At 40.5% G+C, this 48,920-nt stretch carries 42 protein-coding genes; 6 read left to right on the forward strand and 36 right to left on the reverse strand.

Going from position 1 to position 48,920, the window contains the following annotated elements:
• Positions 1–1,540: threonine--tRNA ligase (gene thrS / locus PE36_RS16695; protein WP_006033231.1), on the reverse strand; the 1,540-nt coding region annotated here is incomplete at its 3' end.
• A gap of 339 nt (positions 1,541–1,879) precedes the next feature.
• Here thrS and PE36_RS16700 point away from each other — a divergent pair.
• Positions 1,880–2,704 carry a DUF2797 domain-containing protein gene (locus PE36_RS16700; RefSeq protein WP_006033232.1) on the forward strand — a complete coding sequence of 275 codons (825 nt, stop codon included), beginning with the start codon at positions 1,880–1,882 and terminating at the stop codon, positions 2,702–2,704.
• A 305-nt stretch (positions 2,705–3,009) separates the two neighbouring features.
• Positions 3,010–3,465: an L-alanine exporter AlaE gene (locus PE36_RS16705; RefSeq protein ID WP_006033233.1), complete on the forward strand. Its 456-nt coding sequence runs from the start codon at positions 3,010–3,012 to the stop codon at positions 3,463–3,465.
• A 123-nt stretch (positions 3,466–3,588) separates the two neighbouring features.
• Here the strand turns inward: PE36_RS16705 and PE36_RS16710 are convergent, their stop codons facing one another.
• Positions 3,589–4,473, reverse strand: a complete 885-nt coding sequence (locus PE36_RS16710; protein WP_006033234.1) for a hypothetical protein — start codon at positions 4,471–4,473, stop codon at positions 3,589–3,591.
• A gap of 234 nt (positions 4,474–4,707) precedes the next feature.
• On the opposite strand from PE36_RS16710, the gene PE36_RS16715 reads away from it, so the two are divergent.
• Positions 4,708–5,340 carry an OB-fold-containig protein gene (locus PE36_RS16715; protein ID WP_006033235.1) on the forward strand — a complete coding sequence of 211 codons (633 nt, stop codon included), beginning with the start codon at positions 4,708–4,710 and terminating at the stop codon, positions 5,338–5,340.
• A gap of 285 nt (positions 5,341–5,625) precedes the next feature.
• Here PE36_RS16715 and PE36_RS16720 read toward each other — a convergent pair whose 3' ends face one another.
• The 30 genes from PE36_RS16720 to tagH all read right to left on the reverse strand — a co-directional run bounded on the left by PE36_RS16720 (position 5,626) and on the right by tagH (position 40,949).
• Positions 5,626–6,579: a hypothetical protein gene (locus tag PE36_RS16720; RefSeq protein ID WP_006033237.1), complete on the reverse strand. Its 954-nt coding sequence runs from the start codon at positions 6,577–6,579 to the stop codon at positions 5,626–5,628.
• On the reverse strand, positions 6,576–7,694 hold the full coding sequence (locus PE36_RS16725) for a hypothetical protein (RefSeq protein ID WP_157517802.1): 1,119 nt from the start codon (positions 7,692–7,694) through the stop codon (positions 6,576–6,578). Before PE36_RS16725 ends, PE36_RS16720 begins: the two co-directional genes overlap by 4 nt.
• Before the next feature lie 10 nt (positions 7,695–7,704).
• A complete protein-coding gene (locus PE36_RS16730) occupies positions 7,705–7,992 on the reverse strand; it encodes a PAAR domain-containing protein (RefSeq protein WP_006033239.1) in 288 nt (95 codons plus the stop codon).
• A 39-nt stretch (positions 7,993–8,031) separates the two neighbouring features.
• Positions 8,032–9,933 carry a type VI secretion system Vgr family protein gene (locus PE36_RS16735; protein WP_006033240.1) on the reverse strand — a complete coding sequence of 634 codons (1,902 nt, stop codon included), beginning with the start codon at positions 9,931–9,933 and terminating at the stop codon, positions 8,032–8,034.
• A 72-nt stretch (positions 9,934–10,005) separates the two neighbouring features.
• On the reverse strand, positions 10,006–10,485 hold the full coding sequence (locus tag PE36_RS16740) for a type VI secretion system tube protein Hcp (RefSeq protein ID WP_006033241.1): 480 nt from the start codon (positions 10,483–10,485) through the stop codon (positions 10,006–10,008).
• Between the two features lie 234 nt (positions 10,486–10,719).
• A complete protein-coding gene (gene tssH / locus PE36_RS16745; protein ID WP_006033242.1) occupies positions 10,720–13,317 on the reverse strand; it encodes a type VI secretion system ATPase TssH in 2,598 nt (865 codons plus the stop codon).
• A 262-nt stretch (positions 13,318–13,579) separates the two neighbouring features.
• A complete protein-coding gene (locus PE36_RS23805) occupies positions 13,580–14,287 on the reverse strand; it encodes a hypothetical protein (RefSeq protein WP_006033244.1) in 708 nt (235 codons plus the stop codon).
• Between the two features lie 6 nt (positions 14,288–14,293).
• Positions 14,294–14,533 (reverse strand): hypothetical protein, encoded by a 240-nt coding sequence (locus PE36_RS16755; RefSeq protein ID WP_157517803.1) that lies wholly within the window; start codon positions 14,531–14,533, stop codon positions 14,294–14,296.
• A gap of 17 nt (positions 14,534–14,550) precedes the next feature.
• Positions 14,551–14,970, reverse strand: coding sequence for a hypothetical protein (locus PE36_RS16760; protein ID WP_006033246.1), 420 nt, complete (start codon positions 14,968–14,970; stop codon positions 14,551–14,553).
• Positions 14,971–15,184: 214 nt separating this feature from the next.
• The gene (locus tag PE36_RS23810) at positions 15,185–15,421 is read right to left on the reverse strand and encodes a hypothetical protein (protein ID WP_157517804.1); all 237 of its coding nucleotides are present in this window, start codon (positions 15,419–15,421) and stop codon (positions 15,185–15,187) included.
• Between the two features lie 86 nt (positions 15,422–15,507).
• Positions 15,508–15,816, reverse strand: a complete 309-nt coding sequence (locus PE36_RS23815; protein WP_052298103.1) for a hypothetical protein — start codon at positions 15,814–15,816, stop codon at positions 15,508–15,510.
• 129 nt (positions 15,817–15,945) lie between these two features.
• Complete coding sequence (locus PE36_RS16770; protein WP_006033249.1) at positions 15,946–16,605, reverse strand: hypothetical protein; 660 nt, start codon at positions 16,603–16,605, stop codon at positions 15,946–15,948.
• Positions 16,606–16,742: 137 nt separating this feature from the next.
• A complete protein-coding gene (locus PE36_RS16775) occupies positions 16,743–17,699 on the reverse strand; it encodes a hypothetical protein (RefSeq protein ID WP_006033250.1) in 957 nt (318 codons plus the stop codon).
• 14 nt (positions 17,700–17,713) lie between these two features.
• Positions 17,714–20,710, reverse strand: coding sequence for a toxin VasX (locus PE36_RS16780; protein ID WP_006033251.1), 2,997 nt, complete (start codon positions 20,708–20,710; stop codon positions 17,714–17,716).
• 64 nt (positions 20,711–20,774) lie between these two features.
• On the reverse strand, positions 20,775–21,431 hold the full coding sequence (locus PE36_RS16785; RefSeq protein WP_006033252.1) for a peptidoglycan-binding domain-containing protein: 657 nt from the start codon (positions 21,429–21,431) through the stop codon (positions 20,775–20,777).
• Between the two features lie 113 nt (positions 21,432–21,544).
• Complete coding sequence (gene tssG / locus PE36_RS16790; RefSeq protein ID WP_006033253.1) at positions 21,545–22,522, reverse strand: type VI secretion system baseplate subunit TssG; 978 nt, start codon at positions 22,520–22,522, stop codon at positions 21,545–21,547.
• Between the two features lie 49 nt (positions 22,523–22,571).
• Positions 22,572–24,407: a type VI secretion system baseplate subunit TssF gene (tssF, locus tag PE36_RS16795; RefSeq protein ID WP_006033254.1), complete on the reverse strand. Its 1,836-nt coding sequence runs from the start codon at positions 24,405–24,407 to the stop codon at positions 22,572–22,574.
• Between the two features lie 75 nt (positions 24,408–24,482).
• Positions 24,483–24,974 (reverse strand): type VI secretion system baseplate subunit TssE, encoded by a 492-nt coding sequence (tssE, locus tag PE36_RS16800; protein WP_006033255.1) that lies wholly within the window; start codon positions 24,972–24,974, stop codon positions 24,483–24,485.
• Positions 24,974–25,792 (reverse strand): type VI secretion system accessory protein TagJ, encoded by an 819-nt coding sequence (locus PE36_RS16805; protein WP_043994678.1) that lies wholly within the window; start codon positions 25,790–25,792, stop codon positions 24,974–24,976. Before PE36_RS16805 ends, tssE begins: the two co-directional genes overlap by 1 nt.
• A gap of 148 nt (positions 25,793–25,940) precedes the next feature.
• A complete protein-coding gene (gene tssC, locus PE36_RS16810; RefSeq protein WP_006033257.1) occupies positions 25,941–27,647 on the reverse strand; it encodes a type VI secretion system contractile sheath large subunit in 1,707 nt (568 codons plus the stop codon).
• Positions 27,648–27,727: 80 nt separating this feature from the next.
• Positions 27,728–29,215, reverse strand: a complete 1,488-nt coding sequence (gene tssC, locus PE36_RS16815; protein WP_006033258.1) for a type VI secretion system contractile sheath large subunit — start codon at positions 29,213–29,215, stop codon at positions 27,728–27,730.
• Positions 29,215–29,721: a type VI secretion system contractile sheath small subunit gene (gene tssB, locus PE36_RS16820; RefSeq protein WP_006033259.1), complete on the reverse strand. Its 507-nt coding sequence runs from the start codon at positions 29,719–29,721 to the stop codon at positions 29,215–29,217. Before tssB ends, tssC (PE36_RS16815) begins: the two co-directional genes overlap by 1 nt.
• Before the next feature lie 128 nt (positions 29,722–29,849).
• Complete coding sequence (gene tssA / locus PE36_RS16825; protein WP_006033260.1) at positions 29,850–31,052, reverse strand: type VI secretion system protein TssA; 1,203 nt, start codon at positions 31,050–31,052, stop codon at positions 29,850–29,852.
• Between the two features lie 35 nt (positions 31,053–31,087).
• Positions 31,088–31,873: a PP2C family serine/threonine-protein phosphatase gene (locus PE36_RS16830; protein ID WP_006033261.1), complete on the reverse strand. Its 786-nt coding sequence runs from the start codon at positions 31,871–31,873 to the stop codon at positions 31,088–31,090.
• 14 nt (positions 31,874–31,887) lie between these two features.
• Positions 31,888–32,643: a type VI secretion system-associated protein TagF gene (gene tagF, locus PE36_RS16835; RefSeq protein WP_006033262.1), complete on the reverse strand. Its 756-nt coding sequence runs from the start codon at positions 32,641–32,643 to the stop codon at positions 31,888–31,890.
• The gene (gene tssM / locus PE36_RS16840; protein ID WP_006033263.1) at positions 32,625–36,176 is read right to left on the reverse strand and encodes a type VI secretion system membrane subunit TssM; all 3,552 of its coding nucleotides are present in this window, start codon (positions 36,174–36,176) and stop codon (positions 32,625–32,627) included. Before tssM ends, tagF begins: the two co-directional genes overlap by 19 nt.
• Positions 36,177–36,181: 5 nt before the next feature.
• Positions 36,182–37,555 carry a type VI secretion system protein TssL, long form gene (gene tssL, locus PE36_RS16845; RefSeq protein ID WP_006033264.1) on the reverse strand — a complete coding sequence of 458 codons (1,374 nt, stop codon included), beginning with the start codon at positions 37,553–37,555 and terminating at the stop codon, positions 36,182–36,184.
• Between the two features lie 68 nt (positions 37,556–37,623).
• Complete coding sequence (gene tssK / locus PE36_RS16850) at positions 37,624–38,961, reverse strand: type VI secretion system baseplate subunit TssK (protein ID WP_006033265.1); 1,338 nt, start codon at positions 38,959–38,961, stop codon at positions 37,624–37,626.
• A 53-nt stretch (positions 38,962–39,014) separates the two neighbouring features.
• Positions 39,015–39,599, reverse strand: a complete 585-nt coding sequence (gene tssJ / locus PE36_RS16855) for a type VI secretion system lipoprotein TssJ (protein ID WP_006033266.1) — start codon at positions 39,597–39,599, stop codon at positions 39,015–39,017.
• Positions 39,600–39,602: 3 nt separating this feature from the next.
• Positions 39,603–40,949, reverse strand: a complete 1,347-nt coding sequence (gene tagH / locus PE36_RS16860) for a type VI secretion system-associated FHA domain protein TagH (RefSeq protein ID WP_006033267.1) — start codon at positions 40,947–40,949, stop codon at positions 39,603–39,605.
• Between the two features lie 641 nt (positions 40,950–41,590).
• Between tagH and PE36_RS16865 the strand changes: the two genes are divergently transcribed.
• On the forward strand, positions 41,591–43,525 hold the full coding sequence (locus PE36_RS16865; protein ID WP_006033268.1) for a serine/threonine-protein kinase: 1,935 nt from the start codon (positions 41,591–41,593) through the stop codon (positions 43,523–43,525).
• A gap of 78 nt (positions 43,526–43,603) precedes the next feature.
• Here the strand turns inward: PE36_RS16865 and PE36_RS16870 are convergent, their stop codons facing one another.
• The gene (locus PE36_RS16870; RefSeq protein ID WP_006033269.1) at positions 43,604–44,224 is read right to left on the reverse strand and encodes a hypothetical protein; all 621 of its coding nucleotides are present in this window, start codon (positions 44,222–44,224) and stop codon (positions 43,604–43,606) included.
• Between the two features lie 132 nt (positions 44,225–44,356).
• A complete protein-coding gene (locus PE36_RS16875) occupies positions 44,357–45,238 on the reverse strand; it encodes a bifunctional allantoicase/(S)-ureidoglycine aminohydrolase (protein ID WP_083798020.1) in 882 nt (293 codons plus the stop codon).
• 131 nt (positions 45,239–45,369) lie between these two features.
• On the opposite strand from PE36_RS16875, the gene PE36_RS16880 reads away from it, so the two are divergent.
• Entirely contained in the window at positions 45,370–46,236 is an 867-nt protein-coding gene (locus tag PE36_RS16880; protein WP_006033271.1) for a LysR substrate-binding domain-containing protein, read from the forward strand.
• Here the strand turns inward: PE36_RS16880 and tehB are convergent, their stop codons facing one another.
• Entirely contained in the window at positions 46,237–46,821 is a 585-nt protein-coding gene (gene tehB / locus PE36_RS16885) for a tellurite resistance methyltransferase TehB (RefSeq protein ID WP_006033272.1), read from the reverse strand. It lies immediately after the preceding gene.
• An 839-nt stretch (positions 46,822–47,660) separates the two neighbouring features.
• Between tehB and PE36_RS16890 the strand changes: the two genes are divergently transcribed.
• A complete protein-coding gene (locus PE36_RS16890) occupies positions 47,661–47,846 on the forward strand; it encodes a hypothetical protein (RefSeq protein WP_006033274.1) in 186 nt (61 codons plus the stop codon).
• A 199-nt stretch (positions 47,847–48,045) separates the two neighbouring features.
• Here PE36_RS16890 and PE36_RS16895 read toward each other — a convergent pair whose 3' ends face one another.
• On the reverse strand, positions 48,046–48,438 hold the full coding sequence (locus PE36_RS16895; RefSeq protein WP_006033275.1) for a 3TM-type holin: 393 nt from the start codon (positions 48,436–48,438) through the stop codon (positions 48,046–48,048).
• Between the last annotated feature and the right edge of the window lie 482 nt (positions 48,439–48,920).

The following is a 48,920-nucleotide window of genomic DNA, read 5'->3' on the forward strand; positions in this document are numbered from 1 at the left end:
TGGCTCTGTGGATCATAACTGGCGTTTCACGACCGTTACTTTCACACACATATTCCGCACCTAATTTCTCAGGCATTGAGAAGTCTAGCTGAATTGTACCACATTGCCATGCACGATCTAAACAGTCATGTAGTGTAAATTCAATTTTAGGTCCGTAAAACGCACCCTCGCCTTCTTGTACATCATAACTTAAGCCACTAGCAGTTAATGCATCAGCAAGTGCCTGCTCAGATTTATCCCAAGTCTCATCACTACCTACACGTTTTTCAGGACGTGTTGATAATTTAATCTCAATATTCTCGAAACCAAATGTAGCGTAAGTTTCAAAAACCATCTTGATACAATCAGATACTTCTTTCTGAATTTGGCTTTCAGTACAGAAGATGTGTGCATCGTCTTGTGTGAAGCCACGTACACGCATTAAACCATGTAACGAACCTGACGGCTCATTACGGTGACATGAACCAAACTCAGCCATACGTAATGGTAAATCACGGTAAGATTTTAAACCTTGGTTATAAATCTGAACGTGACCCGGACAGTTCATTGGTTTAATCGCATATTCACGGTTTTCTGAGTGAGTACAGAACATACCTTCTGAATATTTATCCCAATGACCTGATTTTTCCCATAAGCTACGATCCATGATTTGTGGACCTTTCACTTCTTGGTAATCAAATTCACGTAATTTTTCACGAATTAAATTTTCTAACTCACGGAAAATAATCCAACCATCGTTATGCCAGAACACCATACCTGGTGCATCTTCTTGCATATGGTAAAGATCAAGTTGCTTACCAATTTTACGGTGATCACGCTTCTCAGCTTCAGCAAGACGTTCAATATGTGCTTTTAGCTCTTTCTTATCAGTCCAAGCTGTACCATATATACGTTGTAACATCTTATTGTCTGAGTTACCGCGCCAGTATGCGCCTGCAATAGACATTAATTTAAAATGCTGGCAATGCTTCATGACTGGTACGTGTGGGCCACGACACATATCTACGTATTCTTCATGGTAATATAAAGCAGGCGTTTCATCTTTACCGATGTTCTCGTCTAAGATCGCTACTTTATATGTTTCACCACGTGCTTCAAACGTATCACGCGCTTCTTGCCAAGATACAACTTTCTTAACAACTTGATAGTTGGTCTTAACCAGTTTGTTCATGTGCTTTTCTAGCTTAGCTAAATCAGCTTCACTAATTGGTTCTTCCATTTCGACGTCATAGTAGAAGCCTTTATCAATGGTAGGACCGATAGCCATCTTGGTGTTTGGCCATAATTGCTTAATAGCATGACCAAGTAAATGCGCACAAGAGTGGCGAAGGATCTCTAAACCATCAGCATCTTTAGAAGTAATGATTTCAATTGCAGCGTCTTCAGTGATCAGGTCACATGCGTCAACACGTTCACCATTAATGCGGCCAGCGATACACGCTTTAGCAAGACCAGAACTGATATCCGCAGCAACTTCCATAATCGTTACAGGGTTGTCAAATTGACGCTGAGCGCCATCTGGAAGAGTAATTACAGGCATTTTATATCCTTTTGCAGTGATGCTGCCTACGATGCAGCGTTTGCATAAATTAAGATGTGATTAAACATCGTGTGATAAATCTTTCTTTATATACACAAAGTAATGTTACTCATGTAAATAAAGATCTAAAATTTCCATCAGAACCTTTTGCCCTCTAAATACGAAAAGTGAAAACAATAAGTAGAAAGAAATTTCAGACCCGGTATTATATAGAATTACATTATAATTACACGGCTTTTGTTGATCTTGCATGAATTTATCCGTCTCAAATAAGAATAAACACGTAAATCAATAATCCCAACTAAGTCAAATAATTTCACGAGCAATGGAATATTAAAAATGTCAACCACCGGCCATATCAGTAAAATGGTTTCAACTCTTAATGCAGATAGCAGTGTGAGTTACCAGTTACCACTCGACGATACTCTTATACCGTTAAACGAGCTTATCGGTAAATCAATTACAATGACGCACACAGGCAACATACATTGCTTAAACTGTGGTAAGAAAACCAAGAAAAGCTACTCACAAGGCCACTGCTTTGTTTGTACGCGCAAGCTAGCAAGTTGTGACATGTGTATTATGAAACCTGAAACATGCCATTACGAACACGGTACTTGCCGTCAACCAGAGTGGGCTGATGATTTTTGTATGACTGATCATTATGTGTACCTTTCCAATACATCTTCATTAAAAGTGGGTATCACCCGCCACACTCAATTGCCAACGCGTTGGATTGATCAAGGTGCGACACAGGGTCTGCCTATTTTCAAAGTAAAAACCAGACAGATATCAGGATTAGTTGAAACGGCACTGGCTGAATTCATTGGTGATAAAACTAATTGGCGCACAATGCTGAAAGGCGAGAATGCAGATCTTGATTTAAAAGCTGAAGCAGCACGTTTAATGCCTTTAATTGAAGAGCAGTTAGGTAATATCGAAATGATGTTTGGTTTAGATGCAATCGAAGAGCTTGAAAAGGATATTGTGACAATTAACTATCCTGTTACTCAGCATCCAACAAAAATTGTCTCACACAACTTTGATAAAGAGCCTGTTGTATCAGGCGTATTGCAAGGTATTAAAGGTCAATACTTGTTTTTTGACACCGGTGTGATCAACATGCGTAAGTTTACCAGCTATGAAATAACCTTTACAGCTTGAAAAACTGACCTAGCTGTCAACATATAATTCAAACAATGAGATACCGGCCGAAACATTAGGTCGGTAATTTGAACTCTGTCACACTAATTAGCGTCATTTTCATACTCCCCAGCATTTACTTTCTATTTTCAATCCTTTTTCACTATTTAATACATAAAAAACTTAAAAACCAACTTATCTTTAGTGATTAAAACTGCTTAATACGTGATTTAATAGTCATATATTCCACTTATATTTAAACATCTAGTTTATAAGTGATGATAAATACAATTTACACGCGACATTAACCTAGTAGAGATAAGTAAATGCAAGTTAAAGCCCCTTTCTGCGTTCGAAATGCCGCAGCTGACACATTCGCAATGGTAGTTTTTAGTTTTGTTGTGGGCATGTTGATTGAGATCTTTGTCTCAGGGATGTCGTTTGAACAATCTTTAGCTTCCCGTATGGTTTCAATCCCAGTAAATATTGCAATTGCTTACCCATATGGTTTATATCGTGACTTTATTATTAAGACCGGAGCTAAATTAGTTAAGAATAAACTCACAAAGCAATTTGGTGATACGTTTGCATATGTATCTTTCCAATCACCTGTTTATGCATTAATTTTATTATCTGTAGGTGCTGATTTTGAGCAAATCGTAACAGCGGTATCAAGCAATGCAGTGGTATCTTGTTTTGTTGGAGTGTTTTACGGTCAATTCCTTGATTTATGCCGCAAACTATTTCGTGTACCAGGTTATAACGCCAGAATTAGTGCGTAACAAATGCCAGCGAAGACTTAAGTCACTCATAATAAGTCCAGCTCAGAGAAGGCGCATTATGATGCGCCTTCTCTGTTTATTCTTCTATTTTTGCTTTTATACAGTCGATTCATAACAACAGAACTAACTTGCCGTTGTGATCATTTCTAAGTCTTGCTCTGACTTTAATGTCAATGCAATCTGAATCCCTTTGTATTCAGCTAAACTTCGTACGTGTGAACCACCACAAGGCATGGTAATGCTTTCACCAAATCCTAAATCGCAACACCAATAGCGAGAGTCTGTAAGCGCATCACCTTCGCATTTCATCACCACAGGTGCTTTAGTCTCAAGCCAGATTGCCAGCACGTCATTAACCTTCGTTTCGATTAACGCGAGATCAGCAAGCATCTCAGCCACATTAAGGCCACGTTTTTTCAACGTTTTACCTAAGCGGTAACTGTCCGTTGATTTGTTTTCAGAAACCAGACTTAATACTTGGGCATATGAATGAAAATCACGGTTGTTTAACACATCTTTACGCGATGCGTCTTTGCGCCAATAAGTTTGCTCAAGTACTTTATTTAACGCATAAGAAGCCAAATGCCCGGCACTGTGACCGCGACTTAGCGCTGCTTGATAGCCTTCATCAACATTCAATTCAACAGTGTCGCTCACGTTTAATACCAAGTCTGATGCTAATTCATGCACAACAACAAAATGCCAACCTTCCTCACCACGCTTAACAGGAATATCTCTGCCTTTATACAGCTTGTTATTTTTAACATCAAACGCACCTGTCACGCAGTCTGTCACTGTGTATTGCTTGCCTTCAAATACTAAGAAACCTTTATCTGCTGGATGATCAGGCCAGATATGACTGACTGGGTGGAATGGTGTTTGGTCAACGATAACATACGTACTGGTATCTGTTTTTTCTACCCATTGAATACAACTTGTTGAACTCGTAATACCCTTACTAAAAAGTACTTTAGACATGAGTACCTGATTCGAGATAACTTCAGACATTTAAACTCCTTGGGGTAACAAAATAATGACTTAATAATACCATTTCGTGCGTTCATTTCCTCATCACATCAGCGTTAATACTAAATTCATACCTTTACATGATTGTTTTCTGAAGCGTTAGGTCGCTAAAATAATCATAACGTTCAAACACCTGACTCAATTTTAAAGCATTTTGCTAACAGACTTTTAATCTCCCTTTAAATACGATGTTAGTGAATATAAGTAAGGACAAACATGTTTACATTTCTGCTCGCGGACATGAATCTGCTTTACACATTAGCAATTATCATTGTTTTACTATTTTTATTCCTCGAGTTACTCGGATTAATCGTTGGTATTAGTTTACTCGACCTCCTCGATAACATATCGCCAATTGATGCAAATAGTAGTTTACCGATTACAGATGGGGGCGTGAGCAATCTACTTGACTGGTTATGCCTCAAAAAATTGCCAATGCTGGTTTGGTTAATAATTGCATTGACTCATTTTGCAATTATTGGTTACAGCATTAACTATGCTGTATTAACATCTCTCGAATGGCAGCTACAATTAATATTCATATTACCGACAACTGTATTTTTTACATTAATAATGACCTATTTTGTTGGTTCTGCATTAGCCAAAATAATACCCAACAATGAAACGACAGCAGTATCTACCTCTACCTTCATCGGCAAAGCGGCAAAAATAACAATTGGAACCGCAAGTTCGGGGAACCCTGCAGAAGCATTACTCATCGACGACTTTAACCAAAAACATTACATCATGGTCGAGCCTGAGTTTGAAAAAGAATATTTACCACAAGGAACAGAAGTCGTCATCGTGGATAAACTTAACGGTACATGGCTAGCAATCCCCTTCAAATAATAATCAAGGATTAATAAAAATTTGAAATGGTTGGCAGCATGCTAAAAGAAATTGGCCTCGTCGATAAAGGTCTGAAAGACACACCTGAAGTATCAGAAACGAGTGTGTTGCAGATATTGATCTGCATTTAATTTGTGCTACTCAGCATGTTTTTCTGGGTAGCTATCCCTATCACGTATCCTTAAATTGAGTGAATTATTATGATTGAAGCGATCTATTATCAATTAAACATGATGCATGATGGTCTAATAAATGGCACGTAAATGTAACCCGCTATTCAAACACTCAATCAAACCAGCGATACGTCGCGGTACCTACATACGGCAATGACGATGTATCAATCTGCAGGCTAGAACCCTGCCAGATATGCTGTTTATAATGATGATAACTCACTAAAAAATGTAACAGGCTATAACAAGCACCTATATCACCTTGGATTATTTGTGGCGTGAAAAACTGGGTATTAGCATCGAAAAGTCCTGAGATCGCAGATAGGGTATTGTGGCCAACTTGGTCTAGAGATTCATCGCCGCTATGACACAGAGACAAATACTGCATCGGTGCAGTTTGCTTGGCAACACTATCGGCAATCAGTGCAATTAAACCACTCGGTGTATGTCTGTCTATCACTACATCCATACCACAAGACAACACCTCAAGACCTTGTGCTTGTCGTGATAGCACCACAAAAACAGCGCCTTCCGAAGCGGGTAATACAACTGAGGAATAATCACTGAACTGGCTGACAAACTTCAACAAGCCCTGCTCCGTAGCCCAGCTGTCTACGGCTCCAATGACCACCAGTTCCATGCCATCACTGAGTAACACATCAGCCTGGCGCAGCGCTTGATAAAAACCAGCACTTCCCAGCAAGTAATATTGGCTATTGGGATTTGTTGTCCACGCGGGCAAAATATCGGCTACAGATTCAATGAGGTGCGCCTGCATCTCGCTAAATTTAGCGTCAACAAATGGCAGTACCATTAATAACGGTGCATGCTTACTAGATTCAATTAGGTTGGAATTTTCCAGCGCCGTATTAATCAATATTTGCCAACGGTCAATCCGGTTGTCAGCTAATACTGATTGCGTAAACGCCACTTGTTTGGCTGGTTTAAACTGTGTGTATGGTGCAAGTTCGGTTAAATCGATACGCGGCGCTTGGCCAGACAACACTGTATAAAATGACTGCGGTGCACAACCAAATTCGCCAGCATAAGCGGTTATGGTAAATTTCATAATAAACCTCGCGTATTAAACCCGCGAGCATCAAATAAACGATGCTCAACCTTCAAGCACCAATAGCGATAGGCTGCAACTTCGCATTGAAAAATATTACCCTGTTGCCAGACCAATATGATATTCGACTCATTAACCGCTTTACCCGCTAATATCTGCTCAGGAAGATCATCGCGATGCACTTCCCACCAAGCCGTTAATGTTTGTTTTAACGCCACCAGCAACTCAACTTGAGATTCTGGTTCGAACTCGCCGTATAATCCATCAGGTAATTGCCGCTCAAATTCAGTCCCTAACAAGGTATGCAGAGCAGCAAAAGCAGCATGACTTAAAAAACCTGCAGTTAACATTTGGATCAACCAAGGGACAAACTGCTTATAACCGCTAAACCCCATCATAGATAATACAAATTTGGCATTATCATTATGTTTAGATAATTCATTTATCAGAGTATTGACTAATTTGCTATCGGCCTGAACCACGTACTGCTTGAGTAATGACTTGTCTGCTAACAGAGTGCTATTTAGTGCAGGCAGTTTAGCCGCACTATTACCTCTACATAAGGTTAGTTCGAGCAATTTTTTATTATCATCATCGGTGTTTTCATGGTTCATAAAATGGCTAAACCAGATTTGAGACGCTCTACCTAAATGCTGATTAATAAAATTGATACAAGGTTTAATATTGCTAACATGAAGAAAGTTGAATTGATCGTTAATTGTCGACGTAGCGCTGGCAATCACACATAGCAACTGCTTTGTTAGTTCTGGTGAAGTCGTTTCAAGACTGATAAGCGCCGCGATCAGGGCTGCACCGTTATTCTGCTGTGCCCACCACTGTATACAGATAAGGTCTGAATGAGTGGTTTTACTTTGGTTTTCTAATAACTGAATAATTTCGGCCACAGTTTCTGACAATAATAAACTTAACCAAAAAGGGTTGTCATTTTGCTGTTTTTTTAACGATTTACGTTGTTTCGTGAGTAAATAAAACAAATTTGCAGCTTGCTGATCCAGCTGCCTAAGTTGCAATTGAGTGGACCAACAATTATCAAAGCAACGGTGGCGTTGTTCGAAATACACTTCAATTTGAGCAATCAATGTTTGTGAAGTCATATTCATCACGTTAGCCAATGAGCACTGTAGGAATACCGACAACAATTTTACCACCGTGTGCACCAGTATCACCCATTCGAGCAGCAGGTTTGCCGTTTATTAATACCGTCGCAGATCCCATAATAATAGTATCTGGTGGACCACAACATATCATTTTATCCCCTAACCTTGCCGCAGGTTTGCCTCCGATAAGTACAGTAGGTGAGCCGACTATCACTGGCCCCCCAACATGAGGAACAGGGCCGCTACTTGCAGGGCAAGAATGATAACTAGTCAGTGTTGCAGCGGGTTTCCCCATATCGGATATCCTTATGATAATAATTAACGAGCAATATATTTAATTGATTTTAACAACGGAACCTTTAACGACGACCATAGAACCTTCAATATTGGTCGCGGTTCCTTTCACTTTGACATTCGTGCCTGAGATTTCGATATTAATACCCGATAGATTAATCGTACCGTCACTTTTCATCGACAACGTAGCCGAGCCAACGGTCAGATTTATTTCAGTTGCAGCCTTTAGATTTAAGATATTGCCAACATCTAACGTATCGTCATTACCAACATTGGTCTTACGATCATTACCGATGGTTTCGATTTGATCATTGCTCACTGTCAGCGTGTCATTGTTGGTTACCGTTGTCGTTCTATCATTACCAACGGTATCGACTTGATCATTCACCACAACTAATTGGTGGTCTTTCTCGGCGCGTAATCCTAACAACTCACTACCGATTTTATCTTCAAATATCAGTTCATTACAGTTAGCATTACCGTCTGTTGTGGTCGAATGAGTGCGAATACCACTTTGCGTTTTGTTAGCTGGCAGTGCATTAGCGGGCATCTGCTCACCGTTATATATAGAACCAATCACGATAGGTTGTGACGCATCACCGTCTAAAAATGAAACCAATACCTCTTGGCCAACGCGAGGATAAAAGAATGCGCCCCAGTTTTTGCCAGCCCAATTTTGTGAAACACGGATCCAACAAGAACTATTCTCGTCAGAGGTGCCGAGTCTGTCCCAATAGAATTTAACTTTGATCCGACCATATGAATCTACGTATATCTCATCGGACGCACCACCAGTTACGATAGCGGTTTGTACGCCTCGTATAATTGGCTTTTTGATATTGATAATCGGTTGATAGTTTTGGCTATTCGCAACACAATAAAAATTGGAATGGATTTCCATACCATTTTTCGAATTAACATCAAGCTGTGAGCCTTGACTCGCCATAAAATGGTTGCGTGTCACAAGGAATTCAGGTCCAACTAGACTTTGTGTCGCATGCCCAGAAAAAGCAATCATCTTGCCACTTTCAATGGTCACGTAATTCGAACTGGCTTTAAAAATCGCTTTGTTTGACTGTAATTGTTCTAACTGTGTTGTAGCAAATGCATTTGATGCAGCTAAGTTTTTATTGCCCGAAACATACTCAAAATGTTCTAACTTATCTTGCCCTGTAAAATCTGCGTTACTGGAACTGCCATCAATGTTCGTTAAGGGCTGTTCAAAATTAATTGCTCTTAAGCTCACCTTGCCGGGTTTTACAGCGGCCAGTGAAGACCAAGCGGAAATATAAGCATGAGAAATAATCTCATCTGATTGCAATAAAGGACTTTCGGCGCAACTCATATGAGACGTTGTTGAATTAGCTAAAATAAGGGAATTGGCTCCTGCGTCTTGCTTAAAGTAAAAATAAATACCTTCCTGAGCAAACAAGCGAGTCAAAAATTGATAGTCAGTTTCATGATACTGAACGCAATATTCATAAGGCTTAAACGCTGTGCCAGCTTTGTTAGTAAACTGAATATTATGTTCAGGTAATATCTGAGAAGCAATATCAATAACAGATAAGTCTTGAAAGATACGGCAGTTACTGCGCATCGTCGCTAACCAAAATTGCGGTGAGATAATTAATGTATAACAGTAGTATTTATTAGCATTATCAGCTTTTTGATAAGTCTGGCCCTGCGAACTGATACTCGTTACAAACCCATTAAAATTTCGCGTGTAATTGCCAGAGGAATCTTTAACAGCCAGTTCAATGGTAGTCGATTGACCTAATAGCAGTTGATAATCCAGCTCACTATTTGTGGTATACACAGAAGCGTGAATTTCATACAGAGAAGATATGCTTTCTTGCATTGATACGGCCGTAATATGTAAGGCGTCACCTCCCAATGGTGTGGTGATTTTCATCATTGAATGTTGTTGAGTAGCCGCTGCCATTTTATTTCCTAACTGAACAAAAAAAAACAGTTGGGCAACTGTTCAAGTTGCCCAACTGTGAAACCAGCAAACTTACATTTGTTGGCCAGTCACACCGCTGTAACCATATACAAGTGGAGCTTGTACATTGTTTAAGTCATCAGTAGGCGTTACAGTCATCATCATTTCTGTATAACTAATGGTGATAGTTTCGAGTGGACGATCGCCTTGAACTGAAACTTGGTAACTGCTGATCATTGCATTAGTAAGTTCAATTTTCATGATCTCTTCAATGCCTTCGCCTTGCTTAGTGATGTGGAAAATAGCACTTTTACCTTTACCAATCGTAGATTCTTTGAAAAGATCAGGTGAAGCTTTATCTTGTAGCTTAGTAATTGTTACATCATTAAGCTTTGCAGAGCTTGCTTCACGATCTTGCGCTGTACCAGTATAAGAACTTAATACACGGCTTGTACCAAAGTCTAATGATAATACTGTGATTAAATCTGGGAATTCTTGAGCCGTAGATTCACCAACAATACCTTCATAATCTAAATACGTATTTGCTTGCATTTTATAATCCTTTTAAATTGCTTAAATAAGCTTGCTATGGTGATGGTTTTGTCAATAAAACCATCTGTAAAATTTATTTCTGGTTACCAACTTGTTCATTTAACACCTTAATAAATAAACAAATATCCGCTGTAGAAGCTGGCTGAATTATCTTAACAATCGTCCTTTAACACAAGTTTTCGAAGTATGTATTACCAGCGAATTTAGAATGGTTTTTATCTCATACTTTTCTGTCTAATTAAGCGTAATAATGAAGTTATCTTCATTCGTAGTAACGTTAATTTGACTAAATTCAGTCTGCTGCGTCATCGCTTGTAACACTTGCACTGAAATTTCCGGTAATAACGTATTTTGCAAATAATTGTGAATTGTACGCGCACCTGATGCCACGTCATGACATCGACTGACTATTTGAGTAATCACTTCATTATCAACGATGAATTCGGCATTGTGATTACGACGAATACGCGCAGCCAAGCGGTTTATTTGTAACTGGGCAATGGTGCTTAACATGTCATCTGTTAACGGCACAAACGGAATTATGTTGGCACGCCCCAAGAATGCAGGTTTAAAGGCCGCCATGAGGTCGCCTTTAATACAATCAGCCAAACTGTCTAACTCTGGTGCCGTATCAGGATCGGCAAACAACGCAGTGATCGTGTCGGTACCGACGTTAGATGTCATGATGATAATGGTATTTTTGAAATCAATATCGCGACCTTCGCCGTCTTTAACACAGCCTTTATCAAAGATTTGATAGAAAATGTCTTGTACGCCAGGTGCCGCTTTATCAATTTCATCGAGTAACACGACACTGTAAGGGTTACGACGAACCGCTTCAGTCAATACGCCGCCTTCACCAAAACCAACATAACCAGGAGGAGAACCGAGCAACAGAGAAACCTTATGCTCTTCTTTGTATTCAGACATATTAATGGTGATTATATTTTCTTCACTGCCATAAACCTGCTCGGCAAGTGTTAACGCCGTTTCAGTTTTACCGACACCACTTGGGCCCGTAAGCATGAAAATACCATTGGGTTTGCTTTCGTCACTTAACTGGGCACGAGAGATCTGTACGGTCCGAGCGATCAAATCAATGGCATGGTCTTGACCGATAACACGAGTCTTCATCTCAGCACTTAAATTAAGCACAGTTTCGAGTTCGTCTTGCGCCATTTTACCGAGGGGAATACCAGTCCAGTCCGAGATCACTTCACAAATAACTTGCTCATCAACTTGCCAGTACACCATGGTATTTTTAGCTTCGTGTAATTCTGCTTTTAACGCAGTAAGTCGAATGTATTTCTCTTGCTCTGCACCATGCTCATGAATGTCGGCAATTTGCTGTTGAATGGCTTGTACTAATTCCGATTGTGTTTTCCATGCTTGTAGCTCAACAACCAAGTTATCTTCAACTCCAACAAGATCACTTTGTAATGCGATAATGACATCACCATGATCTTCGCCAGACAGTTGTTCACGTTCAAGCAATTTTATCTCAGCTTCAAGCTGCGCTTTTTTACGTTGTAAATCTTCAACTAAACCCGGGGTTGCGGCTTGACTGATGGCAACTCGTGCACAAGCGCTATCCAATAGTGCCACTGCTTTGTCTGGTAATTGACGACCGTTTATATAACGTTTAGATAAGGCAACGGCGGCTTGTAAAGCATCAGCGGTAATGACAACATCGTGGTGTTGTTCCATCACAGGTAAAATACCACGCAACATAATCACCGCAGTGGGTACAGAAGGTTCTTCAATTTTAACCACTTGGAAACGGCGGGTTAATGCCGGATCTTTTTCAAAATACTTTTTATATTCAGCCCATGTTGTTGCGGCAATAGTACGTAACTCTCCACGAGCAAGTGCAGGTTTGAGAATGTTCGCCGCATCGTTTTGCCCTGCCGCGCCACCAGCACCAATCATGGTATGTGCTTCGTCAATGAATAAAATAATTGGGGTTGCTGATTGTTTTACTTCATTTAATACTGCTTTTAGGCGATTTTCAAACTCACCTTTCATACCAGCTCCGGCTTGCAGCAGCGCCAAATCAAGTTCACGTAATTGCACGTGCTGTAGACTTTCTGGTACATCTTTGGCAACGATACGTTGGGCAAGTCCTTCGACAACGGCAGTTTTCCCTACACCGGCTTCACCGGTTAAGATTGGGTTGTTTTGACGACGTCGAGTGAGAATATCGACCATTTGTCTAATTTCTGGATCACGGCCTAAAATCGGGTCCATTTTGCCATTGCGGGCTTTTTCGGTTAAATCTACAGTGAATTGGTCTAACGATGGCGTTTTACTGTTGGTTGCGACACCGGCATTAGACACTGCTACAATACCGTTTTGCTCTGCGGATTTTTCGGTAATAATAGACCAGTTATCGCGAATTAAATTAGCTGATAATCGTTCAAACTGACGTATATGACGAGACAACATCGCGTTGATACTGTCATCGCTAAGGAGTGTATAAAGAATAATACCGGAACGGATCTGTTGTTCGTCAAACTCAATGGTGGTATTTAACCAGCTTTGTCTTAATAAGGTGATGATATGCGGAGAAAGACTCGGCGCTGCACTATTACCGGTTTTTTGTCGCTCTAATGATAAATTAAGTTCATTGATAAGTACTTGTACATCGATGCCCTGCAACTGACAGATTATCGCTATATCATCTTGTTTGTTTTCTACTAGCTGTAATAACCAGTGTTCTATTTCAACCGTAAACTGACTGCGTGAGTGACAAAGCCCCGCAGCACCCTCGAGTGCCTTTTTTCCATTTTGGTTCAGTTTGTCCACTAGGTGTTTTAACGACATCGTTGACATGTAAAATCCTTTTAATTCATCCCATTAACACTTCAATGGTATGAACTTTAGACTTAATCAACAATCGGTTAGAGGTATGGAAAAAGGTTGGTTTTATTTGTTTTAAAAATCTAATTCACGCATACTTTTTACATGGGTAATTTGTGTCACAACAATATGTTTTGACAGTTCCTTAATTAATTCATTTTCTTTAGATGGTTCAAAATAAAAACGACGTGAAGCATACAATTCATCACTTAAACTGAGGTATAGATTCATACCTTCAATAATTATCAAGTACTTCGCTCACACTAGCAAACTTAATATGCTCGGTAATATTGATATACTGCTTAAGTAACTTATCGATTTTTTTCGTGTGTTTCTTTTGAAAATAGATAATACCGGAAGCATTTCTCTCATCCGACTTCAAGCGAATTACACCTCCTTCAGATAGAGATGAAAGTTTGTAATTACCAAGAAAATATATTTCATGTGTTCGTTCTAGCGGTTGAGCATTAATTAATTGAAATGCCATTAACGCAGACCCGCCAGCACCTACGAAAGCCATTGGGCCGACAATAAAAACCGCGAGCAGACAGGTTATTACTCCACCCCATGCTAAGATCCTAATAACTTTAAACACTGCCTCAGGGATACAATCTTTTTTTATTAAGACAATCCCAAGAGGCATAACTTTATACGTTGTCATTACGTTGGGGGTTAATAAATAACGACTAATGTAAAACATAATAGGCAATGATATAGCACCGGAGAATACAGTTCCTAGACTATCGGAGTCGAGTCCAAGATAAATAAATCCACCAGCAAAACATAAAGCTAAAAAAATGGCCATAATTGTTAAATAAAAATGTGGTTTGATTACAATTTCCCACTGATATTTAACAGGTCCTTTAACTAATTCCTTGTTTAACTCAGCCCGGATTTTGTTATTTTCGTTGTTATACGCTTCGTATTCTTTAATGGTACTCATTTTTTATTACCCATATTCACTGACTCCCAAAGTGTGTGTATCAAATTCATTGGTGCGTTCAATTCTATCTGGTGTCATCACATCTAATGCCCGATTACTTCCTTTCGCTGCATAAATAATATCTGTTTTTGCGTCCGCTTTGACGATGATATATATGATAACTTTTTTTAGTTCATATTCAGTTTCTATATTTAACTTATATTGCCAAGCCCCGTCCAGTTCCTCCCATTCTCCATCATCAATCACGTCCTCCGGAAGCCGCGTCACCAACGGGATGGCCCATAACCATAGCCTATCTCTTTTGTCCCATTAATGTAGGGATAGGTGGTTATAGCCATGTCGAACTCTTCATACTTATCCATACTCGGTAGAGTGATGACTAAGGGCTGCTTGTAAAGTGGGTTATCGGCTTGTTTTTGTGCATAAAGACTACGATTGTAATTATCACCCTCATTGCTAAACACAACCTGTGGTTTACGCATTATTTTGTTATATTCAAGTAACTCTTTATCCAATGTCCAACCCTTGGTATTTGTACCCCAGGTACTGTTTTTTACCCATGTTTCCAGCGGTGTTTTTTTGTAGAAACTCGAAAAAACACTAAAAAATGCCATGAACGCAGACCAACCAGAACCGACGAACGCCATCGGACCGACAATAAACACCGCGAGTAAACAGCTCACAACTCCACCCCATGCGAGGATCCTAATGATTTTAAACACAGTCTCAGAGATACAATTTTATTGGGTGTCGTCGATGTTATGAATTTTAGACTTAATCAACAATCGGTTAGAGGGATGAAAAAAGGTTGGTTTTGTTTATTTTAAAAATCTAACTCACGCATACTTTTCACATGCGTTATTTCTTTTATTTTCATATGCTTTGACAGTTCCTTAATTAATTCATCTTCTTTAGCTGCTTCAAAATAAAAACGACGTGATGCATACAATTCATCACTAGAACTCCAAATGCTAACACACCCTTATTTGGAACAACTTTAATCGTATATTCACCAATAAAATTTACACTCTTATTTTTTGTTTCGGCATGACAATCGGTAAATTTAACGGCTAACAGCGCCATTCCACCAGCGCCAACAAAAGCAAGTGGGCCAACATATGCAACAGTCGCCAAACAGGCCACCGCAGAGAACCATGCAAAACCACGCATGATTGTATAAGCAACATCAGGGATGGTATCTTTTTCAGTATAAATGATACCTAAAGGAGTGAGCTTGTAGTGTGTGTTCTTATCTGGAAAAATAGATAACGATTCATTCCGTACAGCATAAAACTAAACATAAAACCAAAAATAATGGTTCCTAAAGAATCCTCATTAAATCCCCTATAAACAAATAAGCCACCTAAACATATACTCATAACAGTACCACTAATCTTCATGACTATGTGTTCAAGCACCATAAGCCTCCACTCATAACTTATCGATGCTTTTGTTAATTTAGCATCCAAAATATCACGCAACTCTCGCTCTTTGTACCTGTATAATTCATTTATAGTCTGTTCCGTCATTCCGCTTCTTTTATCCATATTAGAATCTAAGCAATCAGACGTTAGACTGAATCGACACTCAGATAGAGGTAAGAAAAATGTTGAAAGAGATTGTTTTAACAAAAAATATGTTGCCGAACATACACAACACTACCAATCATAACCTTCGTATTGTGGGAAATGGATCACCGATCGCTTATATTCCGCACCGGAAAATAATTTATAACCATTACCATCTAATTGTCCGGTTATTTCCTCACCCGTAGCCAGTTTTAATATATATTCTGCATTTGCAATCGGGGTTTCAGTTTCATCCAACAATTCGACTTCAATTTCGAACGGGCCAGCTACGGCCGCATCTTTAATGGTTCTAGATGGTGCGGCAACAAGAGTCGTAGCAGGCGCAATAATCGCTTTTGATAATGGTTTACTTTCAGCGGCAGGAGAATGATTTCCTTGTTCAACAATTGACTTTTGAAGTATTCTAACCTTGCTCGTAAGCAGTTCGTTGCCAATACCCATTGTCATAGATAGGTGTACATTGCCACTATGATCAAAAACACCGTCAAACCGTGCTTGTGGCCACTGCAGTAGTACTACATGCCCAAGGAGTATTTTTTCAATCACTCGCGCATACTTGTCTGCTGGTGTGGACATAAAATCAGCATGATCATTATGCCAATCAAGGTCCCAAATTTGTATATGCTGTAGGTGCAATTCACGGATAATATCAACGGCAACATGCGGCCTTAATACCATTTCAAGATCTGTGGGTTTTAAATCACTTAATAATATTAATTTATAAGACATTGCCAAATCCGTTTAGCTAAAATTGAAGTACGATGATGCTGTCCTAACATCTTACATCTGTTTATAAACCAGCCCTATATTCCTTCGTTAAATTAATACCTTAACTATACCAAGGACTGATTATAAGTATGGCGTTATTAAGACTCAACAAGCTGACCATCTTCATCAAATTCAACTTCGTCTGTTGCAGCATCGATTCTCACTAACAAGACTGCAAGCTGCTCTTCAAAATCATGAGGTTTTTTGTCTTCGAATAAAAAGAATCCTTTTCGCCCTTGCCACTCCGTTTGCTCTGGCATGACGTGCTCTCGTCCGTACTCCATGAATTGTACAATGTAAGCAAGAACCTGCTGATATGAATCCTTACTGTTATAGATAGTATTGCCTTGAGGTGTAACAGAAAAACGTCCCCAACCCAATTTACCCTTTTTCACTGTTGCTCTTAGCATGATAGCTAGGAACGAAGGGGTTTCCAAAGCCCGGAGATTATCATAACGCTGCGCAACTACCTTGCCTTTACTCCATGTGTACAAAAGACGCCTTTTACGGTCAAAAATCAAAGGCGCACGACGTTTAAAGCCTATAACCCAAATGAGTAATAGTGGGATAGTGGTTCCAAAGAAAATAATGCTGTTTCGGTCATGGCGATAATTTCTTTCTCCATAAGCGACAAAAGAACCATGTCTATCAGTTATGTATTGATTGAAGGTTAACTCACCCTCATTATTAAGTCTGTTGTACTCGTATAGAATTATATCTCGATATTTTTTATTTTCAGGAAGAGTGTCAAAATAATCACTTCCATATTTATTTTTCCGGAATTCTATAAAATGTATAGTGCTTTTTTCAGACGCCTTCCAGCTTTTGTATATATCTTGTATCTCAGCAGTGCATAAATAAAGTACAGAAATTAATGCTGGAATTAAAAATAGATTTCGAATAATAACAAAGCTATTACTTAATATTAAAAATTCTTTGCTAATAGAAAGTATTGGTCTTGGTACTTTACAATTTATATTAAACTCATATGCCAATAATTCATCACGCTTAAATACGAGCGGAATAGGATGTTCAACCCATTTAAACTTTTTCATAATATTATTTATCCTTAAATAACGTCGTCATTACGCATACCATAATCTGAGGTTTTACCTTTTATGAGCCCATCTTCAGTTAAAAATCGAGTTGGCACGGTAATATTGGGTTGCCATTCGTAAGACCATTTAAGGTGACTGCTATTCGGAACCAGCATGGTTATTTCGAATTCCAAGTTACCTTTGTTATAAATACCACCACCCACATTAGCTAAATAAGCCTCAAAAGTTGTCTGAAAATCACTATTTAATTTATTATCCACAACATAGTCCAACCAATCGGTACTGAAGAAGTCAAACCGTAAGTCTGATTGACCTATCTGAAAACTCGGCAGTGAGAACTTATATTTAACAGTGCGTGCTGCGCCTTTGCCGTTATCGGTTTGTTTAATTTCTAATTTAGGCATGTAAAATAAATTCATAAACTCTTGAAATTCATTTTGGAAGGATGTCTGAATTAATTTATCATCATTTATTTCAGTTACTTTTAATAGAACTTTATCAATAGCATCACGTTCCCGAGTTTCATCTAAGAATAAATGCTTATTACCTGTTCCCCAAAAACAACTCTCTAACAATAGCTCCAATCGAGTTTTACCGTATACCATTGTTATTGCAACTCCTGCACCAATAGCGACTATACCCACTACAGCAACTGCCCATGTAACTGGAGTAGGAATTGCACCACTAGATGTTAAGTACAGTCCTGCGGCGACGGCAGCCTGCCCGAATAACACACCAGAACCGAAAGCAGAAATATAATGACCAGTTGCCTCTTCCGTATGGCCTAATTCATACGCACGCATACCACTATAGACCGCAGCAACAGACGCAGTGAAATTTGCAAGTGCAACAGCACTGCCCACTAGCTTGCCAGCTAAAAGTGTTCCAACACTTCCTGCACGTGCAGTTAATGCGGGGATCATGACTTTCGACATATTAGCAATTTGTGGAGCATGCTTGCTGAGCATAGCTGCACTTTGAGTAACTGTATTTGCAAGGGTCACAGTATCAACGGCTAAAGAAGATGCACTACTTATCAAGCTCATGGCAGAATTATTTATTGCAGCTTGTTTTAGGGGGTCTGCATTGGCATATTTAGATTCGTTTGCTATATCAAAAAGAGTTTGTACGTTAATAAAGGCTGATAAACCCGAAAATGCCGTATCTAAAAAAAGCACCGCTTTACCTTTATGATTACCAGTAACACTCGCATCAGCGGTTATATCTCCCGCAATAACTGTTTTATAACGATGAGCAACGGTTTTATCTACCGAAATATTTGCAAGAGAGTAATAAAATGATGACATCTCTTTTAACTTTTTAGATGTCGCAAAAAGTCTATTCCCGCGTGACTTAGCCCTTTCATTACTACTGACTTCAGCCTGTGCTTTAGCGGCTGAATTTAATTTACCTGAAAGTGCCTTGGCAAAGGCTTTTGCCAAGGCATCATCGGATATACGCACTTTATTATGGCGATCAATTTTTACACCAAACACTTTCAATAAATGCGGCACAACTTCGTCTACGGTATAGATAAGTGCCTTGGCATTAAATTTATTAATTTTCCTTTTAGATAACTCAACGGAATAATCGGAATAAGAGAGCATCTCCCCCCATAACGAACCTAAACCAGCAAAAAGTTTATCGACAGACTGAACAGTATAAGTTGACCATTTAATTCCAGGTGTAGTCAACAATTTAACAATAACGGCAATGCTTATTGAATAAGCATTATTGTTCTTATTATCAGCCGCATCAGTAATGATCGATTCCATTGCAGCTTTGCCTGGCGCAGAAGACACAATACCCATAAACATATCAGCCCCGACACTACACAATTTGTTTAACTCAGCTTCAGTATCATCTGCAGATAGCGGTTCTGACCAAAAGAACTGTTGAAAATACATGCTAAGTGAGCCGACAGTCAGCTCCGAACCACACATAAAATCGAGATATAGTGCAGAGTACTGCTCTTGCCTCTGTTTAAACTGATCATATTGCTCATTCATTTCACCCCAGTGTTTTTCATGCTTATCCCAAGCAATTGACTCACCAAGGATCTCCCGCATATCGGCGTCATCCGTTTTATTCAAGTCATTAACAATGCTACCAATTGTATATGGATAAATATTCGACGCAGAGAAGTTTTTTTCCCAAATAGACAATTTTGCATGCGCTTCGGCAATTTCAATTTGTCGCCCAACAGGATCGTGTAATGCGATAATACGTGCAGTTTCACCATAGGGGATCTTTCGCTGTAATTTTGCGGCAATCTGTTCAGCAGCTAATTCATACGATGATTCCGTGGTTAAAACATCTAAATTAAGATCTTTTATATCAGGATTATCGCTTTCCTTTAGTCGTAAAAACCTATTTTGTCTAGATTTGTAGTCTTCAATTAATTTTTTAAAGTTGTCTGCATTGGCTTTAACGGCATGTTCATGAGAATCGGCTAATAGATCTACTCGCTGCATTGCCAACTTACGTTCATCAACGTTACTATTCAAATTATCAATAATATTTGGATGTAGCTCATGTGCGGTATAAATAATACTGATCTCTTTAATACCTTTACGCACAAACACAAACGGGTATGACTTTACCTTTGTTGAGTCATCTAGAACCAATCCATCTTGCGCATTGTTTTTATTTTTAAACAAATACTTAGTGAATTGTTCAACTATTTGACCTTCACTCTCTATTTTTTCGTATTTAAATATATGAAAATAACCATTAGCCGCGTCATCTTCTTCACGAATATATACCCAGCCTTCACGCAATAATCGAACTAAGTAACCCTTACTTTCTTTGATGTACCCACTGTTATCTGACGCATCAAGATCAAGTAATGTCGATAGTGTTGGCGGCTCAGATGCCTCACTCAACTCTTCTTCAAAAAAGTTAGCATACGCATAACGTACCGGATAAATCGGCGTAACTTTGGTATCGATGATAAACTTATTCATGTCATTTTTCGCTACCGGAGCGGCGAGAGTTTGCTGAGTCATATAAAATCCATTTTTTATCTACAGCCTATTTTTTATAGGTTAAATAGCTTTACAACCATATAGTTTAACAGCCATATATTTCTTTTAATTTAGCTTGCGTAATTGCCGCGGCGTTACCATCGATAGTTAATCCATGTTCAGCCTGAAAACCTTTAATACCTGCCGTTGACTTTTCAGCAATATTACCGTCAACATTGCCACAATCAAAACCCAGTAATCGACAACGAGCTTGAATTCCCGTTACGGTATCAACAGGGTCTAAATGCCCTAGGCTAACGTCAAATATCTCACTTGGTTCTTGGGATTCGTCGTCAAAATACAGACTTAATGTACCTGTTTCTGGACTATTTTCTTCTAACTCTATTTCAATGGTGCCATCATCATTAACGAATGATTCAGTTTCTACACCATCGAGCGATAAGATGACTCGCTTACCAGACCATGAATTACCTTCACTATCTTTAAAATCGGCGCAAAAATACTCCGCATATTTTTTAATTTTAAATACATTAATTTTTGCGCTAGTGAGTGCCTTAAAGACAGGTTCTGGATCGGGGATAGTGATGACATCACCAGGGAAGATGATATTAGGATTATCACGCTGAGCACGAAAGTCAGTATTAGATTCATGCTCATAAATGGCTTTGTAATTGGCAAAACCATGATTTTTTGCAATGCGTGGTAAGGTATCGCCCTGCACGACCGTGTATTGTTCTGCCATTATCAATCCTTAATACAGCAATTTATTGGTAACAGCCGTACGCTATCCCGTAATAAAATTAGCTTATCAGAAATATCAATAGCTTAAAGTTGAAAAAAGTATGAAATGTAAGGTCATAAACACACCTTACGGGCCTGCTCCCCCTGCGATTCATCATGTAACAACATAGCGCCAGAACCCAGCTGCATTTCGACAGCACCTAAGCGTGGTTTAACAATTGCCGCATAATCCGCTTCTACTTTTAAACTGCTTTTAACCGCAGGGCCGAGGTAGTTTGCGACTAGGTTTTCAATTATCTTACGTTTCGCTGAATTAGGTTTTAGCTGATCAAAGTCCGACGCATCACTTGGTTTCAGCACGATATCTATCTTGCTGCTGAGATCCCACATTTTGCCACCAACCATGCTATTAACCCCTAAGCAGGCGAATGACCCTTCAGGTTGTTGCCGTGAACATAACCGGGTGACTTCATCATCCGCCATGTTGATCCACTGACCTTGCAATGTCTTAATGACAACGTCGCCAGCCACGATCTCTTGCAACATATTGCGTAAATTGGCTTCGTTACGAATTGCATGTTTGAAATAACTGGCAAAATAGAGTTCTAAATCATCATCCGCGCCGGTTAAATTACTCAGAGCTACACTGATGGGATCGCTGGGCTTACAGGCATTCTGTTCATAACCAATGGCAAAGCGATATTTTTCCCAGCTGCGATAATACAAGGCAATGATGCGGTTATTAAACATATCAAAAAAATCACGCAGTGCATGATCTTTATGTCGCATACGCTGCAGGATGGCTTCGGTATAATGAAATGGCAGTGCGCCGTTCACACCTGTGAGCCCTAAAAATGTCACCGCTAAATCTAACTGATGACTATCTTCGACCGCTGTCACTTGGCTAATTGGAGCGCCTGCATAACCAACTTGCTGCGCAACTGAAAAACGTAACGCTTCAAGGCTGGGGAAATTATCACGACCAATGGCTCCATTCTCAAATCCGGCCCGTTTTGCTTGGTTTTGCACGGCATAAACGGCTTGATAAAAATCATAATCATGCGGAAACTGAATTAAATCTTTTTCTAACATACATCTTCCCTATTCTTACAGCTTTGTTATTTTTACCACTTTTTTAGATTTACAATAGGGCTCGCTCGCCAATACGTGCAGGCCATTGATGATATAACTGCGTACTGCCATGGCAAGTGACCTTAAGACGGGTAAAACTATTGATCGCAGCAAACAAAGCAAAGAAACGATCTAACACCGTGGCAAAGAAAAACAAATCATTGTCCGGGAAACCAGCAAGGTTTAAGGTTAAGTTAATATCGCTGCCATAACACACCCCCATTCGACCTTGTATTTGTATCTTCGCCGTCGCAGGCGTGATGGTTAACGCGTCAATATGTTGGATCTGGGTATTACTGGCGGCATTATCAGCAAAGTTAAACAGGTGTAATAAATCACACAATTTATCGCGCCCCTCGTTGCCGGAGAAATGATCAAGACTCACCAGGCGTAATAATTGCCAACGTGTGGCCTTACCAAGTTCAGGGCGTACCGCAGCTGAAAATGGGGTCATACAAGTTGCACTTTGTACCATGTGGCCACCAGTTGGCGTATGCAAAACAGGGTTGCCACCACCATAAGGTAACTGCACCGGTAAATTCCGATTAGAACAACGGCCATGTAAACTTAACCGTTGGCTGCTACCATTTGCGGCTATATCGGTAAAACTATTGAATTCGCGATCAACAACCGAGATGAATAACTCCGTACCTTTTTGAGCAACACCACCCGACCAATCTGAATGTTCACGTCTTGCCACCCAAAAATGGCTCACATCTTGATAGCTGGGATGACTTTGACTGTAAAATGGCCCGAGTGTGGTTTTGTCCATCTCGCTGTCATACAAAGCGACATCCGTAATCGCGACCACTTCAGAACATGACTCATCACGATTATCTGCCACTATGCGATATTCATACACACTTGGGCTCAGTATTACGGGTTCTAACTGCTGCTCGAAACAGTTGATTATCGGTGTGCAGTTTAACTTCAGGCTGTCGTGATTAATGTTTGATTCGAGTTCTGACGAAGGCGCTGAAAAATAGAAATGAAACTGCACCTCATCATGGTATTCCGGGGTCAATTTAGATAATAAATCGACTAATTCCACAAACAAAAACTTCTGCGGAAACACAAATTGCTCGACTAACAAACGATAACCATCAAATGATTTTTTGCCATAAGGTAATACGGACTCGTCATGGTCAAAACCGACAGTCGAAAGGTGCCTCGTTTCGAGCGTTTTACTGTGACTAAAATCATCTTTGGCACTGATGCTAATACCAATAAGATGTTGGAATAAATGGGTATAGAGTAAAAATGCATGCTGCATCTGCCCGCCAAGGTAAAAGCGTAATTTATCTGGATTAACCATGGATAAATTATCACCCGCCACAAAATGCTTTAAGCTAAACTGTAATACCGAATGCGGTTTAGTGATCCAAGGCGAATCAGGCGCATTGAAAGGGGCATTTTTAAAGCGTATATCTTCAATGGTCAGTGGTTTAACGTCGGTATCATAACAGGTGGTAAACTCACAAGCCTTGTACCCCGCCACATGAGTAACCACACGACTGCCTTTTGCAAATAAGCTACCATTACTGACAATCTCGTTGACATTAAGTTGGCAAATACCCAGAGACGGGATAGTGACCTGATAATCAGGCGCCAGCTGCCCTAACAAGGCATCGGTTAATTCCGGAAAACTGTCATCGAGTTTTTGTCTGATTTGTGCGGTTAATAATGATACCCCTTCGAGCAACCGTGATACATGTGGATCTTCGACTGAGTCATCATCAAGCTTTAATCGACCTGCTATTTTAGGATATTTTTTAGCATAGTCAGCGCCCATACGTCTTAGGTAACTTAACTCACGATTATAATAACTTAATAAATCATCACTCATATATACAGCCTATGGATATGGCAATCACAATAAATACACACGTATATACCGCCATTGCGATTACAAATTGGAAAATTAATACAAATTATCAGAGACCGATATGCCCAGATAAACCGGTTCAATTTCAGATTCTAAACTGATCAGTTCAGGATGTGGGTCCGCGTGCATCAGCGCTTCAATGCGTAACTTTAAAGACCGGTCAATATCATCATCGACATCAACCGGTTCAACATTCACTTCGATAATACGCGGTTCGAAACGCAGAATGGTGTCTTTGACTTTGGCGCATAGTGCCAGTCGGCCATCTAATGTCCCTACCGGTACCCCCGAAAAATCAGGTAAACCATAGTTAAACAATGAATTATCCAGTTCACGATAATAAAGTGGCCAGTTCATCCACCTGACCTTTGAATTTAATAAATTTTCTAAGTCTCGTTTCATTGCTCGGCGTAATGCCCGCACCGTTATACCGGTACGCTTTTCCTGGGCATTACTAATATTGGGTTCTAAATCAATCAGCTTATCTAATAATGATGCTTCGATAAGCTGTTTATTATTGACTGCCATTAAACTAACGCTGCTTGTGGCGATGTATCAACATCCGTTGCGTTAGCATTAAGATCACGCGTAAAATAAGTAAGTTGCTGCGCTGACTCGCCGATTAATAACATTTTATGCCCTACACCTTGACACATGAACGGTTCGTCTTCAGCTTGACTAATTGCTTGCCAATCGGTTTCACGGCCCAGTTTTTCGGCATCAGATTGGCTATTAAGGTAAGTTAATGGAATGAATGCATCGCCACTTGGTCCGTTGATAATGTCAATATGCACACGACGCCATACTTGTTCTAATATTGACGTCGGCGCTTGCCATTCTAATACACTGATTTCTGAAAATTTAACTAAGTAAAATTTACCGTTGGTGCCCAGTACTTCCAGATAGCCAGCTAGACTATCATCAAGATCACGTGGTTGGGTCGGACTCGACTGATAACGGGCACTTTCTAACATGGCACAGTGACTGACAACATCGGCATTATTCTGGTCTTTAATCGCAACCTGCAATGCCACAATCGCCTTAAGCTCGGCATCAACGTCACTGAACACTTCGGCAGTAGCACCACCTTGTGAAAAATCCACACGAGACTGTTGTGCACGGATTAACTGTTGCACATTTTTACCACCAATCGCCGTATCAGGCGCTTGACTCAGCAACAAGTTAATTTGTTTATCGGCTTTGTCTAACTCGCCATTGGCACATAACAGCTCGATATAAGCACTGCGGATGTCGGTTTCTAGCGGTTGTTTTTTTAATGTTGCCTGGCAATAACTAATTGCGTCTTGTAGCTTGCCAGCTTCAATTAACTGTTTTATCTCTTGCATCTTCATATCCTTATGCATGCGAATGTAATTTGCTTTTAACTTTAAAGTCTAATGTCTAATGTCTAATGTCTAATGCCTAACTTCTAATATCGGTTGAATAGGTCAACGAATATGTTACTCGCCAGAACTGCAGAGAATTCCTTTCCTGCTATACGGCAACATCACTGCTCGCCAACTCCGTAATTAAGCGGATCGACGACACCATTTGATCTAATTGAAAATGGGGTTTTAAGTGTATGACTGAATAAAAATGACCTGTTTTGCCTTTCACTTCGTGTACTTCTACTCGCGCTTCACTCAGTGGTCGCTTTGACCTTACTTCGTCAGAAGCACTGCCTGCGGCGGCCGTATATCCCTGCAGCCATTTTTGAATATCACCTTGGATCTGCTGCGCGGTTAAATAACTACCCACTTTTTCGCGGCCGATAACTTTAATCGCATGAGCAAACCGTGACACACAAAGAATGTATTGCAGCATAGTCGCGAGTCGTGCGTTAACCTGCGCGATTTTTGCATCCGTTGTCACTTGCACACCGCTATGTATATAATTTACGGCTTTTTGCACTGACGAATTACTAAAAAAGGCCAATTTGTCGGTGTGTTGTAACACCGATAACGGGATAAAACCTGCTTCCGAAAACTGTTTTTCTAACCGTTCACTCACGTACATATTTAAGGGTATTTGGTTGCGACGTTTATACACGTCACAATTCATACTCAGTGACGATCCGGCCCCCAAATAGTGATGCGGAAATTGGTCAACTAACCCACGACTGATTTCACCCTGATTAACCCCGCGGATCTGCGCAAACCATTTTGAACTAGCAAAAGATCGCATCAATATCACTGCAAACGAATAGCCAATATTGCCCCATAAATTATCTTGTTCGGCATTTTCAATACGTTCACGAAAACGAAACTGATGATGAAAACGGCCATCGTCTAAATAAGGACTGCGCATTAACATATACGGCACGGTAAGGCCAAGATAACGGGCATCTTCAGTTTCACGCAAACGACGCCATTGCATATACTCTAGCTGTTCGAAATGTTTATCAATATCCACTCCTAAGCCTAATTCAGCAAAGCTGTTAACCCCAAAAAACTGCGGACTAGCAGAGACAACAAAGGGCGCGAAAGCCGCTGCAGAGACTTGCGTCATATTACGTAGAATATCAATGTCGGACAATGAATTGCCCGGTTGTATGCGATTAGTGATCTGATAATCACCGAGTAATAACCCAAACGGCTGACCACCAGCTTGACCGAATTCATTACTGTAAATAAGGCGGTATAGATTACTCTGATCAAATTCGATGGCGCGACTAAAGTCTCGCGAAATTTCTTGCCACGAAATACTTAGCATCCTAACTTGAATCAACTCTTCCCGATCAATGGCTTGCTCTTGCTGCACCAGATAATGCACACCGCGCCAACTTGCTTCAAGCCGTTGAAACTTATTATGATGAATAATGTTGTTCATCGTCCTATTCAGTATTTTATCTAGATCTGTTAACAACCGAGTCAAGGTAGCATTCAGTGCTTGCCTGAAATGTCCCTGCGTTTGCATGCCGTTATCTACGAGCCAAACCAATAATTCTTCAATACTGAGGTCATCTTCAACATCCATATGTTGCAAGAATTCCTGCTGTAAAAGATCCACAGCATTCAATACAAAAGCATTATTAGTTTGGTTCTTACTGTCGGTATTTTTATCGGTACTGTTTTCAGTACTATTGTCGCTACTTTTATCGGAATTGTTGTCGCTATTATTGTCGATATTAATCTCTACAGAAGACATCGAGGTTTTAGCGTCTATTGTTTCGGACTGATTGATAATGATTTGCTGCATCATGCTACTCCCTTAACAATATGCATTGAATTAAAGTAGCAGATTCAATACCTGCTACTTTAGTAACTTACTAAGAATTGATCTTAATTACCTTCTGGAATTTTAGCCACAAGACGTAACGACGTGCTTAATTCTTCCATTTGTAACCACGGACGCATCCAGGCGATAGCGTTGTAACTACCTGGTTTACCCGGAATTTCTGCCACTGTGACTTTCGCATCAGCTAATGGATATTTCGCACGAATTTCTTGACCACCACCTTCAGAAGCATTAACAAAACCAAGGATCCAACGGTTTAACCAATTTTCAAGGTCTTTCGCTTCAGCAAAGCTACCGACTTTATCTCGGCCCATCACCTTAAGGTAATGCGCAAAGCGTGACGTAGCCATAATATAAGGTAAACGCGTTGAGATTGCGGCGTTTGCTTGGGCACCAGGATCGTTATATTGACCGGCTTTTTGGCAAGATTGCGCGCCAAAGAATACCGCGTAGTCTTTATCTTTATAGTGACAAATAGGCAAGAAACCGAGTTTGCTTAACTCCGCTTCACGACGGTCGGTAATACCGATTTCGGTTGGACATTTAAGCGTTGGATCGCCATCGTTACTAATGAAAGTATGGGTTGGCAAGCCTGTTACTTTACCACCGCCTTCAGCACCACGAATTGCAGTACAGAACCCATATTTTGAAAATGCTTCAGTAAGGCGAGATGCCAAAGCATACGCTGCATTTGACCAGCAATAGTCATCATGGTCGGCTTCGGTTGACGATTGACCATTTTCTGCTAATTCAAACTCTTCATAACGGAACTCTTCAACTGGTGATGTCGCTTCACCATAAGGTAAACGCGCCAAAACACGTGGCATAGTCAGTGTCACGAAGCGTGAATCAGCACTTTCTCGGAATGAATTCCATTTAGTGTATTCCAGTGACTCAAACACTTTGCTCAGATCACGGGGTTTATCCATTTCATTCCAAGAATCAAAACCAAATAATTCAGGTGCCGATGCGGATAAGAACGGGCAGAAACCAGAGGCTGATACGTTCGACATCAATGACAGCGTTTCGATATCTTCTGGGTGATTACTAAACTCATAGTCACCAACAATTGCACCAAACGGTTCACCACCAGCAATACCAAACTCACCTTCATAAACCTTTTTAAATATCTGGCTTTGATCAAACTCAACCGCTTTACTTAAATCTTTATGTAGTTCTTTTTTAGTGACTGAGATCAAGCGTAACTTTAACGAACCGCCCGTATCTGAACTGCTCACCAATGTATGCACACCACGCCACGAACCTTCCAATTTTTGGAATTTGTCATGATGCATGATTTTAGCTAACTGCTTGGAAATTTTTGCATCAAGTGCTGCAATCGATTCATTGAAGGTAACGGTGAGATTCTTATTCCAGCTAACCGTGCCATTTAACGCTTCTTCGGTTAACGTTTTAATCAGTTCTTGTGAGCGCGATATTTCAGTTTGCTTGGTGGCGCCAATGACTTGGTCAAGTATCGATACTTGACCTTCGGTCGACTCGAGTTCTTGTGCTGCTGCAATATCAGACATTATGCTTTCTCCCCAAGGTCTAGTTCACTCGCTAACTGTTCTAAATCAGCACTGTTGCTTAACACTTTTTCTAGAATATCTTCAAGTTCTTCAGAGCGATCTACTTTGGTCATCAAGTCTCTTAACTTATTACGTGTTTCCATTAATTTACGCAATGGTTCAACTTGGTTAACGACAGCAGCAGGTTCAAAGTCAGCCAACGAATTAAATTCAAGGTTAACACTCATTTCCAGGCCATCTTCATCGGTCAGCGTGTTATCAACTTTAAATTCTAATTTCGGATTCATACGTTTTAATACATCATCAAAGTTGTCTCGATCAACTTGCACAAAACGACGGTCTTTTAGTGGTTTCAATGACGTTTTGTTTTCACCGGCAAAGTCACCCATGATGCCGACTACAAAAGGTAATTCCTTTTTGGCAATTGCACCACCCGTTTCAACATCATACGTAATATGTACCCGTGGGGTACGTACTCGTGATAATTTTGATTGTACGCTTTCCATAGCTATTCCTTAAATTAAGATCTAATGATAATCATTATTTGGTTATTAATATTTACTGTTCGTTATTTACTTCTAATTGGCTGTATTTATTTCTGATTTTTCTATTTACCACTGATAGCCTGTTAGTGTTATGTCTCTTCACCTTGGGTTATGCCGGTGAGTTTGAAATAATCGATTCTCGCGTTAGGGTCGCTGACTAATTCTGCCAGTAACTCCGGTAAGCTAAGTTCACTCCAGCGTATCGCTTGCGCAATCGCATATGAAATTGGCGAGTGCGGCTCTGTGGTCCGAAAATACTGTTCAATTTTATGTAAGGCTTTAATGGCTTCGTGGCGATTATTTAACGATTGATCCATTTGCATGAAATCATAGCCATTAACAGACTTAGCTTGTGCTGATGCGCCAGCACTATGGCCTGAATTCTGACTTGAACTATGACTTGCACCGTCCAGTTCAACGGCGTCTTCAGCTACTTGTTCAGCAACAGACGCCTCTACAGCGGCTTCGGCATTTATGACGTTAAAACGCTCTAAGGTAATGAAGGTAAAGATGCTTTCGCAATGTTGTAACTTCTCAGTTATTTTCGATGTCGGTTGCGCATCACCCGACATGACTTCATCCATTTTGTCTGCCAGCAGACGGAAGGCAATAATGGCCTCAGCAATATCGTTTTTTAAACTAACCAACTCATGATCGCTGACTTCATTTAACGCTTCTTTAATCTGTTTTAATGAGATTGCACCGTTGGCAATTTTGGCTTTTTGTTTATCCGCACTGAGACTATTTAATTGACTTGCTTGCTCAATCTGCCAAGTTGCAAACCTTTCACCAGATCCGGTTTCAACCAAAGGAATAGATAGAATAGGCATTAACAACACCCCTTCCCCTTCAAAACCATTAAGGCCAAGTAACGGTGCAATGCGAGTTTCTAAACCATCTTCATCAGGGCTCGGATATAAACCGTCCCAAAACTGACTGATCAGTTGATGCGCCAATGTAAAGCCGATTGTTAAACCGGCAAAGCCATCGGTGCGGCATAACGCTTCAATGAGCCAGGCGCAATACTCAAGATCTTTGGTTTCCTGCGCGAGTATCTGTGGGATCTCGTCTTTAATTGGACTCCATTCACGGACAAAGTCATTCATCGTTTCGTCGCTATCAATCCCGATTAATGCACTGCGTTCATCCGCTCTGGTACGGGTTCGCACTTCCTTCAACCGATAATATTGTGACAGCGGCGAGGTGTCTGAGCGCGGATCGAGTCCACACGGTAATTCGCCGTTAATTGGCAGCGCTATATCTTCAATAATTTGCTGGTTTAATACTGACATTTACTACATCCATGTATAGGGTTAAAGACAAACGTTTAACTGAATAACGGTACGGTAAGATCATCATCTTTAAAGCTATCGACCTGGCTCTGCTTCGATACCGACACTAATATTAAGGTCACATTATCTTTGGCACCTTTGCCTAACGCTGCGTGCATTAGCGATGAACCTGCATTTATAACGTTTTTCTGCTGTAACTGCTCCGCGATACAGGCATCAGATAGTTCACCCGTTAAGCCATCGCTGCACAGCAATAGCATTTCGCCTTCGACAACAGGATGGGAAATATGGTCGATATCGATATCTTCAACCACCCCTATCGCACGTGTTATCACATTACCCATAGGGTGCTTTTCAGCTTCTTCAGCACTCAGCACACCCTGGTCAATCAGTTCATTCACATGGGAATGATCACGCGTAACTTGTTTTAAATCCTGATGGTAAAAACGGTAACCACGGCTATCACCAGCCCATAACCAATGAGCGGTGTGACCATCAATCCATAACAACACTATCGTTGAACCGGCCGTTTTACCTGCCAGTTGGCTATGACTATAAGCAATTATTTTTTCGTTTGCAGTCAGTATCGATTGCTTCAACACGTTAATCGTAATGCCATGATAAGCATGCTCATTAATATACGTATTAATTGTGTCAACAAGCATTTGGCTGGCCACATCGCCCGCTTCATGCCCACCCATACCATCAGCGACAACCCAGATATTTTGCTCTGGGTACTCCAATAAACTGTCTTCGTTTATTTTTCGTACTGCGCCAACATGACTCTGACCAAAAGATTTTAACGCGATATCAGTTAACATCTTATTACCTCCAGTTAAGACCGAGTCCAATTGCCATCAAGCATGCCAGCATACGTCGCAGCACTTGGCATACCAGAAAAGATCAATGTACAAGGATCGATCTTGTCAGAACCCGCTGTCCACCAAATACTATAACGGTTAAATTGCTGATTTAAGGTTTGCTGTAACAGACCTAATTGATCGCTGCCGAACCCACCGACTTGCTCGCCAGCGGCTGACAGCAACCAGTTTGGTTGGTGGCTATTAGGCGATAACAATGTTTGCTTGTAGGGGGTGATCGGCGTGACATCTAAACTCAACGGCGTCAACTTTTTATACCAATTTAACAACACACACTCATCGTCTAATATGGATAATAACGGTTGCTCATTTTGCTGAAAAAACCCTTGTTCCTGCCAAAATTGTAGCGGGTCAATATCCGCTTGGTAGAACAAGGTAAAGGGATAATAACGTCCGACATTATCAACACTCGGGATCAAGGTGCCAGCAAAACTACGGTCTGAACACACCCCACCACTCACCGCAAAGTGCCATATTGGCGAGGTTAGATAATTATCCAACCATTGTCCTTGCAGCTTTTCACGACTTACCGCTAGCGCAGCCTGCACCCATTCATTCCACGATTGTTCTAAGCTGGGATCCAAACCTAGGCTGACAAAGTCCCCCAAGCTTGGAATTTTGCCACAGTAACCCGTGATGATATCGATAGTTTTAGTGTTCATATTGGCACTATTCATTGATTGTTCGTCTATTACAGCTTGGCTGGACATGAGAACGCCTCCAATTCACGCGTTTTAAATGGGCTCGAAGCACTGCCTGCGATCAATTGGATCTTAGCAGTATGACCCTGAACTTTAATTTCAAGCATATTATCTGTTAATGTTTTTGGTCGGTCAGCAACGATGTCATCGAGGAAGCGGAACCACGCCCAATCACCTTCGTATGACTTCTCTACCGTGCGCATGTAATTGGCTGGTGTAAATATCACCCGCATTTGGGAAAAGTTTGCCGAACTTGGCCAGCGATACTCAGTCACTCGAATTGGATCATGACGATAGACAAAATTTTGATCATCAATTTGCACTTTAATTTGCTGCATATCGCGGTCTAGATAATTTGCTTTCAACGCAAACTCAACCTCAGGTGTACTGCTACCTGATTCAAAAAAGTCATTCTTGATCTTCTGCCAACTACGGAACACTTTTAACGATTCATTACTAAACCCTATGTTGTTTTTAAAGGTCCAGCGATTTGCCCCCATACGTACATGCGGTTTGATGTAGGTTTCAAAGTACTTAGACATCGTGCCTTGTGGGCTAAAGAAACGGGAGAAATCTCGGATCCTGACTTCATTTTGTGCACTACGTTTAAACGGGTAACGACCACGTATACGTTTTTTGTATTCGTTATATACCGTGCCCTGCCACACATCATTGAGATGATAACGTGCGCTTTGCAATGATATTTTCGTGGTGCTGTCGATGACACCTTTGATCATACCGGCAAAGGGGCTTGGTAAATCTTCTACCAGTTTATCTAGCTCGGCAATTGGCTCGCCTGCTTGTGTTAAATTAACATGCTGGTTAACGATTTTGTCACCGCTGGTTTGGCCGCGATTAAGCTGCGCCAATAATGCATGAACCTTTTTCATTTGCGTCTGAATTTGTAATACATCGCTATCTTCAAGTCCCAAAATTTCCGGGAATACTGTTTCAACCGATTCGCCAGGTAATGCCACATCGATACTGACGTCTCTTGGCATATATTGTTTAAAACGGTTAGTCGCACTTGGCATTTTTTGTGCCGCAATGGCGCCTGCTAACTTGCCCGCTTTACCAGCAGCTTCGGAAGCCGGTAACTTGGTTAACTCAATATTGTCTTGGATCGCCGTTAACAGTTTTTGTATTGGCTGTTCAGGACTGGTCAATACCTTAGTGATATAAGCACCCTGCGATGCGGTATCAAATGTTTTCAGGGCGATATCATCAATCAAATCACGCCAGTAATAGCTGTACTCTTTAAAGTAGCGCTCTTTAACCTGTTTAATCACCTGATCTTCAACATCATCACCCATGCCTTTAACTTCATCGCCATACACCCAGCTATCTTTGGTTAACACTTGGATGATCTGTTTATGCTCAGTTAAGAACACCTTATAAAAGCCTTCATAGGTGAATAACGCTGGAATTGGTTTATTCATCGGTTCACCGCTATGACGGTAAAATAAGCCAATACTTTCATTTGGTAACATATTCGTCAGTTTAAAATCAGCTAAGTGATTTTGTTTTGCTTTTTGCTCAATACGGGCGAACGCGCGGTCAGCTAAAGGCACGGCGAGGAGAATGTCTCGAGCATCACTCACAGCTAGTGCGTTGTACTCAGCTTGAATCGCGTTGTTGTTTAACAATACTTCTAAATGTTCATTAAGCGCTAAACGCATCTCTTTATTCACCTCACCAGGAATATTATTTTCTAGGTGGAATGAAAACCAGGATTTGATCTGCTCAGCATTATAATAATCACGCTCAAATAACATTAAGTATGTCTTCAAGGTTTCATATAGATAATCAATATGGGTTTTATTGTTGGCCATATCACTCACCAATGACCGAGATACATACGACAATAAATAGCGCTGTAAAGCACGCTGATATACTTCGTTCGTCGCCTGCGCCAATCGATCGCCTTGGTATAAACCAAGATGATTCGGCCAACCTTCGGGTAAATTACCGACATAACCGGTAGGTAAATTACGCAAGATAGTTAAGCCATTGCCAAGGGTAATTAAATCACTGGTTATTGTTAATCCACCATTGGCATTCTGTCTGAATGCTTCCACATCCTCACTGATCTGTGCCGAAAGCGTTTGATTCCAGTTTGCACTCGCCCACCAGCTAGCGCCGAGCACCACAGAAGAAACACATATAGAGGTAATGGCAGTACGGCGTAACCAACGATTTTGACGGGCGTGCTCGGTATTAATACTGGCAATATTCTGCTCTGCAAAAATAATATCGTTTAATACCGATTTAAGGAAAAAGCCTTTTGGTTCATTATTATTCGCGGTTAGAGGGGTACTTGGTTTTAACCCAAAGCCACTCGCCATTTGACTGCTGACGCGATCAATTGGATTACCGGCTTGATGACCACTGGCGATAAACACACCACGAAGCAGAGGTAGTTTTTCAAATGCATTGGGCGCAAATATCTCTTTTAAGAAATCATCTGCTGCGCTTTGCAACATACGTAACTGTTTCGGGAATTCATAAATAAGCGCGCGTACTTTCGGATCTCGTTCCCCATTTAAACGCTGCAACATGCCTTCGTTAATCTTGACAATAAGCTGATAAAACTCTTTGTTAAACAGAGAAACCACCCCCTGGGTATCTTCACTATTTTCCATCGGCAGGGTAAAACCCCAAGCCTGTTCGCGCTCTTCTTCAGTCAATTCAGCAAAATACTCATTAAACCCGGCCACAAGATCGGCTTTCGTAAAGATGACATAAATTGGAAATGTCATGTTAAGTTGATTTTGTAATTCTTGGATACGTTGCTTAATTGCACGCGCATGTAAGTTACGCTCTGTTTGTGTGCAGGTTAATAAATCTGCTAGGCTCATTGAAATTAACGCACCGTTAATTGGTTGCTTGGCGCGGTAACGTCTTAATAATCCTAAAAATCCAAACCATGCCCTTGAATCCGTCGTACTTCTGCTGTCTTGCGTGGTATAACGCCCAGCAGTATCAATCAGCACGGCTTTGTCGGTAAACCACCAATCGCAATGGCGCGTACCCGCTATACCAGCTAACGCATTAACACCCATTTCTTTCTGCAGCGGAAACTGCAAACCAGACTGTTGCAGTGCGGTGGTTTTACCTGAACCAGGAGGCCCAATAAGCACGTACCAAGGCAACTGATAAATACTTTTACCCTTGCTCAATTTTGCGGTACGTAAAATACTAATTGCTTGCTTAAGCTTGTCTTCAATAGCAGAAATGTCTTGGTCAGCAGCTATGTCATCATTCTCATTGCCTTGACCTTTAATCATCTCGCGCGCTAATTTGTCATTTTGACGTTTAACGATGATCTTTTTCACTACTAGGCTCACGATCCAGAGCAGTAATAATATCGCTAAAAAAGCAAAGCGATTTTGTGCACTGGCCAGTGGTGTGACACCGTCAATCGCAATTAACGGACCCGCTAACCAAACGCAAACGACAATGGCAACAATGCCAATAACAATAAACAGTGTTTTTAACGTAAATAACGCTAATAACTTGGACATACGTTGTTTAAAAGCCATCTTTACTACCTCAAAATATCGATTTCAACACGGCGATTTAACGCATGCTGATCGTGACTAAACGTGGGATCTACCGCTAATGGTTCAGACGAACCTCGACCTTCCGGTAATAACCTGCCACCTAAACGGGTGTCTTTGGCTAACACATCTGCAATGCTTGTGGCACGAGCCAGTGATAAGTGCCAGTTAGAAGGATAGCGACTCGAGATAATTTGTTGTTTGTCGGTATGGCCGGTAATTAAGATCTGCCCTTGGGTGGATTCTAGCGTGCGCGCTATTTTACGTATGATAGGTTGATATGCCGGATTAATTTGATCGCTGCCACTGGCAAATAGGTCTGAGCTGGTTATCCTGATCCGGATACGATCTGACAATTCTTGAACAACAACAATATTACGCATAATTTCAGTTTGTAATAGCTGCTCTAATTTTAACGTTAATGAACTAGCACTCACGGCTGCAGAAACTTCTGGTTGACGATCAACAAGATCCAGTACTTGCTGATAGACGAGATCGGCTTGTTCATTCACTTCTAAGCGTAAACCAATAAAACTGGCCACCAGTAATGCACCAGCGATAGAAGCTGTCACCCAAATCGGCAGTTCAAATTTAGCTTTTTCACCACCCACTTCGATCACTTGTAAATTATCAGATAAACGCTTTTCTTTACGTCCGTGATGATTTTTCAATGCCAGTCCGAGCTTGTCACGTAACGATTCGATTAACTGCTCGGCATTTTTCGTTACCCGATACTTACCTTGATAACCTAATGATAAACAGAGATATTGTAATTCAACGATATCAGCCATTTCGACCATATTGGCAACAGACTCATCCAACAGCGTATAGAAATGTTCACCACCAAATGTTTGGTGATAAAAATGACTTTGCAATGAGTTTTGTGCCCATGCACTATTGCGTCCCCAAGGCATCGTCATCACGGTTTCATCAATAAATGCGCAAACACAAAACTTAGCCGCATCAATCAGTTTGTTGTCCGTCGTTTCTGTTTTACCACTCAGTTTATTGTCGTATTTTAGTGCATGTAGTTGGCGTTCATATTTATCAACCATGCTCACACATTGTCCGTGTAACACATCGACTTTTTCATACTCAATATTCACTTTAATCTGATTGATCAAGGATAATATCAAACCGGCATGCTCAATCAGTGGATTAGCACCTATAGTTAGGATCGTCTGATTAAGCGCTTTATTTTGGGGCTGCACAAATAAAGTATTTTCTTCTGCCGCGGCAATACCAGGTTTTGGCACTGCATTGCCATTCGCACCATTACTGTTCGCCGTAGAACGAGGCACTGCAGGAGCAGGTTGACTGCGTCCTCCAGGTCTGGGTTTAAATATCGTTTTTTCGCTCATACTAATCTATCCCTGCTTACTACTAAACGGTCCATGTTAATCATCACTGTCAAAATAATTCCTAATCGTTATTGTTTTATCGACCACAATTCCATTGCGAGTCCTGGAAATTGACCAGATAAATGAATAGCGATACCACCACTATTTTTTAATTTATGCCAATATTCACTGCTACTATCGAGTTGAAAATAAAAACTACCCGCGTGATAAGGGATCTGCCTTGGGGCAACAGGTAACGCGGTTACGCTGATCCCCGGAAGCTGAACATTGACCAGATCTCGGATCATTTCAACTGGGCCAATTTTTATCTGGCCTGGTAAGTTTTTAGTTATATCCTGTACCGCCATATTGGCTTTTACAGCCAATACTAAAATACTGTTTTCCAATAGTGATTTGTCGGCAAGTTGCGCCACATAAATGCCAAATTTCTTCTGCGTTAAGACTAAGGCTACGGCAGTATGATCGACCACCACACTCAGTGTTTGCGTCAACAACGACATGCTACTGCCAAACGTTGCTGCCAAGTGATCATGTTGATACACCGGCATTTTGGCAGCCCTTTTGCTTTCACTGTAAAAGGTTGACAGTTCACCTGAAATCGAGATAAACAACTCAAAAAGGCGTTCGGGATGCAGAGTGCGTTGCTGTATGTGATGCATCAACAAAGGCTCTATGCGATTTAAAAATTGCAGCATCATGTAATCAGCTACTGTCGATGCTTGCCCCTGCCCTTGTCCTTTGGTTAAACGTGCGGCAATGGCTTCGGCTCGTTGCCCGACCATCCCTGTCACTTCATTTAAGTAATCAACCAAGTGACTCGCCGACCCAATACTCAGACAAGGGGCAATAAACTTTTTATCCAGCTTGATATCACCCGCATCGCTGACATTAATCACCCGTGCGATTGGTACCGTGACGTAGCCCGTTAAATCTTGATTAGCCAGTTTCAATTCTGCACTTAACTTAGCCATGGCAATGGATTCAACTGGCAGACTCTCTAATGATGTATCAATAACATCCTTATACACGTTTAAATAGCGGGCAATAACACCGTCGTCGTCACTGCTGATGATGTTAAGTCCAGTGCTTTTATCAATGGCCAGCGCTAACACAATATTACAATCTATCGTGCCTGGCGGTATCAATAACGGCGATGGCAATGTGGCCTGTGATGGCATTTTAATGTGGGTGCCATCATTAAAGATGCCTTCAAAGTTAGTCAGTGCGAATCGCCCTAACCCTAATAAATCATCATCAATGCAAAGGTCTACTACGCCCCATTTGTGCGATCCCGATGCTTGTAACAAACGTCGTTGCACATAACTATGATAACGGTCTTGCTGTTGAAAATGCTGTGGACGAAGGAACATGCCTTCACTCCATGCAACTTTGCTGTAATCACTCATAACGGTTATCACTCATAAACGGGCGGATCTTCGCAACTAACACAAAAGGATGATTAATCACGTATAAATACGCTTAGTTTTTCTAGGTATACGCTAAAGTCGTCATAAGATTTAGGGTCTACCGCAATGACATCACGCCAGCGTGAGTTTTCAATATCTTGATAGGCAACTAATACCGCAATAAAGCGGGTATTTTTGTTGAGCTCACGTGTGTAAGTCAATTGTTGACCAGGATTAAATACCAACTCTTCTTTGTTCAGTAACTCAGGCCCTAAGATCTGTTCATAATCAGAATACAAACTAAAGAAATCGGCCGTTTCAATTGGCCCACGACTTGCCAGCTCAAACACTTTCACGACTACTGGTGACGGGCGTGTTTCCATGTCCGGGTTTAAATTTTTAGACGCTACAAAATTCAATGTTGTTGATGGCGTAACAAAAAAGTTCATCATCGAACAGCCTGAGATACTAGTTACGGTTAACAATGCCAAACACATAAATATAATGCGGTTAAAACGATTGAAGTTAAGGTTAAAATTCCGGTTGCGATTCCAAGTTCTATTACGATTAGATAGGTTCATGTATTTACCTGTATTAATAAGTTGAATTTTAAATAAAGAAGGTTGATTACTCAGCATCTGTTATCCCTGTTTCTGCTTATTTTCATAAGCCCGAACAAACGCATCGGAAAGAATACTTTCGCGGTTAACGGTGATCTCGTTACGGATATCTTCATGCATTTCAATAAAGTGACGCCACAGTTTCTGCTCTTTATTACTGCGGTTAAATTTTGCAAAAAAGCCTTTTTCGCCCTGCTCTTCCTGCATATTTTCTGGCGCTAATTGATCTAAGATACCAACCACGGCACCTTCTAGACCCGCGCGCATGCTTTGCTCATGCTGGCGTAAATCCCCAAAGGCTTCGGTGATGGCTTTGTTCGTCGACATGAAACTGCCGCTACTACGTAGGTATAAATTACGAAATAAATCATCAACAGAAGCAGAAAATTTAAACGGGTTATTTTCTTTAATTTGAAACATGGTGTGGTTTACACGAAATTTATTCTTGAATGCAGCGCGCTCGCGCAGTGATGACATAAGTTCTTCATTAATGGTTCGCATTGATGCACCTAGGTCAAACCACCATTCTTCATCCCCATCAACTGGTGACTTTTCGATACCTAGACCTTTGAGTAATGCCATCATGTTGTCAGTATTTGAAACGGTTGGTTTGTTCGATTTCGCAGCCACCGGAGCTGATTCAATCGCTTTGTCTGTATTGCGACGGCGGTCGCTACTGTTATTGGCGTCAACAGCAACTGTTTTTGTCGGTGCTATTTTTGCCGAGACGATTTTTGACTGTACTGTTTTCGCCAGTAGTAGTTTCTCGGCGTCTAATTGCGGGACTTTTGGCGTTTGTTGAACGTCTGGACTCTGACCTTCTTGGTCCCAATTCCAATCATCTGGGATAAAGTTACTTTCTAGTACTAAACTGTCGTCCATCTCACTGCCCTCTAGATATGGGTCACTGAGACTGTGATTAGGCACTGATGGCATACTTATCTCACGATCGGCCTGAGGCATCGCCGATGAAGTAAAAGAAGAAAAGCCAGGATCTGGTTGGTTAGGATCTAAATGAGCAGAAGTTTGGTTATCGTCAGATAATGCTGATTCGATAACCACTTCAATAACGTACTCACCCAGTATAATCTGCTCACCTGTAGTCAACGCGTGTCGATTGCCTTTACCAAGCGGTTTTGTAGATTCGTTGATGAACACACCATTGGTCGATACGTCGGTAATATAATATTTATCCATCACTAACGTAAGTTCAGCGTGGCGGCTAGATAATATTTTATCGCCATCTGGTAGCACCCAATCATTGGCATCTGAACGGCCAATCACGGCTGAAGCACCTTCAAGGGTAAAGTTAGCTTGTAAATTTGGTGATAATTGTTGATAGCTAATTACAGATAAAAACAGTCCCATTTGTCATTCCTTGACTTATCTATTGTTAACACTAAATAAATATCCTGCTGGACCTATTTATAGCTTCATGGAAATATTATTTATATCCAAATTCAAATTAATATTTATAACCTAATACATTTGATACAACTATAAAACCAAATATGCGCAATCAAGTCAAACAAGTGAATCCGCTACATTTACAAAATAAACAGATATCTAATACTACATTTAATACTATTCCCGACAAATAAATGTGTATGCTGATTGACGTTACCAAAATTAAACTAATTAATATCCAATAACAAAAGAGTGTTTATATAAGTCGCGGAATGTTATTTATATAAAATCTCTTTAGTGGTGCTTCTCACCTATTTGGACGGCTAACAAATAAGATGAAAAATAGTTAAATAACAATCACTTAAATGCGTTACACATTGTTATTAACATTTAAAAACATTAATGTAAAAATCGCATTACCGTTACATCACTATTGATAAACAGCATAGTAAACAACGATGATAAACAATAAATTTTAACTATTAATATGAAAGTTAACTAAAGTATTAAATTCACTAAAAAACAAAATTCAATACCAAAGTGCTAGACGGAACTAGTACTTTATATAAATTACGTTATTCAAACAGAACAAGGAGTGTAGTGTGGTACAAGATAAAACGCTATTAGAGAGCACTAGTTCAAAAGACGAAGTTGATACAGCTACGCTTACAGGACGAATATTAAAAGACCGTTATGAGTTAGAAGCACATATTGGTTCTGGTGGTATGAGTGATATATATAAAGCCAAAGACTTACTATTAAGTAAAGCGGGCGTTGATGATCCTTACGTAGCGATAAAAGTCCTGCAACCACAATATACTAAAAACAAAGATGCACAGCAGTTACTGTTTAGAGAAGCACATAAAACCATGGCGCTCTCCCACCCCAATATCATTCGTGTTTACGATGTCGATAAAGAAGATAAACTGTGTTTTATCATTATGGAGTGGCTGGATGGTGAAACCCTTGATCAAGTTATTTCACGGTCAAAACCCAAAGGTCTGACGTATAAAGGTGCTGCAAAAATCATTTCTCAAGTGGCTAATGCACTTAAATTTGCGCACAAGAATGGCATCGTACACACAGATTTAAAACCTGCCAATATCATGCATACTCGTAACGGTGATATCAAGGTTTTTGATTTTGGTGTCGCACGCGTACTGCAGGATCATGCCGATGAGTTTGCCAGTGATAATGTTGAACATAATAACGCATTAAGTGGTTATACACCGGCGTATGCCAGTGCCGAGTTACTGCAGGGTCAGCAACCATCAGAGAGTGATGATTTGTTTTCACTCGGTTGTATATTTTATGAATTACTGTCAAGTAAACACCCGTATTTACGTAAGCCGGCAGATCAAGCCATTACTGATAAGATCACTGCCAAAAAGTTAACTAAGCTCAGTAGTAAGAATTGGGCCATGTTGCGTTCAGCACTGGCACTAAAAAATGCAGAACGTCCAGTCAGCATCCAACAGTGGCAAGCTAAACTAGCCCGCAAACCGTTTCCGGTGTTTTCAACTGTGTTGCCGTTACTCACCGTGTTAGGTTCAGTGGGTTATTTTTATTATATGGAAAATGTGATCACTAAACAGCAGATCACGCAGCAAGCGCATATATCGAGTGTGGACGGTTTAGTTAATTCCAGTGTTGAAGTATTTATGAATTCATTAGCTGATTTAGATACTGAAACCTTGACCATTAAAGCGGGTGTTTTACGCCAAAAACGTGATGAGGTGATCGATTATCATATTGCGAAAATAAACCGCATTATGCAGGATCCAAACTCACGTTATCCGGATTTCTACCACATGTCAGCGTTAATATCAGAAACAATGACGCTGTACCCTGACTCGGTGAAGCTCACTGATATAGAACAGTATGTGGAAGGTCAAAGAGAATCAGCCCGATCAATCCTGGTCGCTAATATTGAGCAACGTTTATTACGGGCAAATTATAAACCTGACAGCGAGGGTACTGACCTATTTACCCTAGAGCAGGATATTAAACAGGTAGATGCGGATTACAAAATCATTCCGTCCGAGCAAGCCATCAGCTTATATGCTAAACAGCTACAAACGGCTGTAATAGATTATAATTACCGTCAAATTAACACCCTGCTTGCCCCTGGAGAGTTACTGTTTAAAGATTCGGTACCTGAGCTACAAACCTTATTAACGCAGCCCGAGTTAATATCTGCAATTAACACGCTCACAGATTATCAAGCATCAGAACAAAGCGGAGAATTTCCTTTCGATGCGGCGGAAATATTTTACCAAGACAGATTTGATTATTGGACTGGCGCAATCAAAAATGCGAATACTCAAAAATCACTGGATCGTATTTATATGCAACAGATTAAATATAATCAATATTTGCCAGTAAACTTTAAGCCGTTAATTAAACTGCGTCGAGACTTAGCCAATCGTTACTTAAAACTGATCGTGACAGGTAAAATAAAATCAGACCCAAGAGTGATCAAAAAAGTAGAGAGTTTGTTTACCAAAGCAGATAAAGGGCAAGAAATGTCTGTTTAAATTTGAAAATGGAAGACCTCAGTGATGGGGTCTTATATACCGTGTGATCTAGTTCATTAAGATGACTTACAATATCCCTTATAGATGTTTCTGATAAACACCCTCAGTTCCATCAACAACCTGAAAACCCACTCTGAGTAAATACTCTCTGTGTTCCTGCGTCGTCGCTTTCGCCATGAGTGTATTGACCCCCCTGCGTTTAAGTACATCAGGGTGCGACTCATAGTAATAATTCGCCAACTTAAAATCACGGTATTCTGGTGTGACATAGTCCAATACAACAGACAACACACCTTGTTCACTATTATTCCCAACTAATACACCCGCTATACTGTTATTCCTCAGCATATAAAACACCGTATTGGCTTCTTTAAGTTCATCTACAGATGTCTGCCGTTCTATTTCGCTCTGATTTGTTGAAATAAAATGCTCAAAATATTCAGAATTAGCCGATGCAACAATTAGCTTAAACTGCTCCTTTGTCGAATAAATTTGCCATAAAAAGTAAACGTTGATTCCGGCTATCCCCAGATTCATTAACATGGTCGGTAAAGAATCAATAAAATAGGCAAACGCAGCAAATAAAAGGCAACCAACAAAGTTAATTACCCTCAGCTTTATGATTGATGTCATTGTCAGGGAAACAAGAACGACTAACGATGCCAGATAACCGAACCACTCTATCCAATCAAAATCCATTTTAATGTCCTTATGTGTTTGTTTACCATAAAGGTAGCATTGAATTGACAGACTAAGTCATTAATCAGATAGTAAAAAGCCGACACTTATCATTTAAGCATCGGCTTTAATTTTATCGCTTACTTGAGACAATTAATTCGTTGGGCGAATAAAAGGCATATGACGGTTAATGTCTTTATATAGCAAGTAACGGAACGGACCAGGGCCACCTGCATAACATGCTTGTGGGCAAAATGCGCGTAGCCACATAAAGTCACCTGCTTCAACTTCAACCCAATTTTGGTTTAAGTGATAAACCGCTTTACCTTCCAACACATACAAACCATGTTCCATTACATGTGTTTCATCAAATGGAATAACAGTACCTGGTTGGAAAGTCACTATGTTTACTTGCATGTCATGACGCATATCGCTGTTATCTACAAAACGCGTCGTTGCCCAGCCGTCATTTGTATCAGGCATAAACGTAGGGGCTATATCGTTTTCGTTAGTCACAAATGCATCTGGCAGGTCTAAACCTTCAACCGCCTGATAGGCTTTACGTACCCAGTGGAAACGCACCGGTTGGTCATTGTTATTATGAACCGTCCAGTTACAACCCGGCGGAAGGAAAGCATAACCGCCCTCAGTCATATGGTGCGGTTCACCTTCAATGGTAATATCCATCTCGCCAGCAACCACAAACAAAACACCTTCTGCATTGGGATCAATCTCTGGTTTATCAGATCCACCTTGAGGGCCAATCTCAACAATATATTGTGAAAATGTTTCAGAGAAACCACTTAATGGGCGAGCAATAACCCACATGCGCATGTTGTCCCAAAATGGTAAAAAGCTAGTAACGATATCTGTCATTACACGCTTAGGGATGATTGCATAGGCTTCCGTTAGCACTGCACGATCAGATAATAGCTGTGTTTGCGGTGGTAGTCCGCCTTGTGGTGAATAGTACTTATTTATTTCTGTCATCACTTGTGTTCCTTCATCAAGATGCTGGCCTTGGGTTACAGCCATACTTATGTCGTCTTGACGCATAAGGCTGAATTAATAAGATTTACCTTATTATGCACCAAACTGTTATGATTGATAAATTAAATAATTAAATACATATCAGTGGCTAAGCCACTAGTGAATGGAGTCACATTGTGCAGCAGATATTAGACCCAATTTTGTTACGTAGTCTTGTGGCTGTAGTGGATACAGGCAGTTTCACTCGTGCAGCAGAAAGTACCCATTTAACGCAATCAACCATTAGCCAGCAAATCCGCAAGTTGGAAGCGCAATTGGGCTGTGATCTATTAATCCGCAAAAAACGTTATACCACAGTTACTGCAGAGGGCGAGCGCATCGTCACATACGCTAGGCGTATATTAGCGATGATGGAAGATGCGATAACACAAACGGCCTCCAGTGCAGAGCAAAGACCAATTCGCCTCGGTGTGCCGGAAGACTTTGCAACCCATGAGTTAATGCCAACCTTGTCGCGTTTCGCCAGAGCTTTTCCTAATGTGCGTCTTGAGGTTAAAAGTGGTTTGTGCAGTGAAATGTGGTCACAGTTTCAGAATAATGATCTCGATCTTGCATTAATAAAGCACAGGTTAGGACGTGCACAAGGCATGGCGAGTTGGCCCGAACCTTTGTGTTGGATTGATGGTAAAAACAGTCATAATTTACAGCAAACCACTGTACCGCTGGTCGGCCTGCCTAGCACTGGCCTGTATCGCAGTGAAATGGCACATACATTTGATATGTTAGGTACAAAATGGCGAATGGCTTATATTACAACCAGCTTATCAGGTGTCGGCTGCGCCGTAGAAGCAGGGTTAGGTGTTTCACTATTACCCAAAAGGCTTGTGACCCCACAACACCATGTTTTAGGCATTGAAGACGGGTTGCCAGATGTCCCGCCGCTGGAGTTATTACTTCACGTTGCGCCACAACCATCAAATCAAACCAAGTTTTTAGCACAATATTTGACAGAAGCATGTAACGCAATTTTTGAGCGAGTTTAACTAATCTAAGATCGGTTTGCGCGCCAACATGGTCGCAAACTGCAATTTCGCGCCATTGTGCATAGTACCTACATCTTCATTGTACTTAATTAGATCCCAGCCCGTATAAGCCTCACGTAACTGCCCTGCTTTTAAGGTAAAAGGAAACGGAACCGGACACGGGTGTTCTTCAGTGCTCATGGCGCAAACAATTAGGTTATAACCGCCAGGCTGAGTACGCTTTTGCATATCGGCAAGAACAGCATCAACATTAGCTGGGCTGATAAACATTAAGGTTACGGTACAGGAGATAAAGCCATAGCCCTTATCATAGCCCTCACCAAGACTCGCACTGTTAATGTCGTGCACTTGAGCCTTAATATTATCCAGCTTCTCTTCAGTAATAATGCTTTGCAGCATATCAATGGCACCAGGATTAATATCTATGGCGGTAACGTTAAATCCAAGCTGGCCAAGGAACAACGCATTACGCCCATTCGAACACCCCATATCTAACGTATCGCACGGCTCAATAAATTTGCACGCCTCGACTACTTCACTGTGTGCAGGATTTAGGCCGTAACGGCTATTTAGATCAACTTTCATGGTAACCACTTTAATTTTGTAATGAGAGCTACTATGTTACTACTGATATTGCCCAATGAAATTGAGCATAGTCATTTACATCATTTTTCTGACTAGTCATCCCGATCATAGGTCATATGATTGTGATTGATAAATTTTATTTCGCTCTGCCCGCCAGTTTTTCAAATGTTCGCAGTATGCCAAGTCCAAGTAGAGCCACGACTAACTCCATGGTCTGAACCATTTGAATTTCAGGACCTGTATCACCAGCCACTCTATTAAGGGATTACTGTCAGTGCGCTACCGCATTTCGTTTGAGCACATTGTTATCGGACTAGATTGGGCGGATAGAAAACATGATGAATATTCCACTGAATTTTATGTCACTAAATTATCGTTTACTTAACTGCAGGTCACTTATTTCTTCTATATGTTAATAAAATCGACCAAATAGTTTTCATTCACTAATAAATAAACGAAATGCGCATGTAATGCGCAATTTAAAGTGATAGTAAATCTAATGAATTAAATTCATCTATTTTGAATATTAAAGACTCAGTATTATTTGTTATTGCTATATTAAGGCTATTTTAATAACTTTAAATTGTTACGCGTATGTAACAAGTGCTTATTTTAACTGCCTTTGGAGTAAATAAACCAATTTATATGCAATTAAAGTGAATGATTATTTATTTAGCTGCAGGCGGTATCACACAGAGTTGCATGCATTACCAAAACTAATGCTTGATGTTATTTTTTATCATTGTTGCATGGTTATTTAATGCGCTAATATGTTCACCAGATGAGCATATCCATCACCCAGTTAAAACATAAATTATTAAATTCAGATAGAGGCTAAAATGGCACACGCAGCGCACATCAATATGATCCCACAAGCTTTAGATACAAAAGCTTATGCTGTTTCTATCAAAGGACTGATTAAACACACTAAAGACATTTTCTTTAGTGATAAAAAAGAAACATCATTAGAAGTTCAATTAAAAGGCTTATCGCCGCATCTCCTACGTGATATCGGCATGATGTAATAATTGACATTAATCTTTAAAACGCCAGCATTTGCTGGCGTTTTTTGTTTCTAATATTAATAGATATTCACCGCCAGAGAGTAGATTTTTACCTATTGTCGTATCGATAAAATAATTTACGAAGAGTAATGAGCCCAAAGCAAACTGACAACGTCAATTTAGGTACCTATACTGGAACTGTTACTCTTGATGATGCCTGTTATTTTGCCCTGCCCGCCAGCTTTTCAAATGTTCGCAGTGTGCCAAGCCCTAATAGTGCCACCACTAATTCCATGAGTTGACCCATAGGTATTTTCGGACCAGTGCCACCAGCCCACTCTATTAACGGATTTACGATAAAAGGAAAGGCAAGACCGATAGCGCATACCCAACCAATTGCAGGCCGCCAACCTGCGACAAATAGTGAACGATGCTGCGCTTCAATCTTATTTATCTCGGCCTGGAGAATTGCCGGTTTTTGCGCTATTTTATCGAGAACCGCTTGCGCCTGCATTCTTTCTTCATCATTGGTAAATATTTTATCCACTGCAGAACCAAGTGCATCAATGGGCTCTGTAACCGCGCCACCAAATAGTTTTGTCCAAAAACTCATCGTTTCACCTTATTCCAAAATTAAAGTACATTTGTCAATGCCCTACCGTATTCCGTATAAGAAGGACTTAACGATAGATATCCATACATCGAAGCATTTCGTTTAATTTTATTTTACAAAAAGGTAGGTACTAGTTATGGCTGAAATTACAGTGGATGTTATGTTTTATTGATATATTGAAAACACATTAGGAAATGGATGACGAATTATCATGACAGTAGTGAATTACTAGAAGTGCAAACTAGAAACGGTAAAGTTTGGCGTCACAAAAAAGTGCGAATTCACAAAGTGAATGCATATCAAGGCTTGGAGCGATCACCCGAACCCATAGTTGGACATGAATGGCTTAGAGTTTGTGCCTTTGCTTGTTATATTTTATTTGTGGCACGATATTGCCTGTTTGGCTTCTGATTGTGCCAAACTGTATTCTCCGTACATGCCACCGCGATCACAACAAGACCAATAACCACCACCGACATACT

Origin of the sequence: Moritella sp. PE36 (assembly GCF_000170855.1) — a bacterium.
In the GTDB taxonomy this organism is placed as follows: Bacteria; Pseudomonadota; Gammaproteobacteria; order Enterobacterales; family Moritellaceae; genus Moritella.

Bases quoted from the DNA above. Each gene is read 5' to 3' on its own strand.
- PE36_RS16725 (WP_157517802.1), bottom strand. From the start codon at position 7,694: ATGACTTCACAAACATTGATTGCTCAAATTGAAGTGTATTTCGAACAA.
- PE36_RS16875 (WP_083798020.1), bottom strand. From the start codon at position 45,238: ATGGCTGTAACCCAAGGCCAGCATCTTGATGAAGGAACACAAGTGATG.
- PE36_RS16890 (WP_006033274.1), top strand. From the start codon at position 47,661: ATGGCACACGCAGCGCACATCAATATGATCCCACAAGCTTTAGATACA.
- PE36_RS16805 (WP_043994678.1), bottom strand. From the start codon at position 25,792: ATGCAAGAGATAAAACAGTTAATTGAAGCTGGCAAGCTACAAGACGCA.
- PE36_RS16710 (WP_006033234.1), bottom strand. From the start codon at position 4,473: ATGTCTGAAGTTATCTCGAATCAGGTACTCATGTCTAAAGTACTTTTT.
- tagH (WP_006033267.1), bottom strand. From the start codon at position 40,949: ATGGGACTGTTTTTATCTGTAATTAGCTATCAACAATTATCACCAAAT.
- PE36_RS16735 (WP_006033240.1), bottom strand. From the start codon at position 9,933: ATGGCAGCGGCTACTCAACAACATTCAATGATGAAAATCACCACACCA.
- tssL (WP_006033264.1), bottom strand. From the start codon at position 37,555: ATGAGCGAAAAAACGATATTTAAACCCAGACCTGGAGGACGCAGTCAA.
- PE36_RS16895 (WP_006033275.1), bottom strand. From the start codon at position 48,438: ATGAGTTTTTGGACAAAACTATTTGGTGGCGCGGTTACAGAGCCCATT.
- tehB (WP_006033272.1), bottom strand. From the start codon at position 46,821: ATGAAAGTTGATCTAAATAGCCGTTACGGCCTAAATCCTGCACACAGT.
- PE36_RS16705 (WP_006033233.1), top strand. From the start codon at position 3,010: ATGCAAGTTAAAGCCCCTTTCTGCGTTCGAAATGCCGCAGCTGACACA.
- PE36_RS16740 (WP_006033241.1), bottom strand. From the start codon at position 10,485: ATGCAAGCAAATACGTATTTAGATTATGAAGGTATTGTTGGTGAATCT.
- tssJ (WP_006033266.1), bottom strand. From the start codon at position 39,599: ATGCTGAGTAATCAACCTTCTTTATTTAAAATTCAACTTATTAATACA.
- PE36_RS16785 (WP_006033252.1), bottom strand. From the start codon at position 21,431: ATGGCAGAACAATACACGGTCGTGCAGGGCGATACCTTACCACGCATT.
- PE36_RS16720 (WP_006033237.1), bottom strand. From the start codon at position 6,579: ATGAAATTTACCATAACCGCTTATGCTGGCGAATTTGGTTGTGCACCG.
- tssH (WP_006033242.1), bottom strand. From the start codon at position 13,317: ATGTCAACGATGTCGTTAAAACACCTAGTGGACAAACTGAACCAAAAT.
- tssK (WP_006033265.1), bottom strand. From the start codon at position 38,961: ATGAGTGATTACAGCAAAGTTGCATGGAGTGAAGGCATGTTCCTTCGT.
- tssC (WP_006033257.1), bottom strand. From the start codon at position 27,647: ATGATGCAGCAAATCATTATCAATCAGTCCGAAACAATAGACGCTAAA.
- PE36_RS16780 (WP_006033251.1), bottom strand. From the start codon at position 20,710: ATGACTCAGCAAACTCTCGCCGCTCCGGTAGCGAAAAATGACATGAAT.
- PE36_RS23805 (WP_006033244.1), bottom strand. From the start codon at position 14,287: ATGAGTACCATTAAAGAATACGAAGCGTATAACAACGAAAATAACAAA.
- tssE (WP_006033255.1), bottom strand. From the start codon at position 24,974: ATGGCAGTCAATAATAAACAGCTTATCGAAGCATCATTATTAGATAAG.
- tssF (WP_006033254.1), bottom strand. From the start codon at position 24,407: ATGAGTGATGATTTATTAAGTTATTATAATCGTGAGTTAAGTTACCTA.
- tssM (WP_006033263.1), bottom strand. From the start codon at position 36,176: ATGGCTTTTAAACAACGTATGTCCAAGTTATTAGCGTTATTTACGTTA.
- tssG (WP_006033253.1), bottom strand. From the start codon at position 22,522: ATGTTAGAAAAAGATTTAATTCAGTTTCCGCATGATTATGATTTTTAT.
- PE36_RS16770 (WP_006033249.1), bottom strand. From the start codon at position 16,605: ATGTCTTATAAATTAATATTATTAAGTGATTTAAAACCCACAGATCTT.
- PE36_RS16700 (WP_006033232.1), top strand. From the start codon at position 1,880: ATGTCAACCACCGGCCATATCAGTAAAATGGTTTCAACTCTTAATGCA.
- tssA (WP_006033260.1), bottom strand. From the start codon at position 31,052: ATGTCAGTATTAAACCAGCAAATTATTGAAGATATAGCGCTGCCAATT.
- PE36_RS16870 (WP_006033269.1), bottom strand. From the start codon at position 44,224: ATGGATTTTGATTGGATAGAGTGGTTCGGTTATCTGGCATCGTTAGTC.
- tssB (WP_006033259.1), bottom strand. From the start codon at position 29,721: ATGGAAAGCGTACAATCAAAATTATCACGAGTACGTACCCCACGGGTA.
- PE36_RS16715 (WP_006033235.1), top strand. From the start codon at position 4,708: ATGTTTACATTTCTGCTCGCGGACATGAATCTGCTTTACACATTAGCA.
- PE36_RS16730 (WP_006033239.1), bottom strand. From the start codon at position 7,992: ATGGGGAAACCCGCTGCAACACTGACTAGTTATCATTCTTGCCCTGCA.
- PE36_RS16775 (WP_006033250.1), bottom strand. From the start codon at position 17,699: ATGAAAAAGTTTAAATGGGTTGAACATCCTATTCCGCTCGTATTTAAG.
- PE36_RS16830 (WP_006033261.1), bottom strand. From the start codon at position 31,873: ATGTTAACTGATATCGCGTTAAAATCTTTTGGTCAGAGTCATGTTGGC.
- tssC (WP_006033258.1), bottom strand. From the start codon at position 29,215: ATGTCTGATATTGCAGCAGCACAAGAACTCGAGTCGACCGAAGGTCAA.
- tagF (WP_006033262.1), bottom strand. From the start codon at position 32,643: ATGTCCAGCCAAGCTGTAATAGACGAACAATCAATGAATAGTGCCAAT.
- PE36_RS23815 (WP_052298103.1), bottom strand. From the start codon at position 15,816: ATGACGGAACAGACTATAAATGAATTATACAGGTACAAAGAGCGAGAG.